General features: G+C 59.9%; 38 protein-coding genes (2 of these 38 cut by a window edge). 17 read left to right on the top strand and 21 right to left on the bottom strand.

Annotation, left to right across the window (positions count from 1 at the left end; all coding sequences use genetic code 11):
• The 4 genes from IPM54_39340 to IPM54_39325 form a co-directional block, all read left to right on the top strand.
• Nucleotides 1-59: the end of a 3-oxoacyl-ACP synthase gene (locus tag IPM54_39340; protein ID MBK9265832.1), read on the top strand. Its footprint begins 2,170 nt before the window's first position; only the last 59 of its 2,229 coding nucleotides appear in the window; the start codon falls outside the window, past its left edge; it ends in the stop codon at nucleotides 57-59.
• Entirely contained in the window at nucleotides 56-865 is an 810-nt protein-coding gene (locus IPM54_39335; protein MBK9265831.1) for a hypothetical protein, read from the top strand. The genes IPM54_39340 and IPM54_39335 overlap by 4 nt, the downstream gene beginning before the upstream one ends.
• Nucleotides 862-2,754: a 3-oxoacyl-ACP synthase gene (locus tag IPM54_39330; protein MBK9265830.1), complete on the top strand. Its 1,893-nt coding sequence runs from the start codon at nucleotides 862-864 to the stop codon at nucleotides 2,752-2,754. The genes IPM54_39335 and IPM54_39330 overlap by 4 nt, the downstream gene beginning before the upstream one ends.
• 94 nt (nucleotides 2,755-2,848) lie before the next feature.
• The gene (locus tag IPM54_39325) at nucleotides 2,849-3,337 is read left to right on the top strand and encodes a hypothetical protein (GenBank protein ID MBK9265829.1); all 489 of its coding nucleotides are present in this window, start codon (nucleotides 2,849-2,851) and stop codon (nucleotides 3,335-3,337) included.
• 211 nt (nucleotides 3,338-3,548) lie between these two features.
• Here IPM54_39325 and IPM54_39320 read toward each other — a convergent pair whose 3' ends face one another.
• Together IPM54_39320 and IPM54_39315 are read right to left on the bottom strand one after the other, a co-directional pair.
• Nucleotides 3,549-4,277, bottom strand: a complete 729-nt coding sequence (locus tag IPM54_39320; protein ID MBK9265828.1) for a hypothetical protein — start codon at nucleotides 4,275-4,277, stop codon at nucleotides 3,549-3,551.
• On the bottom strand, nucleotides 4,252-5,088 hold the full coding sequence (locus IPM54_39315) for a class II glutamine amidotransferase (protein ID MBK9265827.1): 837 nt from the start codon (nucleotides 5,086-5,088) through the stop codon (nucleotides 4,252-4,254). Before IPM54_39315 ends, IPM54_39320 begins: the two co-directional genes overlap by 26 nt.
• Before the next feature lie 306 nt (nucleotides 5,089-5,394).
• On the opposite strand from IPM54_39315, the gene IPM54_39310 reads away from it, so the two are divergent.
• Both IPM54_39310 and IPM54_39305 read left to right on the top strand, forming a co-directional pair.
• Nucleotides 5,395-6,192, top strand: coding sequence for a PDZ domain-containing protein (locus IPM54_39310; protein ID MBK9265826.1), 798 nt, complete (start codon nucleotides 5,395-5,397; stop codon nucleotides 6,190-6,192).
• A gap of 57 nt (nucleotides 6,193-6,249) precedes the next feature.
• A complete protein-coding gene (locus IPM54_39305) occupies nucleotides 6,250-6,810 on the top strand; it encodes a TrmH family RNA methyltransferase (protein ID MBK9265825.1) in 561 nt (186 codons plus the stop codon).
• Here the strand turns inward: IPM54_39305 and IPM54_39300 are convergent, their stop codons facing one another.
• From IPM54_39300 to IPM54_39240, 13 genes are all read right to left on the bottom strand, one after another.
• Nucleotides 6,811-7,938, bottom strand: coding sequence for a deoxyhypusine synthase family protein (locus IPM54_39300; protein MBK9265824.1), 1,128 nt, complete (start codon nucleotides 7,936-7,938; stop codon nucleotides 6,811-6,813).
• 83 nt (nucleotides 7,939-8,021) lie between these two features.
• A complete protein-coding gene (locus IPM54_39295) occupies nucleotides 8,022-11,072 on the bottom strand; it encodes a hypothetical protein (protein ID MBK9265823.1) in 3,051 nt (1,016 codons plus the stop codon).
• 40 nt (nucleotides 11,073-11,112) lie between these two features.
• Complete coding sequence (locus tag IPM54_39290; GenBank protein ID MBK9265822.1) at nucleotides 11,113-11,913, bottom strand: undecaprenyl-diphosphate phosphatase; 801 nt, start codon at nucleotides 11,911-11,913, stop codon at nucleotides 11,113-11,115.
• A 2-nt stretch (nucleotides 11,914-11,915) separates the two neighbouring features.
• The gene (gene aspS, locus IPM54_39285) at nucleotides 11,916-13,718 is read right to left on the bottom strand and encodes an aspartate--tRNA ligase (GenBank protein ID MBK9265821.1); all 1,803 of its coding nucleotides are present in this window, start codon (nucleotides 13,716-13,718) and stop codon (nucleotides 11,916-11,918) included.
• A gap of 132 nt (nucleotides 13,719-13,850) precedes the next feature.
• The gene (locus IPM54_39280; protein ID MBK9265820.1) at nucleotides 13,851-14,696 is read right to left on the bottom strand and encodes a hypothetical protein; all 846 of its coding nucleotides are present in this window, start codon (nucleotides 14,694-14,696) and stop codon (nucleotides 13,851-13,853) included.
• A complete protein-coding gene (locus IPM54_39275) occupies nucleotides 14,693-15,562 on the bottom strand; it encodes an ABC transporter ATP-binding protein (GenBank protein ID MBK9265819.1) in 870 nt (289 codons plus the stop codon). Before IPM54_39275 ends, IPM54_39280 begins: the two co-directional genes overlap by 4 nt.
• The gene (locus IPM54_39270) at nucleotides 15,559-16,440 is read right to left on the bottom strand and encodes a hypothetical protein (protein MBK9265818.1); all 882 of its coding nucleotides are present in this window, start codon (nucleotides 16,438-16,440) and stop codon (nucleotides 15,559-15,561) included. Before IPM54_39270 ends, IPM54_39275 begins: the two co-directional genes overlap by 4 nt.
• Nucleotides 16,441-16,527: 87 nt before the next feature.
• A complete protein-coding gene (locus IPM54_39265; protein ID MBK9265817.1) occupies nucleotides 16,528-16,953 on the bottom strand; it encodes a hypothetical protein in 426 nt (141 codons plus the stop codon).
• Between the two features lie 329 nt (nucleotides 16,954-17,282).
• On the bottom strand, nucleotides 17,283-18,035 hold the full coding sequence (locus IPM54_39260) for a hypothetical protein (protein MBK9265816.1): 753 nt from the start codon (nucleotides 18,033-18,035) through the stop codon (nucleotides 17,283-17,285).
• Nucleotides 18,036-18,171: 136 nt separating this feature from the next.
• Nucleotides 18,172-19,638, bottom strand: a complete 1,467-nt coding sequence (locus IPM54_39255; protein MBK9265815.1) for a protein kinase — start codon at nucleotides 19,636-19,638, stop codon at nucleotides 18,172-18,174.
• A 70-nt stretch (nucleotides 19,639-19,708) separates the two neighbouring features.
• Entirely contained in the window at nucleotides 19,709-20,644 is a 936-nt protein-coding gene (locus tag IPM54_39250; protein ID MBK9265814.1) for a hypothetical protein, read from the bottom strand.
• An 81-nt stretch (nucleotides 20,645-20,725) separates the two neighbouring features.
• Nucleotides 20,726-22,063 (bottom strand): serine/threonine protein kinase, encoded by a 1,338-nt coding sequence (locus IPM54_39245; GenBank protein ID MBK9265813.1) that lies wholly within the window; start codon nucleotides 22,061-22,063, stop codon nucleotides 20,726-20,728.
• A 71-nt stretch (nucleotides 22,064-22,134) separates the two neighbouring features.
• Nucleotides 22,135-24,276, bottom strand: coding sequence for an ATP-grasp domain-containing protein (locus IPM54_39240; GenBank protein ID MBK9265812.1), 2,142 nt, complete (start codon nucleotides 24,274-24,276; stop codon nucleotides 22,135-22,137).
• Nucleotides 24,277-24,486: 210 nt separating this feature from the next.
• On the opposite strand from IPM54_39240, the gene IPM54_39235 reads away from it, so the two are divergent.
• Together IPM54_39235 and IPM54_39230 are read left to right on the top strand one after the other, a co-directional pair.
• Complete coding sequence (locus tag IPM54_39235; protein MBK9265811.1) at nucleotides 24,487-26,802, top strand: UvrD-helicase domain-containing protein; 2,316 nt, start codon at nucleotides 24,487-24,489, stop codon at nucleotides 26,800-26,802.
• Between the two features lie 114 nt (nucleotides 26,803-26,916).
• Nucleotides 26,917-27,753 (top strand): PAS domain-containing protein, encoded by an 837-nt coding sequence (locus IPM54_39230; protein ID MBK9265810.1) that lies wholly within the window; start codon nucleotides 26,917-26,919, stop codon nucleotides 27,751-27,753.
• 11 nt (nucleotides 27,754-27,764) lie between these two features.
• Here the strand turns inward: IPM54_39230 and gpmA are convergent, their stop codons facing one another.
• Complete coding sequence (gene gpmA / locus IPM54_39225) at nucleotides 27,765-28,508, bottom strand: 2,3-diphosphoglycerate-dependent phosphoglycerate mutase (protein ID MBK9265809.1); 744 nt, start codon at nucleotides 28,506-28,508, stop codon at nucleotides 27,765-27,767.
• Between the two features lie 1,279 nt (nucleotides 28,509-29,787).
• Between gpmA and tssI the strand changes: the two genes are divergently transcribed.
• The 4 genes from tssI to IPM54_39205 are packed head-to-tail and all read left to right on the top strand — an operon-like array spanning nucleotide 29,788 to nucleotide 37,779.
• Nucleotides 29,788-32,073 (top strand): type VI secretion system tip protein VgrG, encoded by a 2,286-nt coding sequence (gene tssI / locus IPM54_39220; protein MBK9265808.1) that lies wholly within the window; start codon nucleotides 29,788-29,790, stop codon nucleotides 32,071-32,073.
• A 9-nt stretch (nucleotides 32,074-32,082) separates the two neighbouring features.
• Complete coding sequence (locus IPM54_39215; protein ID MBK9265807.1) at nucleotides 32,083-33,396, top strand: hypothetical protein; 1,314 nt, start codon at nucleotides 32,083-32,085, stop codon at nucleotides 33,394-33,396.
• A gap of 13 nt (nucleotides 33,397-33,409) precedes the next feature.
• On the top strand, nucleotides 33,410-37,297 hold the full coding sequence (locus IPM54_39210) for an RHS domain-containing protein (GenBank protein ID MBK9265806.1): 3,888 nt from the start codon (nucleotides 33,410-33,412) through the stop codon (nucleotides 37,295-37,297).
• Nucleotides 37,298-37,299: 2 nt separating this feature from the next.
• Complete coding sequence (locus IPM54_39205) at nucleotides 37,300-37,779, top strand: hypothetical protein (protein MBK9265805.1); 480 nt, start codon at nucleotides 37,300-37,302, stop codon at nucleotides 37,777-37,779.
• A gap of 21 nt (nucleotides 37,780-37,800) precedes the next feature.
• On the opposite strand, the gene IPM54_39200 is transcribed toward IPM54_39205, so the two are convergent.
• From IPM54_39200 to IPM54_39190, 3 genes are all read right to left on the bottom strand, one after another.
• Entirely contained in the window at nucleotides 37,801-39,531 is a 1,731-nt protein-coding gene (locus IPM54_39200; GenBank protein ID MBK9265804.1) for a DUF2169 domain-containing protein, read from the bottom strand.
• A 209-nt stretch (nucleotides 39,532-39,740) separates the two neighbouring features.
• On the bottom strand, nucleotides 39,741-42,926 hold the full coding sequence (locus IPM54_39195) for a fused MFS/spermidine synthase (GenBank protein ID MBK9265803.1): 3,186 nt from the start codon (nucleotides 42,924-42,926) through the stop codon (nucleotides 39,741-39,743).
• 84 nt (nucleotides 42,927-43,010) lie between these two features.
• Nucleotides 43,011-45,866 (bottom strand): protein kinase, encoded by a 2,856-nt coding sequence (locus tag IPM54_39190; GenBank protein ID MBK9265802.1) that lies wholly within the window; start codon nucleotides 45,864-45,866, stop codon nucleotides 43,011-43,013.
• A gap of 118 nt (nucleotides 45,867-45,984) precedes the next feature.
• Here IPM54_39190 and IPM54_39185 point away from each other — a divergent pair, with 118 nt between their 5' ends.
• Nucleotides 45,985-47,265: a glycosyltransferase family 4 protein gene (locus tag IPM54_39185; GenBank protein MBK9265801.1), complete on the top strand. Its 1,281-nt coding sequence runs from the start codon at nucleotides 45,985-45,987 to the stop codon at nucleotides 47,263-47,265.
• Between the two features lie 29 nt (nucleotides 47,266-47,294).
• Here the strand turns inward: IPM54_39185 and IPM54_39180 are convergent, their stop codons facing one another.
• Entirely contained in the window at nucleotides 47,295-48,653 is a 1,359-nt protein-coding gene (locus IPM54_39180; GenBank protein MBK9265800.1) for a dicarboxylate/amino acid:cation symporter, read from the bottom strand.
• Nucleotides 48,654-48,789: 136 nt separating this feature from the next.
• On the opposite strand from IPM54_39180, the gene IPM54_39175 reads away from it, so the two are divergent.
• From IPM54_39175 to IPM54_39160, 4 genes are all read left to right on the top strand, one after another.
• Nucleotides 48,790-52,338: a protein kinase gene (locus IPM54_39175; protein ID MBK9265799.1), complete on the top strand. Its 3,549-nt coding sequence runs from the start codon at nucleotides 48,790-48,792 to the stop codon at nucleotides 52,336-52,338.
• A 212-nt stretch (nucleotides 52,339-52,550) separates the two neighbouring features.
• The gene (locus tag IPM54_39170; GenBank protein ID MBK9265798.1) at nucleotides 52,551-54,185 is read left to right on the top strand and encodes a PAS domain-containing protein; all 1,635 of its coding nucleotides are present in this window, start codon (nucleotides 52,551-52,553) and stop codon (nucleotides 54,183-54,185) included.
• A gap of 13 nt (nucleotides 54,186-54,198) precedes the next feature.
• Nucleotides 54,199-54,657, top strand: coding sequence for a response regulator (locus tag IPM54_39165; protein MBK9265797.1), 459 nt, complete (start codon nucleotides 54,199-54,201; stop codon nucleotides 54,655-54,657).
• Nucleotides 54,658-54,663: 6 nt separating this feature from the next.
• Nucleotides 54,664-56,370 carry a response regulator gene (locus IPM54_39160; protein MBK9265796.1) on the top strand — a complete coding sequence of 569 codons (1,707 nt, stop codon included), beginning with the start codon at nucleotides 54,664-54,666 and terminating at the stop codon, nucleotides 56,368-56,370.
• Here IPM54_39160 and IPM54_39155 read toward each other — a convergent pair.
• On the bottom strand, nucleotides 56,362-57,671 hold the final stretch of the coding sequence (locus IPM54_39155) for a GAF domain-containing protein (protein MBK9265795.1). It continues 2,503 nt past the right edge of the window; the window shows 1,310 of its 3,813 coding nt (coding positions 2,504-3,813); its start codon lies off the right edge, out of view — the gene reads right to left on this strand; it ends in the stop codon at nucleotides 56,362-56,364. The genes IPM54_39160 and IPM54_39155 overlap by 9 nt on opposite strands.

Genomic DNA, 57,671 nt, shown 5'->3' with positions numbered 1-57,671 from the left:
GCGGTTACGCGCTGCTTCTGTGCAGAGGTGACATTCGAACCGAGCACGAAAGGCCGTGACGAACCCTGGTTTGTCGCGTGCTTTCGGCCTCGCGTGCGTGCTGCTCGGCGTGGGATCCACGTCATGCGCCGCATCGTCTGGAGCAGCTCCACACGAAGGGCCAAGGCCAACCGTTGCGTCCTGGCGCCACGCGCGACAAAGGCTGTCGACGCTCGAGCAGACCGCGTCGCGTCCACGTACGATGCAGATTTCGCTTTCGCTGCGTGAGCCGATCACGCGTCGAACGCTCGAATCTCGCGGTGCTTTGGCCGTCGCGCCTCCTGAATCGCTGCGCATGATCCTGCTTGGCCCGGGAGGCACCACGTCGCTCGATCTGTGGCTCCAGGCCGATCGGTTTCGCTTTGCAATTCCTGCCATCGATCTTCTCCGCCGGGGCGACTCCAAGACGCCCAAGGCAGACATACGGGGTTTGCCCGTGGACTTTTTGCGTTGGTGGCTCCTGCGTCCCACGTCGGGCACACTGCTTTGGCACGTGCCGGATGCCGAAGGGGATCGGTTCGTCCTGCGTGATGGCCCTTCGATCGTGGACTTGCGCGTAGCTCGCTCGGGACGCGTCACGGCGAGACGAACCACGTGGGAAGAGAGCTCCGACAAACCAGGTGAGCGACGCAAGATCGACGACGAATCGATCGATGCAGATCGTTTCGGATGTGGCGTCGTTCGGTACGAACAGGCTTCGACGAACCTGCTCGTCACGGTCAAGTGCGAATCCGAAGAAACCAAGCGCGCGCCGAATCCGCGAGCTTTCGTGGATCCGGATGCACCGGAAACGATGCTTCTGCTTGGCGGGAGGGTAGGGTCGTGAGCGACGCGTGCGTCATCGCGGTTGGAGCCATTTCCGCGATGGGGGTGGGCAGGTGCGCGTACGACGTGGGAGCGATCGGAGAGCGCGCACGAGTGGTCATCACGCGAGACGACGAGCTTGCTCGTGCGGGCTTGCATCGGCCATTTTGCGCGCGTGCTGCTGCCGCTGAGGGCGGCATGGCGTTCGAGGATCGCGCAACGACGCTCCTTGCGGAGGCGCTCGGGCAGCTCGTGCGATCGCTCGACGAGGTTCGTCCGGGCTGGCGCAAGGGCCGCATCGGTTTGTCCGTAGGAACGTCGAGCGGCGGGATGTTATCGGCGGAAAAGTTCTTCCGATTGCGTGAAGCTCGCGCGCGAGGTGAAGCGGTCAGCGAACGGGATCTCGCGGCCGTTGCGCATCGAGCGACGTACTTTGCGCCGTTCGTCGATGCATTCGAGGCACACGGTTTGTCCGCGGATGCCGTTTGTCGCAGAACGCAGCTCGTCGCGGCGTGTGCGGCGTCCACGCTTGCGATGGGCCTTGGTTCGAGGTGGCTCGATCGCGGCGCATGTGACCTCGTGATTGCCGGTGGATACGATGCCGTGAGTGTTTTCGTCGCGATGGGGTTCGAGGCGCTTCGCGCGACGACGGCGAGCCAATCGAGGCCGTTTCGCGTTGGGCGAGACGGCATGTCGCTCGGCGAAGGTGCGGGCCTCGTGGCGCTCGTGCGCGACGAAGACACGCGCGGGGCACGCGTGATGTTTCGCTTGGCCGGGTTTGGCGCGTCGACCGATGCGGTGCACATCACGGCGCCCGATCGTACGGGTTCTGGTTTGGCGCGGGCGGGGTTGCGAGCGATTGCGGAGAGTGGTTTGTCCGCGTCGAAGCTAGGTCTCGTCAGCGCGCATGGGACGGCCACGCCGTTCAACGACGCGATGGAATCGCGCGCGATTGCGACGATGTTCGACGGCGTGGCTGCGCCGGTCGTGCACCCGTTCAAGGCGCAGATCGGGCACACACTGGGAGCGGCTGGCGTGCTCGAATCGCTTGCCGTAGCGGATGCGCTACAGCGAAGCGTTGCGCCAGCAGCGGCTGGGGAAGGGGAGCTCGATCCGGATGCTGCCGTGGTGCTTCTCGACCGCACCGAGTCTCGGCAGATCGATGCGGGGCTCAAGCTTTCGGCGGCGTTTGGCGGAGCGAACGCGGCGCTTGTGATCACGCGCGAAAAAAGCTCGCGCGTTTCGCGCCCCGTTCGTCCGGTCTACCTACGCGCAGTGGCAAGGGTAACGCCTGAAGACTTGCCGAGTTTGTCTGAATTGATTGGTGTACCAAGGGATCGTCTCGCGCGACTCGACACGTTGTGCAAGCTCGCGCTCCGCGCGGTAGCTGCGCTCAGTGCGATCGTTGGAGCTGAAACGTTACGTGGAGCGGGCATCGTTGCCGGGCATGGGCTCGCGACGATCGACACGAATGATCGTTTCGATTCCAGGCGGCGACAGCGAGGCCCGACGCTCGTGGATCCTCGGCTTTTTCCAGCGACTTCGCCGAACGCGGTGGCGGGTGAATGTGCCATCGTGTTTGGCCTCGTGGGACCGAGTTTCGCGGTTAGCGCTGGGTTTGACGGCGGAACCGAAGCGCTCGCGTGTGCTGCGGAGCTCGTTGCGGCCCGTGATGCCGACCGAATGGTCATTGTGGCAGTGGACGATGCGGGGCCTGCTTCACGAGATCTGCTCGAATGGTCGGGGCATGGGCATCGAGCGCTCGCGGAAGGTGCGGTTGCGCTGCTGATTGATGCGTCCAGCGACGGTGTTTTGGCCCGAATCGACCCGGACATGGCCCCTTCGCACGAGGACGGCGCGATTGGCCATTTGGCACTCGTAGAGCGTTTGAAGGGGCTCGGATTGACATAATGACAATCGAACGAGCACCGCTTGCGAACCGAGGGGATCGTCTGGCAAGTTTGCTCGGGAATGCGCCCGTTCTTTCGGGCGTTTTGGAATCGCGATGCCTTCGAATCGATTCGTCCTCGCCGCAGTTGCCGTTGTCGCCTCCGTCCTTTCGGGTTGCGCTGGTCGGTACATTCCGAACACGGACGTGGAAGACACCGAAGAGAACCGCAAAATCGTCGCTTTTTGCGAAAAGTACCGACACGCCGTGGAGGAAAAGGACGTCGGCTTGTTGATGCAGCTTGCCTCCGAGGATTATTACGCAACCGGAGGAAATGTGGATCCGCGCGATGATATTGATTACGCGGGTCTCAAGGATTACCTGACGGGGTCGTTTCAGGATGCGAAAGCCATTCGGTACGAAATACGTTATCGACGCATTCTCCGAGACGAAGAGGACAAAGACCGCATTTTCGTCGATTACACGTACAGTGCGAGTTATCGCATCCCGGGGCTGAAAGGCGAAGAGTGGCGACGCAGAGTCGAGGACAACCGTCTCGAGCTGACGCCCCACCAGGACGATTATCGCATTCTCACGGGCATGTAGAAAAACCTCCCGGTTTGTTCCTCGGCGACCCCAGAAAATGGCTTCGATTCGGCCCTCGGGGGGGTATGGGGGGTGTCCGCGCCTCGCCGTGCTTTTGCGCAGCAAAAGCACCGGGAGGCGAGCCGCGGACCCCCCCATCGTAAACTAAACCTCGCGAAGCGCGCGTCCCACGCGCGCGTAGCGAGCGTGCAAGCGCTGACCCGGCTTCAGATCATTGAACCTGAAAATCCTCGAGCAGCCGGTAAATCTTGTATTCGCTGCCGGTTCGTCTGAGCCAAATGAGGATTTCGTCTCCCAGAAGCCGTTCCGTTCCCACGCGCGACGTCGTAATCGGCACACGAATCACGACATCGCCGGCACTCAGTGCGTCCGCCCGAACTGCTGGATGCGGCGAAAGCGTGAGCTCGTCGCCTTCGCGATAAACGTCCAGATCGTTTTCGTGATAAACGACTTCGCCCGCGAGCTTCGAGTAGTCGAGCCGCCGAAACCGATGCGCCCAGAAGAGCGACGCCGACGGGGAGTTCATCGGTCCGCCCGATGCGAGCGAGGGGTTCGTGTTCAGCGCATCCCGCGTGAGCACTGTGCCGAGAAGGTCGGGATCTTCGGCGACGATCGCTTGGAAGAACCTCTGAACCGTGTTGAATGCCTGTTCGAGCCCCACGGGCGTTCGTAGCGTCACGAGCCCGTCGGTCGTCGCTGCAACGTCCGTCGCGCGCGGTGGTGTGCTCGTCGGATCCACGGCCACGCCATCTGGACGCCGCCGCTCTTCGGGCAAGTCCGACGCCGTCACGAATGCCTTGTCCTGCTGAGCGCCGCAGCCACAGAGCGCGGCTACGGCGATGAGCGGCCAGAGGGCCGACGAAAGCAATGGATGCAGGCCTTGTCGAACGTTCACAGGGGCGTCTGGGGCGACTTCAGATCGACTCGATGTGCGGATCATCCGTTCGCGTGAGCGTCACGATCGCACGGTCTGGGACAGCCGTCCATCCGGGCGGCACTTCGTCGTTCTCGAAGTCCGACGCGATGACGGAAAGACGGCACGAGGCAAAGTCGGGCAAACGCATGCGACCAAGACCTCCGTCACCGAGAATACGCTCGAGGTCCTGCGCGCCATGCAGAACGCGCGTTGCCATGCGACTGTTTCCGTGCGCCGCCATCACGTAATCGGGGCTTGCGACGAGCAGGTTGAGCGCCGTTGGCTCATGCCCTTCTTCGGCGCAAAGGCGGTCGACGAGCGCCAAACTCGAACGCATCGACGCGCGCGCCGTGCTTGCAGGCACGTGAGGTCTGTCGAGCTGTCCTGCATCGTGTAGGAACGACAGAAAGAGGTGGAACAGCAGCTCGGCATCGGTTTCGCCTCGCACGTCACGCAGGAGAAATTGCGGGAGCGAATCGGTCAGGCGCCCGCGCAGTGTGGCGAAGGCGTTGATGGTCCCGGTTTGGGCGAACAACCACTGCCGGTAACGGAATGGATGCGTGTTTTCATTTCGCGCCACGCCGATGGTTCCGACGCGAACGTGTGCAACGACGATATCGGCGCGAACGCCTCGCGTGATCTCGCGGAAATCGAGCTCGAGTCGATCGTCGATGGGGCGGCGTTTGAGGAGAAATTCTCCTCCTTGGTAAAACCCTACGCCCCAACCAGGAATGACCCCGGGTTTTCGATGTACCGCGAGATGTTTGGCTTCGAGTTCGAGCACTCGAGTGCCGAGATCGGGACGATTTCCGATGAAGCCGACGAGACGAGCCATGTTGCACCTCACCCCCGGCGTGGCCGGGTAAGATGGGGGATGGGGAGAGCCCCGCTGTTCGAGCTTGCTGGGTGGAATCGGCAGCGTGCCTTGCGCTACTCAGGTTCTGACGGCATAAGCGCCGCGCGGCAAGGCGCCGATGTGCTCGTTTGCGCTTGTGGCAATGCGTCCCGAGGCATGTCGGGAAATCGATTCCGGATTGTCCACATACCCCCGCTGGCGACGATATCTGGTAGATGGAAGGTGCGAAATGATTGCACTGCGTCTTGGTCGCGGTTGCACGCTTGCCCGTCGAGTTGCCTGAAGATGAACCTATTACGCTTCGCACGTGCGCTACTCGTGACCACTGTCGTCGGGTGCGCGGCCGTCTACCCCGAGCTTGGTATGACCATCCGCCCCGTCAAAGGCGAAATGGCGCTCGATCCTCCGCCTCCCGAGGAGCTTCGGTGGATCCGTTTCACCGGCGCAACCATCCCACCGCAGATGCGAGATGGTCGCACGTGGCAACAATCCCTCGGCCGACTCCCCAATCCCTACGCGAAACTCATCATCAACGACGTGGAGATCATCCGCACCAAACCCCAGTCGGCGACGCTCACGCCCACGTGGAACGATTCCGTACGCGGCAACTTCAAAGTTTCACCGGCCGACAAGTTCCGCGTCGAGCTTTGGGATGGCGACCTCATCGGGGACAAACCCATCGGCGTCAAAGACTTCCGCCCGACGAGCGACTTCGTGATTGGCGATCAGATTCGTATCGACGTTGGTGGAGGTGCCGAAGTCACGCTGGCATTCGAACCAGCGCATGCCATGTTCGGCGTCGGCATGTGGTACGAGCTGCGCTCGGACACGTGTTTCGTGACGCGTCTCTTGAGCGGCAGTCCGGCGGAACGTGCGGGCATCCTACCGGGAGACGAAGTCGTGTCGCTCAATGGACGGCAAGTGTCGACGCTGTCGACCAATGCCCTGCGAACCATGTTCAATTCGATCAACAAGGATGGGCTCCCCATCGTGATTCGCCACGAAGACGGCCGCACCGTATCCATTACCCTGAAAGAGGGGCCGATCTACCCGTCGTTCGAGCAATATGGCCAAGTCGACTGAGAGATTGATTGGCAGGCTGCTGCGCCTACCAATCAACCTCCAAGAGTACAAATACGCGTGAAAGTAACTCCGTTTGGCCTGACAACCGAAGAGATTCGGGAAGAGCTCGCGCCGCTGCGCCATCCGTTCTCCGTGGCCGTTTGTCGCGCCAAAAACCCATTCAACATCGGCGCCATCATTCGTACCGCGCACTCGTTTCTCGTGCGTGAAGTGTTCCTCATCGGAACCGAGCCTTGGTACGAGCGAGCGGCGATGGGCATGGCCAAGTACGAGACCATCGTCGAGTGTCCCGACGAAACCTCGTTTCTCGAAACCGTGCGCGGACGGCATCTCATCGGCGTCGAGCGAGAACCAGCGAAACGAACGCTTTGGGAAGCACCGATGCCGGACGACCTCGTGTTTCTCTTCGGCAGCGAAAACGATGGGCTACCGCAGGTGCTTCTCGACGCGTGCGCCGACATCATCGCGATCCCGATGTATGGGATCAATCATTCCTATCCGGTGGCGATTTCGGCTGGGATGGTCATGTGCGAGTGGGCTCGGCGCCGCGACCCTCGAGGAGGCATGCGCTCCGCTGGATTGGTCGTAGGACCGGTGCTTGGCCCAGACAAACCTTGATCACCGCGCCGCAGCCGGCTTGCCCCTGCGCTTCTCCAAACGCTCGAGCACCGCACGCACGATGAGCGGCCATGCGATCGTCGCGTCGGCATACACCTCGGCAAACCGTCCGCCTTCCCTCGGCGGGACGAACTTGCCCCAGCTCACGCCTTCCGAATACGTGCAACCGCTCAGGCCTCCCCAATGCACAGGCTCCGGGCAGATACGCACGCCGTAGTGGAACCGCGGATGCTGCACCTCGACCCCGAGTCGGTGCCCCACGATGTCGTAGAATGGTCCCACTTGTTGCGCCCAGTTGCGCGGAACGCCGCCGCCAATCGTGAAGATACCGAGCCGCTTTTTCGTGCCGATGAGCTTCGCGTAGCTGAGCAAATCCTGAAACGGATTGAACGCAGGCGGCGCCGCGTGCCGGAACGGATCGAAGTCCGGCGAATTGCCATGTTGCGCGTGGATTTGCCGTAGCTTCCACACGGCGACATCGAGCCCCATCTCGCTGTCGGTGAACGCAGGCACGTACACCGGCACGTTGTGCAAGTACGCGCTGCGCAAAATGCCCGGCGAATCCCCCATCTCCGCGAGCGCTTTGCCAAGCTGCCGGCAAATCATCTCGCTCGACCAAGGCACGTTCGGATCGAGTTTGTCCAGTTGCCCGCGGACGAACTCGTCGATCGCGTTCAGGTTCTTCTCCATCTCGAGCGTGTCGTAGACCCGGTTGTAACCCTTCTCGAACAAGACTTCGTCGGGTACGTCCGGGTTCGCCTTGTAGTGCGTGAGCCCCACGGCTTCGCTGAGGCCGTGAGCCATCAGGGCACCCGTGGAAATCACTGCATGGATGAGACCCGCCTCGATCATGCGCACGATGACGAGGCCCATCTTCGCGACGGTCATCGCGCCCGAAAACGTAGCGACGATGAGACAATCCGGATCCTCGGCCATCTCCGTGAGCACGTCGCATGCTTCGCCGAGTGACCTGCCGCCGAACGCCGTGCGGCTCATGGCCGTGACGAGATCGTCGAAGCTCCCGATCTTCAGCGGATCGAGAGCTGCGAGCGGCACGAGTTTGTCCTCGACGCCGTCACTGAGTTCCCGAACCGCATGGGGCTCACCATGAGAATGCCGCTCCGACATGACACACCTGTTCCTCTTGCTCGTCGTTTCTCATATCCGATGCGCCAGCCGGTGGGGCGCATGCAATGGATGCTCCAGACGATTTACTTGCGTTCTTCCAGAGTGCACGTGAGCTTGTGCATGGCGTCTTTGGCCGGAAGTCCGCGAGCGCCACCTTCGGCCCGTTTGCCAAGGAAGTCGGCCCGAACAAAGTTGATGGGCCCCTTTTTCGGCACCTTTGCCGCGAGAGGTGCCGCGCGCGCCGAAGTCCTATCCGGACTGAACGTCGCCGTCGCTCCAGCCACGCATGCATCGGCGCCCGTGAGGTACACGTCGTATCGAACGTAGCCAAGCGATCCGCTGGACGCATCGATCGCCGCCCGAGCATACGAGCGTGGAACGGAGAACCGCGTGGCTCCTTTGGGCTTGGAGGTGCACAGGCCAAACCGTCCGATGTGACTCGTCAAGTTTGGCGCGGCAGTCCACCCGTCGAGCGTGGGAGCGAGCGGGGAAGGCTCGGGGCCTTTCTTGTCCATCGGCGGGATGGGAAATACGCGCAGCGCACTCCAATCCGTGCCACTCAAAAGAACGGTGACGCCATCCTTCGTGGGCTCGCTGAGCAAGCGGTTGCTGCGATAACTCACGTGGCCGATGATGCGTGGCGCTTCGCCCGAAAGCCATACGATGAGCGCCGTGTCGCGCATCCACGCGATCGGCTCGCCCTTGTCGGAACCAAAGACGATATCGTTGGAGGGCAAAAGGTTATAGGCGACCTCGGCCGTCTCGATGCCTCCCTGAGGTTTGGTTCGGACGAGTAGGTTCTTGCTTCCGATGCGCATCGTGATGACGGCGCGCGCTCCTGAACCAAGGACGCCGCGAATCTGCGCGCCCCACGGCGTGCCCTTCGGAGGAGCGCCGCTCCACGAACGCGGTTTGCCGCCGAGCTCGGCAGGATCATGCCACGTGAAAGACCACTTCGTCGGCAAACTACCGGGCTTGTCCGACCCCTCTTCCTCGAACAACGCGACGACGCCCATGATCCCGTCACGCGACGAGCTCGATGTGCCCGTCACGCGCCGCGTGCCCTTGGGCGCTGGCGTCTTTTTGGCAAGCAAGTACGAAACCTGGGCCGATCCCTGGAGCACCGGCGTGCCCTGCACATTTCCCTCGACCGAGCACGTGAGCAGCCGCTCCGGCACGCTCACGCGCGAAATCGACGGCAACGTCGCATCGAAAACCGGTTCGATCGGGTCTTCGATGTTGTCCGTCGCGCCCCAACCCATGCGCACGTTGCGATCGAGCAGCAGACCCACTTCGGACACGCCAAACGTCGCTGGATCCGTCACGAGCGAGTCGATCTGCATGACCGCATCTCGCGCTCGTGCCGGCAGCGGAACGCCCGCCCACGTGCGCCCTCCATCCGTCGTCGCTCGAATGCCATCCATTCCAACGGCGATGCCTCGCGACCCTCGGAGCCGCGCTTCGGTCATCCCTTCGAGCTTTTGCGGCCGTCGAGCCTCCTTGTCCATCGGCTGCACGATCGCATAAACGCCTTCGTCGTCCGAGACGATGAAGTGCAAGTTGTGATCGCCATCCTCCTGGATCGCGCTTTGCGCACGCAATTCGCCGCGAGGACGCCATGCGATCGTCGCGATACGCTCTTCTTTGCGCCCGTCCCCAACCGCCGCCACGTAAAGCCGTTTGCCCTCTGGAACCTCACGCTCCTCGTGATCGCCTTCGTAGTCGCGGTCGTGCTCGTCGTACGACTCTTCGTCCTCCCGCTCGGAGCGCTCCGTTTCCGGAACGTCGCCGTCCCACATGTTGCGCAAAAACGCCACGCGCCCGTCACTGAGCGGCCCAACGCCCCGCGTGTACAGCTCGACCTCCGCGCTCATCGATACCCAGCGACCGTCGGACTGACGCACGCAAACCTCGCCCTCACCATCGTGCGTCGTGCATTGCCCCATGACCATCACGCCGCCGCTCGGAGACGTGCGAAGCTCCGTTTCGCCGCTCAACACGACCGCAGGACCGTCGAGCTTGAAGCTGCTTCCATCGAGCTGCACGCGCATGATCGCAAAAGGATCGTAGATGTCGACGTTGGGTTGCTCGTTGACCGTGCACCCGAGCCAAGCGTCTTTGCCCGCACGTTGAAGCGTACAATTGCCGTTCGTCACATCGCGGGCAAACTCTTCGAGCGCCGTGATCGAGCCTGTTTTCGTATCGATTCGTGCAAGCAGGCCACTATTCGCCACGAGCGCCGCGCCGTCTCCAACTTCCACGCCGCTTGAAGCTGCCGCAGCGATGGGATCCATTCGTGTCGTGCGCACCCAACGTACGAGCGCCGGAGCGTTCGACTCCGCTGGTGGCGCGACAGCTCGATCAACGCGAGCCTGTGCGGCGTCGATCGGCGACTCCAGGCCTTCTTCGTATACGTATCCACGTAAAGCACCGCCGCGCACGACGACACCTCGGATGCGAAGCGCGTCGCCGGCAACTTCCTCCGTCGCCCGTTTCCACGTCGCACCACCGTCGCTCGTCACCGCCAAACCCACGCCTTCGAAAATGGCGGCGCCTTCCTTGTCGTCGCGAAACGCGACAGCACGCATCGGCAGCGCGGGCAGCGTCGATACGACCTTGAACTTCCCCGTCTCCACATCGATGAGCCGCGGCGTCTCCGAACCGTGCGTCCACACCACGACGAGCCCCGGGTAAGCTCCAATCGCTCGCAGGTCGGATTCGGATTGTGCGAGCGGTTTGGGGGCTCCGAGCGGATCATCCAATCGATAGATGCCATTCGATCCGCGAGCAATGATGCGTTTTCCGCTGGCAGTGGGCACCACGATCACTTCTTGCAAAGGCTCCGGCGACGCAGCCGTCTCGGCTTTCGTCGAGCCATCCGCGGCGAGCAGCACGCGGCGTCCGCCCACGAGCATCAGCGTCCCCCCATCGACTTGCGGGCCCATCGCCGTTGCTCCTGCAACTTGCATCCATCGCGCCGGAGGAAGCGGCGGCGGGGGCGGAGGAGCGGCGACCACGAGCGGCGCTTTCGGCACCACTTTGGGAGGCGGCGGCGGGGCCGAGCAGCTCAGGGAGCCCAGCACCACGGGAAGACCCAATGCCGCGGCGCTCGTGCGGCGGAAATACCTCTTCATAAGACGCGCAGCTTAACGATCCCGCACGAGAAACCCAAGACTAAACCACGCTCACCACAAGCACCACGGCGCCCAGCACAATCCGGTAGACGCCGAACGGCGCAAGGCCAAAACGCTTCAGGTAACGCAGAAATGTTGCAATCACGACCAATGCGACGACGAACGAAACGACGATGCCAATCGCCAGCGACATCGGTCCCGCCGGAGAGTCCAGGAGCGCACGACCGTTCTTGTACAAATCGAAAACCGTTGCTGCTCCAAGCGTCGGAATGGCGAGCAAAAAGGAAAATTCAGCGGCCGTTGCCGTCCCGAGCCCGACCATTTGTCCTCCAACGATCGTCGTCATCGATCGCGACGCCCCCGGCCACAACGAAAAACACTGCGCAACCCCAATGGCAAACGCTTTGCCCAGCGTCACTTGCCCCAAATCTTCTACCTGAGGTTTTTCCTTCTTCGCGCGCATCGCCTCGACGACCAGCATCACGATGCCGCCCACGATGAGCGCCAACCCCACAGGCCTCGGTCCAAACAAATGCTTCTTGATGATTCCGTGCAGCAATAGCCCCACCACCGCCGCCGGAATGAACGCAATCGCCACCGCCGCTCCAAGCTGCAAACTCGCGGCGTCCCGCTTCGAGCATCCCTTGACGAGATCCCAAAGCCTTTGCCGGTAATACACGACGACGGCGAGCACCGCGCCGAGCTGTATGACGATATCGAGCGTCTTCGACGCTTCGTCGGAATGACCGAGCCAATTGCCGAGCAGGATCAAATGACCCGTCGACGATACCGGCAAAAACTCGGTCAATCCTTCGATGAGACCCAGAAGAAATGCGTCCACATTTACTTCTTGAGCTGCACGCCAAGCTCGTCGAGTTGCTCGTTGGTCACGGGCGTCGGAGCGTCCGTCATCATGTCCGTTCCTTTTTGCGTCTTCGGGAACGCAATCACGTCACGCAGGCTCGGCGCATTGCACAAAAGCATCGACAACCGATCCAAGCCGAACGCAATGCCGCCGTGCGGCGGAGGCCCGTATTTGAATGCATCCAGCAAAAAGCCGAACTTGGCGCGGAAGTCTTCGTCCGACAATCCGAGCGCCGCGAACACTTTGGCTTGCACCTCGCGCTGGTGAATACGAATCGATCCGCCGGCAATTTCATTGCCATTCAACACCAAGTCGTACGCCCGCGCCTGCACTTGCCCGTTGTCTTTCCCGAGCAGCTCGACATGCTCCGGTTTCGGCGACGTGAAAGGATGATGCGATGCTACCCAATGACCGTGCTCGTTTTGCTCGAACATCGGAAAGTCCGTGACCCACAAAAATCGCCATTGATTCTTGGCCACGAGCCCCAACTTGTTTCCAAGATGCAGTCGCAATCCTCCGAGCACCGCATTGACCAATTTGAACGACCCGAATTGGAAGAACAACAAATCTCCCGTGCCCGCTCCAAGCGCCTCGTTGATCGCACCCCGAGCTTCCGCCGTGATCGTCTTGGACAGCGGCGATTGCGTCCATTCTCCGCCTTCACCCACGCGCGCACGCGCAAGCCCTCGAGCCCCGAAGCCTTTGACGAATTCTTCCAGCTTGTCCGCCTCCGTGCGCGACAAACCTGCCGCCTCTTTCGCCGGAATCCGCAACGCCTTGATGATCCCTTTTTGCTCGAGTGCCGCCTTGAACATCGGCACCCCACCGCCATCCTTCGGCCGCAATACCTCCGTCAAGTCGGCAAGCTCCAGGCCAAACCGCAAATCCGGTTTGTCCATGCCATACTTCAGCATCGCATCGTGATAACTCATCCGCTCGAATTGCACCGGAAGCTCCACGTCCATCACGTCTTTCCACACGCGTCGGATGAGCCCCTCCATCGTCGTGAAAATGTCTTCCTCGGTCACGAAGGACATTTCGACGTCGATTTGCGTGAATTCAGGCTGCCGATCGAGCCGCAAATCCTCGTCGCGGAAACAACGTACGATTTGGAAATACCGCTCGAAGCCCGCCACCATGAAGAGCTGCTTGAAGATTTGCGGCGACTCCGCGAGCGCATAAAAGCAGCCCTCGTTCAGGCGCGATGGAACGAGGAAGTTTCGAGCTCCACCCGGCGTGTATTTCACCATGAAAGGTGTTTCGAGCTCGGTAAAACCTTGGCCATGAAAATAATCCCGCGCGGCTCGATAAAGCTTCGATCGCACGAGGAAGTTTTTCTGCAGCGCTGGACGGCGTAAATCCAAATATCGATACTTGAGCCGCACTTCTTCCTTCGTGTCGATCTCGTCTTCGATGAGAAATGGCGGCGTCTCCGAACGCGAGAAAATATGAAGCTCCGTCGCGTTCACCTCGACCTCACCCGTCGCAAGGCGTGGGTTGGGCTGCCCGCCCGACGAGACGCGCGTCACCACGCTTCCACGAATCCCGATGCAATATTCGGAACGCAACTCCCCAGCCAGCTCGTGCGCCGTCTTGGCGATTTCAGGCCCGAACACAATCTGCGTGATGCCCTCGCGATCGCGCAGATCGATGAACACGCGGCCGCCGTGGTCCCGGCGGTTGGCAACCCAACCCATGAGCACGACGTCCTTGCCCACGTCGCTGGTGCGAAGTGCGTTACAAGAGTGCGTGCGTTTGTTGGTCATCAAGAAGTCCGGCATGGGCGCGCAGCATAGTCGGTCGGAGCGTCGTATCAACGGGTACGAGCAGGTATGAGGGAGGATTTTTTGTGATTCCAGGTACGGCTCGAGTTCGCGACCCGCTGGGACCGCGCGGTCGAACCTGCCCCTGCGCTAAAAGTCCATGCGTCGCAACCTTCGATACCCCGCCGCTGCTGCACCCACGAGCGCCGTGGTCATCACGCCAAAAAACACGGGAATCGATATGCTGCCGCGCCCATACTCGGCAAAACACTTACCCGGATAGAGCAACCATCGTACGTCCCACCATGCACCACCCGCGGGCTGAATCATGAAGCCCGCAAGCAGCCACGCGAAAAATACGAAAAACGGAATGCGCCGGCTGGGAAAAACGAAAAGCGACAGCGCTTGGTGCACGACCGCGATCACCCACATCGTGAACGTCAATGAAAACACCGCAAACGCGGTGTACGCTACCGTCGACCATCCCGCGGGCAGAGTATACCAACGATGCTGTATCGGTATGTCGGCGAGGCGTATCGACGCACCGCTGTCGTGAAATCCCATTGGGATGCCCATCACGAGCGACGCGACGAGGATCGCAACGAAAACGATGCTCATGTACGCAAGCGCAAGCACGCCCATCGATAAGATCTTCGCACACCACCAGCGCAGTGTCGAACGGCTCAACAGAAGCGTCGAGCGGAGCGTTCCGTCCTTGTGCCCGCGTACGATGTCGTCCTCGACGAGCAGCGCGAAACCGAGCAAAATGAGAAAACCGTCATAAAATACATTATTCAAAAACCATTGCGCGACATCCCATACGTTGGCATCGTCCCCCAAGGGCATGAGGTTCCACCACACGTTACGCCGTTTGTCCACAATGAAGGACATGAGCGCGAGCAAATAGACGGGCGGCACGAAACGCCAGCGTACGGTGCTGATGCACGCGACCACGTGGTATTTGATGAGCGCAAGCAGGCTCCCACGGGCATTCATTTCAAAAGCTCGAGGAACGCGCGTTCCAGGGACAATCGTTGTCGTCCAATTTCTTCGACCGCTATTCGTTCGGCGACGATGCATTCCATGAGCGGCATCAGATCGTCCACGCCGGCAATGCGAATACGCGGTTGTTCGCTTTTGCCCTCGTTCACGTCGTCGAGGAATTCATACGTCCCGAGGTTCTTGAACCTGTCATAATCGGCTCGGCTGGAGAACACGATGCCCACGTCGGGCGTGCCGGTATCATCGAGCCTGATTTCTTTCAAGATTTTGCCGTGATTGACCAAAATGACGCGACGACACAACTTCTCGACTTCAGTCAACAGATGACTCGCCAAAAAGATGGCCACGCCTTTTTCGGACAATTCGAGCAGCCATTTTCGTAAAAGAACGATGCCTTCGGGATCCAAGCCATTGGTGGGTTCGTCGAGCAATAGCAATTCGGGCTCGACGATCATCGCCTGAGCAATCATCAGGCGCTGCTGCATGCCGAGCGAATACGATTTGACGGGGCGCTTGTCGTTCGGATCGAGCCCCACGGCGGATAGGCATTGCGCGATGCCGCCGGATGGTTGCCTGTTTTGAATGTCGGCCAAGAGCTCGAGATTGGCGCGTCCGCTCAGGTGCGGGATGCAGCCAAAACGATCGGAGATGACGCCAATGCGATCGGTCGCGACGTGCACGGTGCCTGCGGAGGGTCGCATGAGGCCGGCGAGAATGGAAATGAGCGTGGTTTTTCCGGCGCCATTGGGGCCGATGAATCCGACGATTTCGCCTTTTTCGATGCTGAGCTCGATGTTTTCGAGCGCCCAGCGCTTGCCATAACGCTTGCCAAGGCCGCCGGTTTGCACGACAGCGGTCATGCTCCATGCTCCTTCAGCGCCAATTCGCGTTTTTCAGCGACGAAGATGGAAAGGCCAATGAGAACGATGGCCAATCCCAACCAATACGCAAACCAAATTCCGAGACGGTATTCCAGACCGGGAAGCATGCAGAAATAGTCCCCTCGGACGCACAAGACATGGGTGGGATCGAGCCAATGATGGAGATCTTGATCTGGCACGACCATTGGGATAGCAAAGGGAAGGATCGATGGCACCGCAATGGCCAGATAGGTATTTCCTCGGCAGGCCGCCACAAGCAGTCCCAACAACGCGAACACGCCCGTACCCAACGCTGTCAGGACGATCAAGATGACATCGTTGAGCACGGGATGACTAAGAAACAATGCGGGAAAGGGACCAGGGGCCCTCGCCAACGTATTAGGTAATGGAATGGAGCAATTGATTTGCCCGGTAGGTTCAATAGCCTCCACGAGACAGCCGCTTAGGCCCGGCACGTCCCATGGCAGCACGATCGCCCCCATTCCCATGAGCCAGAGGTACCGGATCAGTGTCGCCAGTGCGGCGACTGCTATGGTGGCCACCGCCTTGTACAGGATGTAGTCGCGGCGACGCACATTTCTGCTCAGGACCAGCCCGACGAAACCGGCCTCCGTGTCCACGGCCAACGCAGCGGCACTCGAGATGCCCGCGACGAGGCCGTCCATCCCGCTAATCATACGTGAAGTGGCTGCGAGTCCATAAAGCCCGGCCGGATCGCCTTGCCCCCTGTGCCAAAAGATGCGGTCGTACGACAGCACGAACATCGCTGCGATGACGAGCAGGAAGTGCTTGCGCAGCACGATGCGTTTCACCTCGATGGCGGACAAACGCAGATGTTCTCGCAGCGGGTTGGTCATGCACGAACCTGCAAGCGTGTGTGGAGCGCGCTCGAACACGCTCCACCCATCCATCGGTGCGACCTTTGTCTAGACAGACGCGTCACGTCAAGGCTTATCGACGACGTACGTGCCTCCGATCCGGACATTCGAAGTTACATCGGAACTGACCGTCACATAGACATCCACCGCTTCGTCCTTGGGGTTGGCCCAAACCCCTTCGCTCGTCGTTGGACACTTGCACAACTCGTCCGTGCGGCCGAGCGCCTTGCCCGAGACGGCGTGGATGACGTAGAACGTCATACAAGCCTCCTTGGAAGTCGAGTCCCACTCGACGCTCAACCGTTGTCCCGGATAAAGCCGAATGTTGCGGTTCGCGTCCCCGCACCGTTCGCTACCAAGCACAGGCGTCGTGCAGGAGAAGGAGTAGAGCACCGCAGGTTTGTCCCGCGCAAGCGCCGCGTCCGCAAGTACCCCGAAAGATCCGAGTACCAAAGTCGAAACCAAGGCATGTCGTAAGAAGTGCTCGGGCATGTTCGTCGCCTTTCTGCATCAGGATAGGCGCCGCGAACTTCATAGGTCAACGAACCACGCATTCAATACACCTTTAGAACTTTTTGCATACCGACGTCGCCAACCTGCAAAAATTTTCCAGATGCGCCCCGCTCGAGTGTCCCTCGTTCGCAACTTTTTTCCAGGTGAAGCCCACCAAAGCGTCATCAAGTGAAAGACGCTTTACAAAGGAGGACACTCGACCGTCCCGCGAGTCAAAACGTTTCTGACCCGAGCTTCGGTGATGTGGGCGAATGCGAGAATGTGTTTTGAAGTGATGACGGGATCGCGTCGTCAACCAAGAAACACCGCTATGCCGGTGCGCCTTCGGATTCGGTTTTCGCTTTGCGCTTCACGGATCGCGAATTGAGCGGCGGGGCGTGCTCCTCCCAATCCGTGTCGTAAAAATAATGCCCCACCACTTGGAGCCTCGCGTGACGCTGCACGAGGAGCGTCGCCAATCGATTGCGATCGTCGACGATGGCCGACGGGCCCGCTGAAGGGCTCGCCGGTGCATTGACGGGACGCAGGTGCGTCGTCAAGAACGAGCCGACTTCATAGGCTTCGGCAATTTGGGCCGGCGTAACGGGGTGTTTTCCCGCAAGGGCTTTCTCGTACTTCGTAAAAAGCTCGGCAAGCGCCACGCAATCCTTGGCGCGATCGCGAAGACCTCGGCCCGCAATGATGACGTCGACGTCGGATTGCGGAATGAATCCATTGGCCGCGAGCCCCTTCGCAACCGAAAGCAATCGGCTGCGAATTTCATTGGCTTGGCCGAGCTTGGCTTTGATGAGCGACTCTTCGGGCACTTCGTTCTCGACGCGAATGGCCGCAAATTGGACCGCTCGGGCAAGCTCGTCGAGGGATTGGAGATGCGCCAGATTCATCTGAGGCAAATGGACAGGAATATCCGCCGCGTGCGTCGCAATGACCTGCATACCGGTCATGACATTGACGATGGCCAGATCGGGATCGATCCGATACGGAAGAACTTGTTCGGCTGGTAATGCGCGGGCCGCGGCAATGTGATTGTCAAAAGCTTTTGCGAGGTTGAGATCCGCCATGATGCGTCCTTTCGAAAGGCGTATAGGCGGAGTGTACTAGCAAACGGGAACGACATACAAGATTCGAAAGAATACCTGGTCGATGATCTAGGATCTACGACCATGGATATCGAATCGGCCATTCAGCCCGGCGCAATCACAACCCGCGCGGATTGTATCCCGTTTTGCCCGTCTTCTTCTTTGCAGTCCCTATCGGCTGAGTCGGCGGCGGCTTCGGTTTGGTCGTCGGCGATTGCTCCGACGCTGCAGCGGACGGCGCCGCCGAAGCAGATGCGGCGGGCTCGATGACCAAGTCGTCCTCCGGCGCCGCTGTCGCCGCGGTCGTCGGGCTGCTATCAACGGGCGCTGGGTTTGTCGCGACAGGCGCCGGCGCGATCGCCGGCACGGCTTCCGTGACGACGGGCGGAGATGTCGTTGCGGCCGAAGGTGCAGGGGTGAAGCTCGGGCTTCCCAACCAAATGATGCCGCCGAGCAAAAGAACCGCGCCTGCGCCGATGCCGACGAACACCATCGGCCGCCTGGGGCTCTCGAGTACCCCGTGCGGCACCCCGATGGCCGTGAGCATGCTCGTCGAGCCCGAGCTTTCAGGCGAGTCCCCGACAAGCTCGGCATGCGTGCGCCGCCGCGATACGGCCTCGAATTCGATGGCCGGCCGATGCAAGCCGAGCCCGCGTACGTAGTTGCCCACGGCACGCGGCGTCGCAGGCATGATCATCGACGCCTGCGCCGCATCCTCGAGCGCTTCCATGAACTGCGCAGCCGTGACAAACCTGTTCTCGGCACGCTTCTCGAGCGCCTTCAAACACGCGCTCGCCACTTCCTCCGGTATCGCGGGATTCCATTCGCGCGGCTGCGGCGCTTCGCGATCCGTGACCTGATAAATCATCGCCACGTCGGTCTCGCCCTGCACCAATCGCTGGCTCGTGAGCATCTCCCAAAGGATGACCCCGGCCGCATACACGTCCGTGCGACGATCGACCGGCAACGACTTCACTTGCTCGGGCGACATGTACGGCACTTTGCCCTTCACCGATCCGGTGCGTGTCGTCGAGAGGCGCGATTCGGCACGAGCGATCCCGAAGTCGGTGATCTTCGTGATGCCGTCGGTGCTCACGAGCATGTTTTGCGGAGACACGTCGCGATGCACGAGGTTCAGCGAGCGACCTTCTTCATCCACGAGCTCGTGCGCAGCATGCAGTCCAGCAAGGATGTCGAGGAAGATGCGCAGAGCGATGTCGATCGGCATCGTGCCTCCACGCTCCGCCAAATATTTCGTGATCTGCTGCAGCGATGGGCCTTCGACGTACTCGAGGATGAGCGCGAGCGTGCCGCCTCGTTCGACCATATCGAGCGTTGCGACGACGTTCGGGTGATGAATGCGCGAAGCAAGACGCGCTTCATCGAAGAACATCCGGACAAACTCGCTCTGACGCGCCAAGTGCGCGTGCATTTCCTTGATGGCGATGCGCCGTTCGAAGCCGCCCGCACCACGCACGTGACCGAAGTACACGGTCGCCATGCCGCCCGAAGCTAGCTCGGCAACCTTCTCGTACTTCCTGTCCTGCTGCTGCACGGACTTGTCCTGCTGGCGCAAAACGGCCATCGCCTCGATAGCTTACTCAACGCGGGCGTGAGCAGAAAGGAGGTTGAGCCGTCGAGCACGAGATCGCAGATCAGAAGCTGCCGCGTAATCCCACCGCGGTCGGGCCGAGAATGGGCGTGACGGTGAATAGAGCGGCTTCTTTTTTCGCTTTTACACGGGGCTTGGTGATGAGCAGCGGAAGGCCGACGCCGACGCCCACGACGCTCGCGATGATGCCTGCGGTGGTGGCGTAACGCAGCATGTCATACGTATTGGCTTCGGCGTGAAATGCAGGAAGGCAGCGGCGATCGGGGCACTTGTCGATGAGGTCGCGCTCCTTCGACACCGCAAGCGATCCATTGATGGCAAATGCGAGCGCTCCGCCTACTCCAACCCCGATACCAACCCATCCGAGCACTTGAAGCTTCGGATCCACTTCGGGAGCTTTCGCCTCGGGGAGCGGCGGCAGTTCGAGCCTGAGCTTCTCGTTCTCTTTGACGACGATGTCGATCTTCTTTTTGACCTGCGTGTCCTTGCGACGAACTTCGACTTCGTGAACGCCGGGATCAATCGGACGCTTTTGTCCAACGAGCGCGGTGGGGATCTGTTCGCCATCGACGAAGACCGTTACGCCTGCGCCCGTCGGTCCGGTGACTTCAATCGTCAATGTCGGGATGAGCGGCAGCAACTGATCGCGTTCGATCAGCGCGTCGGCCTGCGCTTTGCGAAAAGCGGGCGTCATTTGCGCCCTGGGTACCTCGATCCGTGTGACCTCCAAATACCGCTCGGATGCTTCGACAAACCGCCCGAGTTGCACGAGACATCGGGCCGCACGGAGTCCGAGCGTCGGCGCGGGCACGAGCTGCTCGGCCAAGTTGAACTTTTCGAGCGCCTCGGCAAACTGCTGCTTCTCGAACAGCACGATGCCTTCTTCACCAAGCTTGCGTGCGGCGCTGCGCGTCGCGAAGTCCTGAGCTGTAGCGATGCGCGGCATGACGGTGACGATCGTGGCCAAGATGATCGCCATCGTCGTTCGAGCTCGGTTTTTTGAAGGGCGCCGCAGCGGAGAAATCATTTCATCGCCAAAGGATTGAACATTTCGCGCGAGTCAGAAGCCGAGATCGTGATCTTTTCTTGGTTTGACGAACTTCGTTCCCTTCCCGGCATCGGGAACATTTTGCATGGAAGGGGCCCCGGCGTCCTGAACATCGGTAAGCGTGCTCGTCGCGCTCGCGGCAGGCGTCGGTTCAGCCGGCGTCGGCGCCGGCGTTGGTGGCGTTTTCGTGGATGTTTCGGGCACTGCGTTCGACCCCTGATCCTGGGCCGATGCAGCAGGCACGGGACTCGAGTCGTCTCGGCTGCCTGCGACGATCCACACGGCACCTGCAACACCGGCGGCAAGGATGGGCAACACGGCGAGCGCAATGGTCAATGCGCGCCGCGCAGAGCGCTGTCCCGACGCACCACTCGACCACGCAGCGCCATGCGCGGGAGGATCCATGATCTCGGTGTCTTTCGTTGCGCCGAGCGGCACCGTGGCAGGACCTCCGGCACCGCTTCGCAGGAGCACCAGCGCAAGGGTTTCGACGAGCTCGCGGATGGATTGAAAGCGACCATTGGGATCGCGGTTTGCGGCACGGGCAAACCACGCGTCGAACCCGATCGGCACACCCGGCGCGATTTGCGACGGGATGGGCAGAGGGGCGGTACAGATGCGCATGAACAGCTCGCCAAGCGTGTTGCCAGCGAACGCTCGCTGACCCGTGACGCACTCGAATGCGATCATCGCGATCTGCCAAAGGTCGGATCGGTAGTCGAGCGGCCGACCGAGCACCTGCTCGGGACTCATGTACGACGGCGTTCCGACGACGGTGCCGACTTGCGTCTTCAGGTGCGGATCTTTGCCGCCGTCGCTCGTTTTCGCGATGCCGAAGTCGAGGAGCTTGATGACTTCGCGTCCGTCTTCGATCGCGATGAAGACGTTTTCGGGCTTGAGATCGCGATGGACGATGCCTTGCGCGTGCGCCTTTTCGAGCGCGCGCGCGATCTCGCGAAAGATGCGCACGACGTCGGATACCGGCAAGACGCGCGTTTTCTCGAGGCGTTTGGCGAGGCTCACGCCCTCGAGCAGCTCCATCACGATGTACGCGACGTGGCCCTGCGCGCCGTGATCGAGCGTTTGCACGACGTTTGCGTGTTTGATGCTCGCCGCTGCGCGGGCTTCGTGAAGAAACCGCGCCAAGGTTTCTTGGGGGTTCGGTGACGACGCGAGATCGACGAGCTTTACGGCCACCAAAGACCCGAGCGAGAGGTGTTCGGCACGCCAAACCTGCCCCATTCCACCGGCGCCGATGGGGGAGACCAGCCGATACTTCCCGGCGATCACCGTGCCGGCCGTCCAGGGGCTCGGCCGAGTGCTCGGGGGGGCTTGCGGGTGAGAATTCACAGGCGGCCTACCGATTCTAAAGCAGGCGCCAGTGGGACGAAAGTTCCGTGTCGACTTGGGTCGAGCCGGCCTCAGTTGCCAGCGGGCTTTGCCGGCATGTGCGCAGTCGGGGCTGCGGCAGCGAGCGTTGGTGAAGCTTGTGCGATGGGAGGCGCAGCGTGGACGAGTGGTGCGACGGAGGAGGCAAACGGGGATGCAGCCGCGGCCCGGCCACTCCGGTAACGCTTGATGCAGCCGGCGAGGATTTCGCCGATGAGCGTGCGAAAATCGAGGCTCGCGACCTTGCCGATGACGCAGAGGTCGCTGAAGTCGGGCGTGAGGCCCGGTAGCGGATTGCACTCGATGACGTACACCGTGCCGTCTTTGGCCATGCGCAAATCGATGCGTGCGACGTCTCGGCAATGCAGGGCCGCAAATGCGTCGCGCGCGATCTTTTCGATGCGTTTTTGTTCGGCAGTGGTGACCACCGCTGGGCACTCGAAGCGAACTCTCGTAGTGCCCATCTGTTTTTCTTCGTATCCGTACACGGGGGTTTGTCCGGGCTCGACAAAGATCACTTCCATGGGCGGAAGCACTTTGGGCCGCCGTTCTCCGAGCAGTCCCACGGTGAACTCGCGCCCCGCCACGTACTCCTCGACGAGCGCTGGTTGGCCGTAACGTTCCACCATCAATTTGGCTGCTGCCCGCGCGCTCGCTTCGTCGCCGACGACGGATGCACCCGTGATCCCTTTCGACGTCCCTTCGGCGTTTGGCTTGACAATCACCGGATAACGCAGCGGCTTGAGCTTCTCGCGGCCTGTCACGAGCACTTGCCATTCGGGCGTGTCGATCCCCGCTGCACGCAAGATCTGCTTGGTCAAACCCTTGTCCAGACACAGTGACATCGTCGTCGGATCGCTGCCCGAATAGGGAACGCCGAGCAGCTCGAGCAGCGCAGGCACTTGCGCCTCGCGCCCGCGTCCACGAATGCCCTCGGCGATGTTGAAGACGACATCGGGCCCCGCCGCCATCAGTCGATGCGGCAGATCGGGCTTGGCCTCGAGCGGAATGACGGTGTGCCCGAAGCTTTCGATCGCGCTCGTGATGGCCGCGATCGTCGTCGGTGAATCGAACTCGGCTTCGGCATCACCGCCGTCACGCTTCATGTTGAACGTCAAACCCACGCGCAGAGCTGCTTTTTTCGCGCGTCGCGTCGCTTGACCATCCAAGAGATGTTGCAGCCCTCGCCGCTTGCATGCGCTTCGCACGATCGAGCGAATGACACCGTCGAAATCGGTGCCGCTCTTGCGCGTCGCGATGAACATGCCCCCGTTCGGATCAAGCGATGGAAGCGCATCCACCTCGAGAAAGTGCACGTCGTAACCGCTCGCTGAAGAGCTCTTCGCGACACGAAATCCGCATCGACCCAGGTCTTGAATGTCGAGCGCCTTCACGACGCGTTGAGAGAGATCCTGAATGCGGTCGAGCACCGGCCCGGGAAGCTCGGCGATGCGCAATGTCACGTGCTCGGGGCGCACGTGCTTCAAGTAAAAGTCATAGACGTTGTATTCCTTCGAGGACGCGGGAGCGATGACGTACTCGATGGGATCGAGGATGCCGTCGCGACCGAGACCTGCGACGAACGAACAGGAAATGTCGATTCCTCGCAAAAATTGCTCGATGATGAGCCCTGCTGGGAAGCGAACGAGTTGTCGTTCGACGACTTCGGCCAATTCGTGCGTGTTTTGGCAAACGCTGAAGTCGCTTGAAATACCCTTGGACGAACCCTCGAAGTTTGGCTTGACGATCACCGGAAAGGTGACGTCGTCGAGCGCTCCGGCTTCGAGCGCTCTGCGCGTGACGAGACGCGCTCGCGGCGTCGGGACTCCGTAGCCGGCGAGCGTGCGTTTGGTGAGCATCTTGTCGAGCGTCGTGCAGAGGGTGTACGCATCGGATCCCGTGTAGGGAAAGCCGAGCTCGTCGAAGAGGGCTGGGTAAAACGCCTCGCGCGTCTTGCCCTTGAGACCTTCGGCGGTGTTGAACACGAGGTCTGGCGAGATGCTTTCGAGGCGTGAGATCACGCGTGATGCAGGACCTGCGACCTCGACCCGCTCGACGTCGTGACCTGCACGTACGAGCGCGTCTTCGATCGCGTCGATGGTAGTTGGACTGTCGAACTCCGCCTCGTCGGGCGAGCCCGAGATTTTTACGTTGTAGGTAAGCGCGATGCGCATCGTTGAGGCACTCGAGGTCAAGGTACCGCCGCGCGTGTTCCGATCGGACAAACACTACCCTGCTCCAGCCGGGAAGCGTTCTGGAGGAAGGTTTTTCGCGGGAAAGCAGGGAGCTGTGATGCCGGCGGCGATGGGTGATGATGGTAGCCTGTACGCGTGTCAAGCGGTGAGGACTCCCCACGCGCCGAGGCACGTGCTACGGCGACCGTCGTGACCGAAATCGTGGCATTCCCCCAGCCGGCAATCCCCCAGCCGGCGGACGAGCTGAACGAGCCTCAGGCCCGCGCCGTCGCCCACGTCGACGGGCCAATTGTCGTCTTCGCGGGCGCCGGCAGCGGCAAGACGCGCGTCATCACCTACCGCATCGCCAATTTGCTCGCTTGCCATCACGTTCCGCCATTCCGAATCCTCGCGGTCACTTTCACCAACAAAGCGGCCGGTGAAATGCGCCGCCGCGTCGCTTCGCTCGTGGGCGATGAAATCGCCAAAGAGCTTTGGATCGGCACGTTTCACGCAACCTGCGCACGCCTCTTGCGCCGCTTCCACGATGCCGCAGGCCTCGAACGCAATTTCGTCATCTACGACGATTCCGATCAACGCGCCGTCGTCACCCGCGTCCTCAAAGAGCTCAGCCTCGACGAAAAACGCTACCCGCCTCGTCAAGTCCTTTCGCGCATTCACCGCGAAAAGCAAGAAGGTCGCGGCCCCGATTCGTTTGAGTCCCAAGGATTTTTCGACGACGTGATCATCAAAGTCTACGAGGGCTACGAAAAGTACCTTCGCAAGGCCAATGCCGTCGACTTCGACGACCTCATTCTCCGCGTGCTGCACATTGCCGAGGACGAGCAGAGCATGGTGGGCGACGAGCTGCGGGCGCGCTTTCGCCATGTGCTCGTCGACGAATTTCAAGACGTCAACCAAGTTCAATATCGGCTCGTCAGGGCGCTTGCTGCGAGCCGCAATTTATGTGTCGTCGGGGACGACGATCAGAGCATCTATCGCTGGCGTGGCGCGGACGTACGCATCGTGCGCAACTTTCGCCGCGACTTTCCCGATACGACCATCGTCAAGCTCGAGCAAAACTATCGCTCGGTCGGAAACATCGTTTCGACGGCGCTCGGCGTCATCAAACCTGCGAAGGATCGCGAGCCCAAGGAGATCTGGACGGCGCGGGATTCCGGCGATGCGATCGTGGTCGTCGCGGCTCAAAATGAGCACGACGAAGCGGCTTGGGTAGCCGAACGCGTTCGCGAGCTCGAAGCTGCTGGCATTGCTCTCGGCGAAATCGCGATTTTTTACCGCGTGCACGCTCAATCACGCGTTCTCGAAGAAGTTCTTCGCGCCGAACGCATTCCGTATCAAATCATTGGAGGCATGCGCTTTTTCGAACGCGCCGAGGTCAAGGATCTGCTCTCGTATTTGCGTATCATCGACAATCCGCGGAGCGACGTCGATCTCGAGCGAATCATCAACGTCCCTTCGCGGAAAATTGGGCAAACGACCGTCGACAAACTCACGCATGCTGCCAATGCCCTTGGCGTAACGCTTTACGACGCCATCGTTCCACTGGTCGAACGCGGAGGTCTTGCGGGAGCTGCGAAGAAGGCTCTCATGGGATTTCGCGACATCATCGAACGATTGCGCGAAAAAGCGGCCACGGCTCCTCCCAGCCAAATCGCTCGCGAAACGCTCGATATCACCGGCTATGCTCGGATGCTCGACGAAGACGACAGCGCCGAGAGCGATGCGCGAAAGCAAAACCTGCAAGAGCTCATCGGTTCGATTCTCGATTATGAAGCCGAAGCAGCGGCAGCAGGACAAATCGGCAATCTTTCAGGTTATCTCGAACGCGTGACGCTCTCGAGCGACATCGATTCGATGGAAGACGCTCCGCGCGTTTCCATGATGACGGTTCATGCCGCCAAGGGGCTCGAATTCGATTCCGTGTTCATTACCGGAATGGAAGACGAAATTTTTCCGTTCAAGAGTCCCGATCCAAGGCGCAATGAAGACATGGAGGAGGAGCGACGATTGGCGTATGTCGCGGTCACGCGTGCTCGCGAACGGCTTCACGTGACGCATGCCAAGCGGCGGATGATCTTCGGCAACACTCGTTTTGGCGTACCAAGCCGATTTTTGGCTGACTTTCCGAATGGTGCCGTGCAAGCCATCCTGACGCCTGCGGCGGCGAGCGAATTGCAATGGCGGGATGTATCTCGCGCAGCTCCCGAACGCGCTCGAGGCACGTGGTCGCATCCGATGGATCGTCAAGGTGTCCCGGCTGCGGCAAATCGAGCGCCTGCGGCGGCGCTACCGGCGCGACCTGCGGGGGAACGTTACGTCGAACGAGAGGCGTTCGATTCTTCGGGAGAAGGCGGCCTTTTGCGCGGGGCGCGCGTCATGCACGAAAAATTCGGTGTGGGTGTGATTGTCGAAGTGGATCCGGGTGACGATCCCATCGCGACCGTGCGTTTTTCCGGCTGGGGCGTCAAGCGCATCAAAGCTGCGTTCTTGCGTACGGAATGAATGCTGCAAGTGTGCTCGAATTTGCGTCCGTGACGTGACGTTCGTTCTTCTGTCTTGGCGCGAATTGGCGTAACACAGAGTTACCCCCTCGGATGTGCAAGGAGGTTGGTGCTCATGACAACGCCGATTTTGGACCCTGCGGCAACGCTCCAGTCGATGGCCGATGGAATGCCGGATCCTTGGTTTTTCAAGGATCGTGAGCATCGGTGGGTAGCGTTCAATCGCGCGTTTTGCGAGCTCGTTGGGCGCCCGCGGGACGAGCTGCTCAACAAGACCGACCCCGATTATTTTCCTCCCGAACAGGCGAAGGTGTTTTGGGAGCACGACGACATGGTGTTCAACACTGGTCTTTGTGATTTGAACGAAGAATTGATCACGCGAGCGGACGGGTCGATCAAGGTTTTGTGGACGCGAAAAACCCCGGTGTACGACACGTCGGGCGCGATCATCGGGCTCGTCGGGTTGATCATGGATGTTTCCGATCACCGATCCCACCTTCGTGAGAAAGAGCGTTTCGAAGCGGAGGCTGCGCAGCAGCAAACCATCATCGAGACGCAAGCGAAAATCATCAATAGTTTGTCGGTGCCGGTGCTTGCGGTCTGGAAGGGCATTTTCTTGGTGCCGCTCGTGGGGAGTTTGTCGCACGGCAGATTGGCCAATGCGGTCGAGCGCGTGCTCACGGAGGTGAGTGAGCGTGGGACCGAGACGGTGATCATGGATGTGACGGGCGCTGGTGAAATCGACGTCGACATTGCCGATTTGCTCATGCGTGCGGTTCGCGCGATTGGGCTTCTTGGTTGCCAGACGATTTTGGTGGGAATTGGGCCCGAGACGGCGCGAACGCTCGTCGAGGGGGGCGCTGATTTGGGAAATACGGTGACGTGTGCGTCGCTCGAGCAGGGGTTGTCTCGAGCGCTCGAGCAGCGCCGGAAGAAGCTCGGGCGGCGCTGAATGCGGGACGTTTACGCTTTGATTTGATTGGCGACGGCTTGGGCTTTTGCTTTGGCGGCTTCTTCGTCGCCGAGGTATCTTCGCGAGACGGGTTTCAGGTTCGCATCCAATTCGTAGAGCAGCGGGATGCCGGTGGGGATGTTCATTTCGACGATGTCTTGATCCGACACGTTGTCGAGGTATTTGATGAGGGCGCGGAGGCTATTGCCATGAGCGACGATGATGACGCGTTTTCCATTGCGGATGGCGGGAGCGATTTGCGAATTCCATAGTGGGAGAAACCGCGCCACGGTGTCTTTGAGCGATTCGCTCGCCGGGATTTGGTCGGGTGGGATTTGCGCATACCGCACGTCTTTGCCGGGCCAGCTTGGATCGTCCGGGCTCATGGCGGGCGGGGGAATGTCGTAGCTGCGGCGCCAGATTTTCACCTGAGCTTCGCCGTGTTTTTTGACGGTTTCGGCTTTGTCGAGCCCTTGGAGGGCGCCGTACATGCGTTCGTTTGCGCGGTAATCCTGGACGATGGGGATCCACATCGTGTCGAGGTCTTCCAGCACGATCCACAACGTCTTGATGGCGCGTTTCAGGACGGACGTGTAGGCCACGTCGAAAGCCAGACCTTCTGCGGCGATCATTTTGGCCGCGGCCCGAGCTTCTTCGACGCCTTTTTCGCTGAGGGGCACATCCACCCAGCCGGTAAAACGATTTTCCTTATTCCATTGGCTTTCGCCATGACGAACGAGGACGAGTTTGTGCATTGATTTCTCCGTGGGGCGTTTTTCCTGGCAATCGCTTTACTGTCGTCGCATGTGATTTGCGTTCTGGTTGGCGCAAAGGGAAGGGGGATTTGTCACAATCTGCCCGTGCAAGCGAGCAGATCTGGACAGAGTCGTTTTTTTTGCTCGCACGCGGCGAAGCCATCTGGGTTGCTTTGGCAACGTTCTTTGCACCTCAGATCGCGGCTCGGTGTTTTTTCGCCGAGCATCTTTTCATCGTCGGGCACTTGGCGCCGGCATTCTGCGACGCGAACGCAAATGGTTTCGCACGGTGACTTTTCTTCGCAGCCCAGGGCGAGCGAAACGGGGGCGAAGGCGAGAATCCCGAGGAGCGCGCTGCGAAGAGGCGAATGCATGGCGCTCGCGAGTAAGCCTCAGTCCGGCGCGAGTGTCAAGGTGCAAGGCACCGCTTGGCACGACGCGATCCATCGAAGCTGCTTGGACGGTTGGGGGGCATGTCGCTTGGTCATGTGGGCGAAGCTCGGGTCGCGTGGCTGGGTAGGCGAGCCGGTCATGTGTTTGGCGCGACGCACCATATCGGATGGCCGAAAGGTCCTTTTCAGAAACGACACAATTTCCTTGCGCCGCGGGCAAACCCGTGGTAAGCAGGTTTCATGGCTCAGTTGGCGCAGGACCGTAGTTTTAGAAGTGCGCAACATCGATCGTCGTATCCTGCCGACTGGTATATCGAGGATGACGAACCGGTGCCGACATCGACCAACCAGGTGGGCGTTAAGTGCGTCGGTGGGTAACACTCCATCGGTGGATCGGTTTTGGGGGAGCCCCCCCCCCGGGTCCCCGGGGGGTTTCGGGGGGGGCCCGGGGGGGGCCCGGGGGCCCCCCCCCCCCCCCCCCCGCCGGCGTCGTGCCCCAACTCGCGGGGCCCCCCGGGAGAAGCCATGCTTGCCAATCGCCGGTGAGCTGGCGACGATTGCGTCCACGTGACGTTTTCATTTCATCGAAATCCTTGCCGACAGCTCAGCATGTGCGAGTGCAGCTTTGCGTATTCCCTTTGCGCGTAAGCTCGACGACGTGGATACGACGTCGATAATTGCAGCATTCATGCGCAGGCCTTGCTTTCGCTGATCCCTTCGTGCACATTGGTCCAGCCCGCGCGTCGCTCGACTGGGCGCACCGCGCAAGCGCTTGTCTCGGGAGTCGAAACGTGGCCGCGGATTTTACCTTTGCTTGGGAAACGGCTCAGGGTACGCATGGACCTTGGACTCACCTCTGGGTGGCCACTTTTCGCGGCACCGAGGCGATGTCGAATCTGTACCGGTACGAAATCACCGCCATCGTTCGCGAACCCGCTCCAGACATCGACCCGGACGAACTCGTCCAAATGCGCGCGACGTTACGTATCGCAACGCTAACCGAGCCCGCATATCGCGTCATACATGGAATCATCGTCGAGGCCGAGGAGCTCGGGCCCGTACCGGGCGGCACGCTGATCCGTTTGGTGCTCATGCCGCCGTGGACGCGAGCGATGCATCGACGTCGGTGTCGCATCTTTCTCGAGAAAACAACACGACAAATCATTGAAGACGTGCTCCAGGGCGATCCTTCGCTGCAACTCGAGGCGGGCGCGACGGTTTCACCCGACAGTGGGAATGATGCGAGTTTTACGCCTGCGAAAGAGGTATTTACGTGGCGCGAGTCCGAATCGTCGCGCATCGACGACGTGGCGACGAGGCCCTATTGTGTCCAATACAATGAGAGTGATTTTGCGTTCGTATCGCGGCTGCTCGAGGAAGAAGGCATATCGTACCATTTCGAGAATGGCGATGGCGCGTGTTTATTGGTTTTTTCCGACAAGGACTCCGGCCGCGCGCGTTTGGAGCCATATGATGCTTTGGGACCGGGCATTTCAGGTCGATCGCTATCGTCGATGAAGCTCGGAGCACGTCTCCGGCCGAAAAAAGTATCGATGGTCGATTACAACTGGAAGCAGCCGGCGCTCGACATGAGCGTTGCGGCTCCAGGACGTCCTGCGGCAGAAGACCTGGTGGATCACGAATATCCCGGGCGATATTTGGAATCGCCCGACATGGGAAAACCGCTGGCCAATGCGAAACTCGAAAGGCTCGAGGTGGAAGCGCGTTATGCGGTGGGTGAGGGGACGTGCCGCATTCTTTCGGCGGGCAATTTGTTTGCGCTCGAAAATGTGCCTTCACGGCACGAGGGCGAATACTTGGCGACGAAAATCGAAGTGCGTGGGGAACAGCCGGGCGTGCTTCCGCCGAATGTGGTGGGATCATTGCCGCTCACGGGCGTGCCTTATTTCGTTACCGCCGAATGCGCGCGGTGCGGAAAGGACAAGGGCGAATCGCGCTACCGTCCGCCGCGATCGACGCAGAAGCCGCGCATTCAGGGATCTCAAACGGCGTTCGTGACGGACGAACCGAATTCGCGCGGTGCCGAGATTCACGTAGGCGGGCCGCCTGGCGCAGAAATCGGCTGCGTGCGCGTCAAGTTTCATTGGGATCAGGATACCGATCGTCACAATAGCGAGCCGACGTCTTGTTGGGTTCGCGTGAGTCAAGTATTCGCCGGAGTGGGCGAAGGAGCGGTGTTTCATCCTCGCGTCGGCGTCGAAGTGATCGTCGATTACGAAGAAGGCGATCCGGACAGGCCCATTGTCGTTGGACGCGTGTACAATGGCAAGAACCGTCCGCCGGCGGGCGCTCCCACGGTCAGTACGTTCAAAACGATGTCGAGTCCCGCGACGGGCGAATTCAATGAATTCACCTTCGACGACACGGCCGGGACCGAACGAATCAAATTGCATACGCCCTACAATTGGAATTCGGATTGCGGCAATGATCGCACCGAGAGCGTAGGGAACAACAGTTCGTCGACCGTTGCTGTGGATAGGAATGAATCGACCGGATCCAATCGCAGCACGATGGTTGGTTCGGACAACTCCGAAGTCATCGGGGCCAATGAATCGGTGACCGTGGGATCGAATCAATCCACCGTGGTCGGGTCGAATCAGAGCACCACCGTGGGGGTGGATCGATCGGTGGAGGTCGGTGCGAATCAATCGACGACCGTGGGTGCGAATCAATCGATTACGGTGGGTGGCAATCGTTCGACGACCATATCCGGGGATCGCAGCGAAACCATTGGTGGTAATGCGTCGCAAACCATCGGTGCTTCGAAGGAGGTCGCGGTCGGCGGTTCGAGCGCCGAAACTGTGGGCGCCGACCAAAGCGTCACCGTCGGCGGAAAATCGACGCATACGATTTCTGGCGACGTGGCACTATCTGCGAATGCGCAGGCGACGGCGAGCGTGGGCGCCAACCTTGCGGTGGACGTTGGAGCCGACGGCGCGGTGCAAACGGGTGGCAAGCTCGAAATGATTGCTGGAGGCGACGGTGCATTTCAAGCGGCCAACATTTCCGTGAATGCGGCGGGCGAAATCGTCTTGGCTGCCGGGGGATCGTCCATCAAAATCAGCGGTGCGGGCGTCGAAATCAACGGGGCCATGGTCAAAGCAGCAGGTGCATCCGTTGAAATCACCGGCGGCATCGTCAAGATCAATTGAGGTCGAGCGATGGATCCGATTACTCGAGCTCACCAGAATTTCCTTCGTGAAGCGAAAGCGCTTTTCGGAGCAGGCGAGAAAGTTTTCGTGCGATTCGTGTGTGACCACGAAAATCGCGGCGTTATGCTGAAATCGTTGCGAATATGGGAAGCCGAACGAGAAAACAGGCGCCCATTTTTCTTGTACGAAGAGCCATTTCGCTCCGTGGATGATTTCTTCGATGGATTGAGCAAACAAGTCACCGAGGATTATGCGCGCATTCGTGAGGGGGCCGAAAAGGAAGGCGTTGCGCTGCCAGCCTTCACGCTGCACGATCCCGCGCGTGTCGCGACGCTCGAGCCCATTGGGCGGGCCGTGGTGCATGTCGAGCGCGCGGCAGCTTTGCTGGGCGAACGTTTGGAAGGTGTGCTGCTCGGGCTCTTGCCGAAGCAGATTCATGACGACGCAGCGTGGCAGCAAAGCATCGAAGCGCTGTCGAAAGTGCCATGGTCCTCGCGCGTGCGCCTTGGTGTATTGGATGGTCCAAGCGGACCCTTGGAAGGCATTTGGGGTGAAGTAGGAGCGCGGTTCGAGGTGGACCGGGACGAGCTTTTTGCGTATCTGAAACAGCTCGTATCGAACCAATCCGCAGGTCCTCCATTGGCGTCGAAACCGGCGCCGACGGAAGCTCAGCGAAAGGAATACGAAAAGGCGAGCGGTCAATCGCTCGTGTCCGAGGAAGACGGGCGAAGGTTGCGTCTTCTCTTGATGGAAGCGGCCGAGCATTTAGGGAAGGCGCGATATGCGGATGCGGCGCAGGCGTATGGGCAAGCTCGAGGTCTTTGCCAATTGTATGGGATGCGTCTCGAAGAAGCGGCGATCATGATTGCATTGGCGGGCATTTCGCTTGCGCTTGGAAGTTCGGAAAAGGCCGTAGAATGTTATAGAGTCGCGGCGGACATCGGGCGCGAAAAGGAACATTTTCAGCTCGAGGCGCAGGCTTGTTTGGGCATCGGCGGCGTTCGTACGATGGAAAAAGATTGGCTGCCGGCGGCCAAGGCGTATGAAATGGCGGCCGACGCGGCAAAACGTGCCAAGGTTCCGGCGTTACGTATCGAATCGTTGCGCTTGTGGGGGACGTGTCACGTCATGCGAGGAGCGCGCGAGGAGGCGCTTCCGGTTTGGCAGGACGCACTCGAGGAAGGCGCAGCGCTCGATCCAGAGGCGCGGAAAGCGACGACGCTCGGCGAAGTCGCCAAGGAATTGGCCACGTTTTACGAGCGGCAAGGGATGCGCGCACAAGCGGCGCATGTCCGGTCGCTCGTGGAAGATCCGAAGAAGTAAGGGGGCCTTTCGAATGCAAGCGGCCAAGTGGTTCGACCCCGTTCTCGGCATTGACATTCACATGGTGCTCGTCCCGGCACCACCTTCGCCGACGCCGATTCCTACTCCACTTCCGCACCCGTTCGTGGGAATCGTTTTCGATCCGCTCGGAGCGGCGCTCGGTGCAGCGCTCGGGCTCGCATTCGGTGGAGGTGGCCCCGTTCTTCTTTATGGCGCGATGCCGGCAGGAAATACGGGCACCGAGGTCAAGGCATTGCCGCCTCATTTCCCGACGCCTCCCGGGATTTCTTTTGCGCCCATGGATATTCCGGGCAATGAAGGCACCATCGTCACGGGCAGCAAAACGGTGACCTTCGCCGGATCGTCCGAAGGACGATTGCTGTCGATGGTGATGACGTGCAATTATCCCATCAATTTGCCCACATCGCTTTGCATGGCCATACCGCTCGGTGGACCCATTCTCATTGGTGGTCCGGATTCGTTCGATGTGCTCGCAGCACTCACGCAGGCCATTCGTACAAAGTGGTTTTCCAATTTTTTGATAACAAAATTGAAGGCCGGGCCGCGATTGTCGCGCGTCATCTGTTTTTTGACCGGGCACCCGGTCGACGTCATGACCGGCGAGGTCCTCACCGATGCGGTGGACTTCGAGCTTCCGGGCCCGATGCCATTGAAGTTCGAGCGTTTTTATTATAGCCGCAATCGTCGCGAAGGACCGCTCGGACCAGGCTGGCATCATCCGCTCGATTCCTGGATTGACGATCGGGACGAGGGGGTCGTCGTTTGTTTGCCGGACGGTCGCGAACGGTTGCATCCGCGCCTCGACGAGGGCGTATCGGTGTGGGATCCCATTGACCGGTATTGGCTCGAGCGCACCGAGCGTGGTTATCGGCTGACGATGGTGGACGGCAAACGGTACCATTATGAAAGCGTAAAGCGGGGCAAACACTCGTTTGTCTTGGTACGCATTACGGATCGCAGCGACAATGGCATTGTCCTGAAATACGATGACGGCATCTTGCGGAACGTCATCGATAGCGCAGGGCGTGAATTGCACTTTTTCGTCAGCCACACCGGACGAATCGAGCGAATTCGATCGCATGCTCTCGGCATCGATTTATTGCGTTTTTCCTACGATGCTGAAGGAAAACTCGCTTCCGCAACCGACGCCGAAGGAAATACACTACGTTACGCTTACCGAGGCGGCGTCCTCGTGCAAGAGACGAACCGCAATGGTTTGTCGTTCTACTTTGAATACGATTGGTATGATCCGGACGGGTGGTGTGTTCGGACGTGGGGCGACGGTGGAATTTACGACCATCGGATGACGTACGACAAACTCCGGAACGTGACGCTCGTGGACGATTCCCGTGGCGGTCGGACGCATTATTTTGGAAATCCCGCGGGGCTCGTGGATCGCGAGATCGACCCCACGGGGAGAGAAAAATGTTACGAATGGGACGAGTTTTACCGGAAGACGGCTGAGATCGATGGCGCGGGAAACCGCACGGAATGGGAATACGATGAACGAGGGAACAAAATCGTCGAACGTGACGCCCTTGGCCAGGAAAAACGTTGGAAGTACAATCGATTCGATTCGCCTGTGGAATTCATCGACGAGGCTGGGGGGCAGTGGATCCGCGAATTGGACGACGAGGGCAAACCGACGCTCGCGGTCGATCCGCTTGGAAATGCGTATCGATTTTGGTACGAGCGGCGCGGTTTGCCGAGTGCCGTGGCGGACCCAAAAGGGCGGCGCTTTGCGCTGAAGTACGACGAAGCGGGCAATCTCGCCGAAACCGTGGACTGGGAGGGCCATGTCACGCGGCACGAATACGATGGCCTCGGGAGGATCATCGCGACCACGGACGCGCTCGGTGAACGAACCGAATTTACTTGGGATTTGCGCGGGCGACTCAGAACGGTCACGCAGCCCGATGGTTCGCGGATCGAGCTGGTTCACGACGGCGAAGGCAACCTGGTCGAATGGTCCGACTCGCTAGGACGCATTCGGCATTATCAATATGCGGGGCTCGGCAAGCGCGTGCGGGAAGTCGACCCTGCGGGCGGGATCACGCAATACTTCTACGATACCGAAGAAAACTTGGTGCGTATCGTGAATGCTGCCGGCGCCGAATACCGCATCGATGTAGACTTGGCCGGAAGGGTTGTGAAGGAAACGGGGTTCGATGGTGTCGTCACGCAATTCCGGCACGATCGGGCGGGCAGGTGCATCGAACGCGTACGCGGCGGGCACAAGCGTATGTCGATTGCGTACGACAAACTTGGACGCGTGAAAGCTCAAGTTTTTCCTGGGGGATTACGTCACGCGTATGAATACGACGCCAGAGGGGGTCTCGTTGCGGCGCAAAACGGAGCCTGCACGGTGAAGCGCGCCTACGATGGCGTAGGCAATCTGATTGAAGAGCGCGTGGGCGATCATGTCGTCGAGAGCCAATACGACGAAGTGGGCCTGCGAAAATCGAGGCGCACGAGTGCTGGCGACGAGGTTGCCTATGACGTGAACGGGAATGGGTTTTTGCGCGGAATTTCCGTGGGTTTGCCAGGCCAATCACCGCGACTCACGACAATGACGCGAAACCCCGTTGGTTACGAAATTGCTCGGCTTTTGCCCGGGGCGATTGCCTGCGAATGGTCTCGCGGCACAGGCGGCAGGGCCGAGCTTCGCAGCGTAAAACGTCGTAATACCGAAATTACGAGCACGAAATATGATTGGCGGCCCAATGGCACGCTCGCGGCGACATTGGATCCATTCCAAGGCCGAACAATCTACGAACACGATTCGCGGTCGTATCTGGTTTCGGCAACTTTTTCTGACGGAACGAGTCAATTTCGCTCTGCGGACGCCATCGGAAACATTTATCGCACACGCGAACGCACGGATCGCAATTTCACCGCAAGTGGCGCGCTTTTGCGATCGGGAGACGTCACGTTCAAATATGACGATGAGGGACAACTCGTCGAAAAGATTCTGGCAAACGGTACGAGTTGGCGCTACGTATGGGACGGGGCGGGGCAACTTTCGCGGGTCGTTCGTCCGGACGGCGTCGAAGTGACGTTTGCCTACGATGCACTCGGGCGGCGTATTCGCAAAACGGTCGGTGAACGTTCGACGACGTATGTCTGGGACAAGGACGAGCTTGCGCACGAGCTGCAAAATGATGGCTCGAAAGTAGCATGGGTTTTCGACCCTGGAACGTTCGTCCCGCTAGCGAAAATCGAAGGAAATGCCTACTTCGGCATTCTCGGGGATCATCTTGGCGCACCCACGGCGCTCGTCGACGAAGCGGGCGAGATTGCTTGGCAAGCGCAATTGGATCTTTACGGCGTTGCAAAGAGCGACGTATCGCGCACGTCGTGTCCGTGGCGTTTTCCGGGTCAATACGAAGACGAGGAAACGGGGCTTTATTATAATCGATTCCGCTATTATGATCCGGATTCTGGCATTTACATCAGCCAGGATCCACTGGGTCTCGCTTTTGACCTCAACCTGTATGCATACGTTGCGGATCCGCTTTCGTGGATTGACCCCTTTGGGCTCGGAAAGTGCCGCGGTGGGCAGGCAATGCCCGACATTCCTCGAGGCAACCCAGCGGCTGGCTGGGATCACATTTTCCAGCGCCATGTTCCTGGATTTGGAGCAAATCAGGGGGACCTCTTCCGATTGAGGCCAGGATCGACGGCGGCGGACATCGAACGGCAGCTCGAACGCGCAATGGGCCAGGTGTGGCATTCAGGTCAGCGCATCAGCGATCCCAATCGCATCATGCAAACCTTTGAAAAACGAATGACCATCAATGGAATGAGCGCACGTTACCGCATGGTCGTCGACACGGCCAACAATCGAATCGTCACGTTCTTTCCGGCGCTGGGAGGTTAGTGATGGGCGCCCATCGAGATGCACATGTCGAGCCTGTATTGATGGCCATTACGTCGAAGGACGATCCGCAAACGCCCGACCTTCTGTACTTGAATGGAAACATCGAAATCATGGTGGGCGATTCGGTCATCGTGGTGGGGCCATTCGAGGGGGCGCTTTTGCTTTTGCCGTCGCTCGAAGCGCTGGCGATAGCGGTGTTGCGTTTGCGCGACTTGCATTCGCGCGTCGAAGTCGTCGTCGTGGGAGATTCCCCGTCGTTATGGCTCGTAGGTAAGCCTCCGCCGAAGTCGGATACCGTCGAAATACATTATCGACAGCAAAAAAGCGGTCCTGTCTTGCGTACGGCTTTCGATACGGCCTGTGAACAAGCGATCAAGGATTTCTTGTCGTGGCTCGAAGGGGAGAGGCCAAGTTCCACATGGTCTTCGGAGGCCCAGCACATCCGCCAGACCCTGATTACGGTGTGGCCGAGTTTGGCCTGACGTCCAAGCGATGGTCGCGTTTCATGCACGTCGCGCTTCGCGCACGAGCTCTGCAGCCTTGTCGTTCAATCGCATATTCGTGGCAATGCGTTTCGTCCACAATCGCACGATCGGCATGAGCGCTGCGCGTTGAATGCGGAGCTCGTCGAGCACTTCGCGTGCGTTTCGCCGTTCGAGCCCTACGAGAATGCGAGCGACCTCTTCGAGCGAGATCTCACCACGAAATTGCTCGACGCGCGCCACGTACGCCGCATCATGCGCGTCGCGTAATGCGCGTTTGCCACGCTGCTCGTCCTTTGCGATGGCATCTTTCCATCGCCGATCGTCATGCGTCCAATCATCCGCGGAAATCTCGTGTGCCCGCAAGACATCGGCGCGTGACGTCTTTCCTTCCGCCAATTCTGCTGCAATCGTGGCGTGCTGTTCGATGGTCAATTCGGAACGCGGCGATTCCGATATTGGTTTGTGGGGCGCAGTCGGAATGGGTTTGGCTTGCGCAACCTCTGGTTTCTTGTCTACCGCCGGTTCTAGCGTCGGGATTGGCCCGATCATGGGCGGTTTTTCCACGATCACATCCGCATGCACGGCTGCTGGTGGTGACGAAACCATGGGGGGCGGTGGTACGTCGAACGGCATGTGCGCGACGATTGCAGGGGGCTCTGGATCGGGAATTTCTAGCCGTTCTGTCGGCATTTGGCGCGTTTCCGGCGTATCCGATTGAAATGGCATGACCGCTTTCAATTCGGCGGGGGCGTCGGCAATGTTCAATGCCATCGTTTGAGGGCGATCCGAACTCGTTGTCGTCCGCGTTGGCGGCCATGAGCTCTTGGTCTTGACGGGTTCGGGTATATCTGGTGTTTGCGGCGGGCCCGGAATGAACGGCAATGAAGTCGTCGTTGCTCCCACGGATGGGAATGCCATGGTGGCTGGATAGTCGGCATCTGGTGCTGTGGTGGGCGCAGGAATTTGACTATCGCTGGTTGCGACGTACGCGCGTACTGCGATGACGCCCGGTTCTGCGGGATATTCGAGCAGGACGACACCGCGCCACGTGAGCATGGCCAAGCCGTCGTCGGCATCGATCGTCAGCGTATCGCAACGGAGCCGCATTTCTTGCGACGCTCCGTTTGCTCGCGTCACCGTTGCTTGGGGAACGACGCGCACGAGCTGCGTCCACAATTTGGGATGTCGCGGATGCAGGTTTTCCAGGACAATCGCTTCTTGGCCCGTCAATTCGGCCACTTGTTGATCGATCGACGCAGCATTGAAAAATGCGCCATCGATGTCGTCCGGCAATGGATGCATATTCCAGTTCGCATGATTCCAGGTGCTCGCGTGCCTTCCGAGCAGCGCAGTGCGAACGGGCCAGGTGGGTGCCAGTGGTCCAAGAGCGGCGACGGTCCAATGTTGCTGGACGTGTACATCGATCGTTTTCGAGAAACCACCTACGGCGATGCTCGCCGTGATTGTCGACAATCGATTGTTCGGAGGTGGTATGGCGCGCCCAGTTACCAGAATATCGGCTCGACGTTTGAATGGGGCATAATCGCCGGCGACCTCCATCATTTGCTCGTAATGGCGATCCCATTGAAGCTCGTTCGTCCACGGCGGGCGCTGTACAGCGGCAAGAGGCGACGTTACGGGTTCGAGGTTGAACGTTGCTTTGCAAATGACCGTGAGGGCATGTGCGCCGGGACGCGGTTGCCAGAGCAATTGGGAAACGAGAAGGGGACCATACGAGACAACATCCATGACGCGAAGAAGGATAACAGATGGAGGGATGTCGGGCGAGGTCATCCAAGCATTTATGGCTCGCAGCGAGTGCGTGCTTTTTCGGCACTCGCGGGACCCCGAACTCGCCCGCTTCGCGGGCTCGAACAGCGGGGGCCCCCCCGCAAGCGCCGAAAAAACACGCACCCGCTGCTCTACCTACGACAAGCACGGATAGCTATCGTGCACCTTTACAAACACGTCAACCATTCGCGGCGTCCCGCATTCTGGCACGCCTTGAATCGCTCCACGTCGCGCGCCGCATCGGCAGCTCGAGGGTGCTTCCACTTGGCGTAACAATCACGACGCATGCCAAGAATGCGCTCGTCCCACGGAGGATTCGGCTCGAGCGCCGCAAATGCCGCAACACAAGCATTTTCCTCCGTCATGACTTCAGCCAAGTCGACGCGCAAGAGTCGCCGCGCATTTTCGAGCACATTGACGGCAAATGGCATTTCCAGGGCCTTGAACAACCGCGCCGCGTCCGGCGACCAGCTCTGCCCCAGCTCCCGAGCAAGATCCAAGGCGCGATTCGTGATCATCGTCGATGACCAGGGATCCGTTCGGTATGCAATGAATACTCGCTCGAGCAGCTTGACGGCTTCGCTTCGTTTGCCAATGGCATATTCGTATCTTGCGCGAATGGCATCGGCTTCGATGGGAAAACTCTTGGCATGTTCCTGAATGAACGGCAGCGCAGCCTCTTTTCCATACCAAGCATTGATTTCCGCAAGCATCGCTCGTTCGACGTGACCCGTGGGGCCTCCCTGCTGAAATTCCCACTTGGCAAGGGCTCCCTCGAAATTACCAGCGATATAATTGACGATGGCCTGCACACGCACCTCGGCGTCCGGGGACAAACCTTCGGGGACGGCAGGTTCCGTGCCATCTCCAGCAATCTGTGCGGCCTTGTCCTCGAGGGCGTGATCGAAGTCGATGGTTCCTCCGACGAGCCGCGGACGCCTGTCTTCCTTGCTCTTGCGGATGGGATCGAAAAACACGCTGGCGCTCACGAGATTGCCGACACTGCGGGCAAACCCGAATTCGACACGATTGAGATCATCGGTGTTGTAGATCGCTCCGGGTACGTCCGCGAACGCACGGGCAAACGCACTGCTGGTGACGTAATGCGCAAAAAGGCCATCCACACCTTCCGTGCGCCACGCCACACGCAATGCGCGATGATAAGGCTCGGTCGCGAGCTTTTCCTTCAGTTGCGCAACATTGTATTCGATTGGTTTTTCCGAAGCAACGAGCGCAAGATCGCTGAACCCCAAATACCACGTCTCGACGGAGGGAAATTCCGACGCGAGCGTCGCATAAAGCGTGCGGAGCGTCTCGCTTTCGATCTCGTACACTTGCACCCATTGCACGAAAAGCCCGCCCGGTTCGAGCTTTTTCTTTGCCGCCTGGTAATACTCTCGCGTGAAGAGGCTCGCGACACCCGCGCGATAAGGATTCGACGGTTCGGAAAATATCACATCGTACTTGCGCGGAACCGTGGGCAAAATTTCCCGAGCGTCACCGACGATTCGATTGACTTTCGGATTTTCGAGGACGTTTTCGTTCACGGGAGCACAGCGCCGTCCAATCTCGAACATGGACGGCTCGAGCTCGGCGACGTCCACCTGTTCAATGCTGGGTACGCTTCCCAGCCACCCGGCCGAGCTGCCCGTGCCAAACCCGATGACCATCGCGCGCTTCGGGTTTGGATGCAAAATGGCGCCAAGCAGGCCGCCCATGACCTGCGTTGCCGCATCTCCGCGTGCATTGCCATCGATTTTCCCATTGACGACCATGGCAATGCCATCGGTTGCATCGATGGCCACGCTGCTCTCGCGCCCCTCCGTCTGCCATTCGATGACTCGGCGCGCATCCTGAAACCACGACCGCGCGGCTGTCGGCGTATTCAAAACCAATCTATCGACGCGTCCCGCACCAATTGGCGTGTGTCGCAAGACCGCCGTGGGTCCCGTCGCCGCGAGGGCCCCGATCGCAAGCACTGAAAACAATGGCGCTGCAATCATGACCCGCAGCGACCGAATACGGAACGCAAAAAATGCCGACGAAGCGGCCATCGCAACGAGCACGAAACATGCAATGCGCATCGAACCCGGAGCGGTGAACCACGGAATCAGAAAAAAACCGCCCAGAAGCGCTCCAGCCATGGCTCCGAGCGTGTTGTACGCACCAACAGAGCCCAGGTGAGATCCAACCTTTTGCCTCCCTTTGCCCATCAATGCCACGAGCATCGGGTATTGAGCTCCCGCCACGAGCGACGCGGGCAGCGCCATGATTCCAATGACCGCAAGCCATCCGGGAATGTAATCGAACAAGCGCAATGCCGTTTCCCCATCCGAAACAGGGCGAACCGCCATCGTCAGTAGCCCCAAGCGATCCCCGAAGGCGAAGGGTATGGCCACGAAAAACGCTTCGAGTGCTGCCGTAAGTGCCAGGCTTCTCGGCGTCGGCTGCTTTTTCCGGAAGAACAGCGGATACAAAAGCCCGCCTAGTCCAATGCCGAGCAGCACCACCGCGAGAATGACGCCAAATGTATATACCGTGCCGCCAAGTAGCGGACCAAGCAATCGATACCATACGAGCTCGAGCCAAAAGAAGACGAACCCAGACAAACCTGCAAAAATGAGCACGAATTGCGCCGGAAGTGGGCTCGACTCAGCAGATTCGGTCGCTTCCGCAGCATCCGCCGATTCTTCGACGGTAGACTCGAGCCGGCGATCGATGAGCAGCGCCACCAAGGCGACCATTGCATTGAGAATGGCAGCCGACCACAAGGCGGCTCGCGTGCCCAGCCGTTCCAAAAGCAAAAGCGTGCAAAGCGCCGCACCCGTCACCGCACCCAGCGTATTGGCTGCATAAAGCCAACCTACCGCTCGGCGTTGCGTGTCCCCGGCGCTTTCTGCACTTCGCGCCGCCGCGGGCAACGTTCCGCCCATGAGCACCGTGGGCAAACCGATGACGATCGCCGCGAGCAAGAGACGCAGCACCGTGCCGAACGTCATTCCCAAATGGAACGTGCCCCCGGCAGCTCGATACACGAAACGCGCCAAATCGATGAAAAAGGGGCTCGCCGCCGCCAGCGCCGCAATGCCCACTTCGAGCTTGGCATACATCAAAAGCGGCCGCGGCGTCCTGTCACTACGGCGCCCGAGCAGCAAACTGCCGGCTCCCGCGCCTCCAATGAATATCGCCAGCACCGCCGCGCTCGCCGCCGTCGACGATCCGAAGACCAAACGAAGCTCGCGTTGCCACGCAGTTTGATATACGAGCGCCGACAAACCCGATCCGAACAGGAGCAGCGCAACGGTGAGAGGACGAGCAGATGAGCTCGGTGAAGCGGGCGTTTTTGCAGTCATCGTGGGTGAACCGGACGACGTTGCTTCCGGCGCGCGCATCGTACACGCATCGCGCGCGCAAGCGAAGATGACCGCGCAGCGCGGTCAAACATCCCGAAAAAGATGCCGCACTTCGGCTATTTCGTCGCCATGCAGGAGCTGCCCCAACGCGAGCCGCAATTTCTTCAGCATCGCCGGATTGTCGGGCGTCGCGCTCTTGAACGTATGCAGCGGGATACCCGTGAGCATCGACAAACGCGCGACGAAATACGCATTGTGACGTTTCTGCAAGTATTGAACGATCTTATGCGTGTGACCCGCGAGCACCGCCACATCGTCCTCTCCAGCTTGCTCGAGAAAAACCCCCACGAGCGCTCGACCAAGATCCCGGTCCCCATCGGTGAGCAGCCCATTGGCAGCATCGCGCACATGTCCGCTGCGAAATGCGTATTCCGTATCGTCCGGAAACCGACTGTCCGCGTGAAGCTCGATGAGCTCGGCATCCAAAAGCTCGTCGAGCCATCGCCCCACCGTTCGATCATCCGTCGAGCGGTCGAGCCCAAGCAGAAACGCGACGCCACGCCGCCAAAACGTATGTCCAAACAAACTCGCCGCCCGAAGCGCTCGACGCGCTCCGGCAGATAGATGCTGGATGCGCGCTTGCAAGATGGCCAAGAGCGCTGCCGGCGTTTCGTCCTGATTGCCCGATGAAAAAGCCCGCACGAGCTCCTCGAGAAAGAGCGGGTTGCCTCCCGCGTCGCGCACGAGCCGCGCCACGATGTCGGCCTCCGCGTCGTGTCCAAGGACCGTGCGCACGAAGCGCTCGGCCGCGCGTTTGCTCAGGCCGGAAAGACGTAGCTCCTGCGCTCGGCCCTGCCACGGAAGTGACGCTCGAGGCTCGACGGCGACGCGCTGGGTCGTCACGACAAACAACGGCATGTCCGGCGCGGAACGCAAGATTCCTTCGATGAACCGAATCGTCGACGCATCGACCCAGTGAAAGTCGTCGACGGCGAGGACCATCGGATGCCGCGCGCATTCTGCTGAAATCCAAGCCCGCAAACCGCTCTCGAAACCCGCTGGCACATCGCGCATCGACTCGGGCGACAAGCACACTTCCAGCACCGGATCGAGCGCGACGCTCCTGTTTGTCAAGGACATACATGCGCCGAGACGCACCTCGAGCTTGCGCTGCGCCTCGGCTTTCGAGTCGTCCGGATGCACGTCGGCGAGCTCGCGCAGCGCATGAGCAAGCACGCCATGATTCGCATCGCTACGGCTCGGATCTCCCCGACCATGCAGCACGGTGACGTGGCTGCGATCTTTCCTCACGCGATCGAGAAACGCGCGCAGGAGGCGCGATTTGCCCATGCCCGGCGGCGAAGTCATCACGACGGCGGCGTTGCGCTCGTCTTCGATCACTCCATCGAGCGTCGAAAGAAGCTGACCAATTTCACGTTCGCGACCGATGCAGGAGAGCGCATCTCCAAGCGGCGATTGGTCCTTTCCGAACTCCGTGTCGATGCCCGTGAGCACGATCGACTTCGGCGTTCGCTCGATGTCGTATCCGGGACCGAGCACGCTTGCCGTGGTTTCGTCGATCCAGATTCCGCGCGGCGTTGGCGTGGCGATGTTGGCGATGGCGCGATCGCGCAAAAGCGCCGATGCCCGCTCGAAAACCTCACCTTCGGGCACGCCACCTCGTGGTCCGAGCACGCCTCGACCCGTGACGAGCGTGACTTGCGCGGATGGATTTCGTTCGAGCAGCAACAATGCACAACGCGCAGCGGTCACGGCCTGTTCTTTTGCGCTTGCGCCTTTTCCAACGACGATGGCGAGCGACCCGTCGGCCAGTGATTCGAGCTGCACACCGAGGCGTTCGAGCGTTTCACGAGGCCAGTTCGTTTCGCTCGCGAAGGGCGCGCGGATCGTGGAGTTTGACACGGTCCATCCGTCGCTACGTTCGGGTGTTGCGAGCACCAAGCAATAGAGCGCCAGCTCGGCATCGGTGAGGGCTTTGCGTGCGTGTAGATGCGTCAATGTCGTGACGGCGGTGCCGGGCGCATCCATGTCGAGCGCATCGAGCTCTGCAAGCAGGGCGCGTGCATCACGTGGCCGTTCGGTTGCATCTTTGAGCAGCATGCGCGACAGGAGCGTGTCGAGTCGCGGGGGCGTATCCGGCCGATGAAAACGCATTGGCGGCACTTCCTCGAAGAGCACCTTGGTGAGCACGGCCGTGATGTGATCCCCGGCGAAAGGGGGTTTGCCCGTCAAGCATTGGTAGAGCATGCAGCCGAGCGCGAAGACGTCGGCGCTGGGGCCGATGTCGCCTTGTCCGCGCGCTTGTTCGGGGGCCATGTAGCCCGGTGTGCCGATCAGCATGCCGGTGCGAGTCATTTGGATCGAGCGTCCCAGCCATCGAGCGACGCCGAAGTCGACGATTGCCGGGTTATCGATGCGGCTTTTGCGAAGGATGATGTTGGATGGTTTGAGGTCGCGATGCGTAATGCCGCGATCGTGCGCAAATGCGAGCGCTTCGGCGATACGTCGCACGAGCACGATTGCCTCCGCGATGGGAAGCGGCCGCGCGAGCGTTTTTTCGAGCTCTTCGCCTTCGAGCCACTCCATGACGAGATACGGGCGCCCGTCGCTGGTCAAACCGTGTGCGATGTACTCGACGATTCCCGGATGACGCAGGGACGCAAGCACTTCGGCTTCGCGCAAAAACCGATGGCGCGCGTCGTCCGTCGAGCGCGTCATCGGCGGCATCACTTTGAAGGCGACGCGTCCGCCATCACGCGCCAAATCTTCGGCGGCATAAACGAGACCCATACCGCCGACGTTTGCCAGAGGTCCAATACGAAAACGTCCGCCGACGACGCTGTCAGAGATCTCGTGACCGTGTGCGATGTGCGCCTCCATGTTCAGCGCGGCCGATGGCTCCCACCCCGACGCATGCATTCGGTGATTGTAGTGTGGATATGCGTAGGGTGTCCACCCGAAGTCAAATGAACGTGCGCCGGATCCTAACCGTGCTATTCGGACGAGGGGCGATAATTCGACAGGGGGGACCGCCGAGATGACGAACCGGTATCGAGTGGCGCATGTCGTGCGTAAGTACAATCCGGCGGAATGGGGCGGTGCGGAAACGTATCTAGCGGAAATGACCAAGCGGCTCACCGAGGGCGAATGGGGCTGTGACGTGTATGCTCCCATGGGCCCGACGACGCCCGATCACGCGCTCAATCCTGCTGTTCGCCTCGAACGTTACCATGCATTTCTCCCATTCGTTGCGTCTGCAGAAAGGCGCGCCGCGCTCGTTGCCAATGCGGGCGATATCGCGTCGTTCGATCTCCCATTACGCTTGCTACGTGAGCGACGAATAAGTATCGTACATTTGCATACGACGGGTCGTCTTGGCGCTGCGGCGGCGCTGGCCATGAAATGTTCCGGACGCCCGTACGTCATTGCTGCACACGAGCCGCTTTTGGCCGATACGGATGCGGAAACGATTCCGACCCAATTGCGTGCGCCATTTTCCGGCGCGCTCGATCTGGGGGCGCCACTTGGGGCCATTTTCCGCGCGCGGCGACTCATCGACGATGCCGCTCGCGTCATTGCATTCAGCGAACGAGAACGCCGGGCACTGGAAAAAAGAATCGGCAGACGTGCCGTGCGTATGGACCACGGTGTCGATGTCGAACGGTTCGGACGCGGCGACGGGGGGCGAGCGAAAAACGTTTTTCCGAACCTCGAAGATCACCCCGTCGTGCTCTCCGTGGGGCACCTCTCGCATCAAAAAAATCAATTGCTTTCCTTGCGTGCATTCGCGCGAGGCGCGCCGCCGAATCATCGATTGGTGTATGCTGGCGCCGAAATCGATAGAGGTTACCGCGCGCTGCTCGAAAAGGAAGCTCGAGCGCTCGGCGTGCGAGACCGCGTCGTTTTTCTTGGCAATGTGAAGGCGACGCTTCTTCCCGACCTCTATGCTCGGGCCGACATGGTGCTCGCTCCGTATTCGAATGAAACATTCGGCCTCGTGGTGCTCGAAGCATGGGCAAGCAAGAGACCTGCGCTCTTTGCAGCGCGCTCCTGCCTCAAAGACCTCGCCGATACGCTCGGACAGGACAGCGGCGTCGTGCTTTCGACCGATGATGTCGATGCCTGGGCCGAAACGTTACGACATTTTTTGACGAAACCCGACGCGCGAAAAAAGGCAGCCGAGGCTGGACATACGCTCGTGCGCAGGCGCTTTCATTGGGACGGCGTCGCTTCCAAGCTCGCCACGCTTTATGAAGAAGTGCTCGAAGAAACGCAGGTCCAAGCTGCGTACCCATTCAGGAAATTCCGCGTGCAATGACAATTGTTTTCATCCCTTCACGGGGATGATTAGGTTTCGGAACCCATTTGATCACCGTTCGAGTCGTTTGCTCTCGACTTGCCCGGGGCAGCGTCGAGCAATATCGCAACGAGCATGTCGGACATGACGTTCACGCCCGATCGACACCGCGCAATCAACCAGTCGACGGTCATGACGAGCGGAATGGCCGCGGCAATGACCGTGTCCGACAAACCTGCTACGCCAAGGACGAGCGGCAGGACCACGAGCCCCGCTTCGGGAATCCCCGCGACTCCGGCGGCTGCCATCACCGACGCCAGCGCAATCGTCACCTGACCACTCATGCCGACGTGCAGCCCGAGCGCTTGCGTCAGAAAAATTGCCGTCATCGCCTCGTAAAGCAAAATTCCATCGTTGTTCAGGTTCGTCCCGATGCATGCCGCGAGGCGCGACGATTCCGACGAAACACCCATTCGCGTGAGCGCCTTCAAGGTCACCGGCACCGTGGCGAGGCTGCTATTCGTCGATAGTCCCGTCAAAATGGCATCCGCACCATGACCGAGATACACGCGTGGTGGTTTCTTTCCGACAAACCACGCGGCCAGCGGATAATACAGAAGCGAATGCACAGCAAGGGCCGCGAGGACCGTGACGAGATAAATCCAAATGGATTGAAAAATCGCCAATCCCGTTTTTCCTACGACATCGGCAACCACCCCGAGCACGGCAAACGGGACCGTTCGTACGACGATATCGAGCGCTTCGATGAGCACCGCGTAGATGCTTTCGATTCCATGTTCGAGCGTTCGAGTATCCGGCCCTTCGCCCGCCTCGGCACGCCTGCGCGCGCGGCGTAATGCGGTGCCCACGAGCAGCCCGAGAAGCACGATCGTAATGACGCTGTTTTCGGAAAACGGATCGACAAGACTCTTGGGCACGTACCCGGATAGATTGTCAATGAGGCCCAGGCTTGCTTTTTGAGATGCCGCAATCAGTTCGTGCGCCGGACCGCTCGCTTTGCCATTGGCTGACGATACCGCTGCAAGCACGTCGCCGAAATGACGGCCTGGCTCAAAGGTATTCATGATCGATAAACCGATCATGAGCGCCACGCTGGCATTGAATGCGCAAATCAATAGGAGCCGCACTCCTTTTTTCCAAGATATATCTGTTTTTACGAATGCATCGAGAATGGCAAAGAAGACGAGAGGCACGGCGAGTGCCTTCAGCAGTTTGATGACGAGCATTCCAAGCCGGCCCAGATCTGCCGTCGTGGCGCCGAAAAGGATGGGACGCGGCCCGAAGACGAGGCCGAGCACGATGCCCACGATCACGCCTCCAAGCACTCGCAGATAAAGCGGTATGGGTCTCGTTTGCGGTTGCTTGTCGGTTGCCTCGCTCGCGGTCATGACAACCAGTGATCCACTGGATCCGACGGGCCGTCAATTGTCGTCGTCACGGCTCTTGTTTTACGCTAGGATGTGTTTCACTCGGGCCCTTTGTCGGGCCACGGCTGTTTCGCTTCGGGCGAGAAGGTGGGCTGCAATGAGCACGGACAGTTCACGCCACGTCACGTTGCGCTCGGGCGAACCGAGCCATAAGAACGGTGAATCATCGACGCTGAAGCCACCGAGCATAGGCAATGGCGAGGTGAAGATCTCGCTGATGCCGACACTTGCCCCGGATGACACACACCCAGCAGCATCGACGACGTCGCCGCCGGGATCGGGGCGGTGGACCGTTGCACGTTTGCCCGTCGTCGAAAAGGAAACGTATCGTATCGAAGGCGAGGTCGCGCAAGGAGGCATTGGACGCGTGCTTTCTGCGCGCGACCAGCGACTCGACAGACGTGTTGCCGTAAAGGTATTGCTCGAAGAAAGCGGGGCGTACGAGGATCGATTCGTTCGCGAAGCGCTCGTGACGGCGCGTTTGCAGCATCCATCCATCGTTCCGGTGTACGAAGCGGGAAGGTGGCCATCGGGCGAGCCGTTTTACTCGATGAAACTCGTGTCGGGGCAGCCTCTGCTCGACATCATTGAAAAGACCCGCGCGCTCGATGAACGCTTGCCGCTGTTGCCGCGCGTTTTGGCGGTTGCGGATGCGGTCGCGTATGCGCACGAGAGACGAATCATTCATCGAGATTTGAAGCCGGCCAATATTTTGGTTGGAGCGCACGGTGAAACGGTGCTCATCGATTGGGGTTTGGCGAAGGACTTGAACGAAACGGGTTTGCCCTCCGAAACCGAAACTGCTGGGCCCATGGATCCGAATTTTGCCGCACAGGACAATATTTTGACGATGATGGGCAGCGTCATGGGCACGCCGTCGTACATGCCGCCGGAACAAGCTGCGGGAGATGCGGTCGACGAACGCGCCGACGTGTATGCTCTGGGTGCGATTCTGTATCACGTTTTATCGGGAAAACAGCCGTATGATGGCTACAGTGGCATGCAAACGATCATGCGGGTGCTCGAGCAGCCTCCGGCCGCTCTGACGGCGCTGCAATCGGGTATTCCCAAAGACTTGCTCACGATCATCGAAAAAGCCATGAATCGTGATCGCGAGGCACGTTATCCGACGGCGAAAGAGTTTGCGGAAGATCTGAGGCGATTTCTTTCGGGGCAGCTCGTCGGGGCGCACCATTATTCGTCACGTGAAAGGGCGCTCCGCTTCGTTCGCAAGCACCGGACGGCATTTTCTGTTGCAGCCGTGGCGTGCGGCCTGCTCGTGATGAGCGGAGCGCTTTTCGTGTCGCGCATCGTCGAGGAGCGTGATCGTGCGGAGGCCGAGCGTAGTCGCGCGGAAGCTGCGCGTGAAAAGGCGCTCGTTGCCGAGCAGCGTGCGATTGAAAGAGCCGATGAATTGACGCTCGTCGAAGCGCGCGCGGCGGTCGAGCGAGATCCGAATGCAGCGCTCGCATGGCTGAAAGCGTTATCGCCGACATTTCGCAAATGGAATGCGGCGCGCGTCATTGCGGCAGATGCGTGGTCGCGCGGGGTTTCGACCACGTTCAGCAAACACAAGGAAGTCATCAATCAGATGGCGTTTTCGCCCGACGAAAAACTTCTCGTCACGGTGAGCGACGACCGCACGTCCCGTATTTTCGATATCGCGACGGGTTCGTCGGTGCTGCTCGAAGGGCATACCGACGAAGTTTGGTCGACCGGTTTTTCCAAGGACGGGAAGCGAATTGCCACGGGAGGCAAGGACCGCACGATTAGGCTGTGGGATGTTGCAACAGGACAAACGACGGCCACGCTGGAAGGGCACAAAGCTGGCGTGATCTATACGATTTTTTCACGCGACGACAAACTGCTGTTCAGCCAAAGCGACGATTGTACGCTGCGCGTGTGGGATCTTGCGACGGGCAAGGACCGAATTCTCGCATCGGGGCCGAAAGTTGCATTGAAATCCGTCATTGCGCCGGACGAACGACACTTCATCACGGCGGGCCACGATGGTTCCGTGTGGTTTGTCGGAGTAGACGGTTCCGAGCCGAAGCGGCTGGATGCCATGTCGGTGAATTCGTTGATGGTCCAAGTTGGTGGAGTTTATCCCATGCGGTTTTCCCCGGATGGTCGGTACATCATCGCCGGGGGCGCAGATTCCATCGTTCGCTTGTGGGACATCGCGGGCGAAAAACTCCGACTTCTCGAAGGACAAACCGAGCCCATCACGCGCGTCGCATTTTCCCCCGATGGTCGTTTCGTCGCTGCAGGATCTACCGACGGTTCGCTTCGTTTGTGGGACATCGAAGCCGGCACATCGCGCGCCTTGGCAGCGCAAGAAGCCAATGTTCGTACGCTCGTTTTTTCGCCGGATGGTCGCGTTTTGGCCGCGGGAGGTTACGACAAGGCCGTTCGCGTCATCGATTTATCGACGGGGCGGCGGCGTCGGTTCGTTGGAATGCGAGATGGCGTGGTGCAGACGCTTTTCTCGAAAGACAGCAGCCGCTTGTTCACGGCGAGTGGTGATGGATCCGTGCGCATTTTCCAGCTCAATCAGGACGCAGGCCGTTTGCTCGGACGACACCCGGCGGGCGTACTTGCCGTCAATGTATCGAACCGTGGCGATCGTATCGTGAGTGCCGGAAACGAAGGTGTCGTGCGAGTTTGGTCGACGGTCGGCGAAAAGCCGCCCATCTCGCTGGAAGGACACGTCGGGGCCGTGCATGGTGCAAAGTTTTCTCCGAACGACGAGCTCGTCGTTACCTCGGGAATCGATGGTACGGTTCGAACATGGGATTCGTCCGGACATCAGATTCGCTCGATTTCACTCGAAGGCCCGATGCCGCCCAAGATCGCATTTTCTCCCGACGGAGCGAACGTTGCCATTGGGGATTTCACAGGACGGGTGCGGCTGTGGAACACCGATTCGGGCGACGTACGAGAGGTCGGCACGCACGATGCGCCCATTTTGTATGTCGAGTTTTCCCCGGATGGCCGAAGGCTCGGGACGGCCGGCGGCAAAAAGAGCGCGAAAGTATGGGACCTGGAATCCAGAAAAGCCACCGATCTTCAGGGACATGAATCCGCCGTCGATTGGATAACGTTTTCCCCCGACGGAAGCAGGATAGCGACGGGCTCCTTCGATCACCGTTTGCGCATATGGGATCCAGGCGCATCGGAGCCCCGCACGCTCGATGCAAGTGGTTTCACGGTGCGTGGTTTGTCCTTCTTACCCGACGGCACGTCGATGTTGAGTTACAGCGGTGATAGCACCGCTCGATTGTGGGATGTTCAATCCGGTAAAACCATGCACCTGTTTCGTGGACATCGTGGTCCCATCACGTCGCTCGTACTGGCGCGGGGCGGAATGATGTTCGCGACGGGCAGCGACGACAGCACGGTGCGGCTCTACGATATCGAAGCTGGCGAAAGTCGCGTCGCGGGGGTCCACGAAGGCCCTGTTCGCGCCGTGGGAATCGAGCCTGGGGGCAAATGGGTCGTGAGTGCCGGCGACGATGGCGCAGTCCGCATTTGGTCGGACGACCTGCCGCGCGAGCCGGACGCATTACGCGCCTGGATTACATCCTCAGTATCGGATGAAATCGACGTCAATCAGCTCGGCGAAGGCAGCGTTCCGTTGCCGTAGATACATGTGCGACGCACAGCGTCCGAATATTGCTTGAATGCAAGAAAACTACGGATTGTCACTACGAACCATACACGTGTGACGAAAACCTAACAATCACAACATTATTCCGAGGCGAGAAATCTTGACATTTTCGTAAATATCGCGTTACGTTAGGGAATTCCTGGCGGCTAGTCGGTTACGTTTCTGAGCGGTATGGCAGGAGATGTTCGATGGACCGCGCTCTGACGATGTTCAAAGCGATGTGGGAGCACGCGCTCGATGGCAAGCTCGTCATCGATGCAGACGGTGTTGTCGTCGAGGCCAATCCGACAGCCGAACGGCTCTTCGGACCGCGAGAAACCATCATTGGACGTTCGTTCAAAGAGCTCGAGCCAGCTGTTCGTGATTTGTTCGTCGACATCTGGCAGCGGATGGAACACGACAATCAAACGAACGGGCGGGTTTCGCTGTCTCGCACACGAGATCGCCGCGTTCTCGATTACCGCCTGGTTCCAAACTTCGTCGAAGACCTCACGCTCGCCATCTTCATCGACAGCACCGACGCATGGGAGACGGAGGAGCTTTTCACTTACCTTGCCGAGGCGAGCGAAGTGCTCGGCGCCTCGCTCGACTATCAAACGACCCTCGCCAGCATCGCCAGGCTTGCCGTCCCGCGCTTGGCAGACTGGGCCAGCGTCGACATGGTCGCGGCGGATGGTTCGATCCAGAAGCTGGCCACCGAGCATATCGATCCATCGAAGGTGCAATACTCTTGGGAGCTGACTCGGCGTTATCCCATCGATCCCAATGGTCCGGCCGGAGCGCCTGCGGTCATACGTACCCGCAAATCGGAAATGGTGCCCGAAATTCCGGACGAAATGCTGGTTGCGGTCTCGCAAGACGAAGAAGCGCTGCAAATCATCCGCACGCTGGGCTTGAAGTCATTGATATGCGTGCCCATGGTAGCTCGAGACCGGGTCCTTGGCGCCATTAGCTTGGTATTTGCCGAATCGGGCCGGCGTTATGACAAGCGGTATTTGGTCATGGCGGAGGAGCTTGGTCGGCGGGCTGCACAGGCGGTCGACAATGCCATGCTTTACCGGGACGCACAGGACGCTGCGGCGCAGGTCCGTGCGCTCAACGAGGACCTCGAGAATCGGGTAGAGGTGCGGACGGCGCAGCTTCAAGAGGCCAATCGGGAGCTCGAATCGTTTTCCCACGCGGTTTCGCACGATCTACGCGCCCCCATTCGGCACATTGGCGGGTTTGCCGACATGCTCATGCGAAAAGCCGGTCCCGAGCTGAACGAGGCTGGGCAACGGTATGTTCGCATCATTCAAGACGCGGCCAAGCTTGCGGGCAAACTCATTGATGATTTGCTCGCTTTTTCAAAAATGAGCCGCACCGAGCTACGGGCGTCGAAGGTATCCGTCGAGCGGCTCGTGGCCGACGCGCAGCATGAGCTTTCCCCGGACATCGAAGGACGGACCATCGAATGGCAGGTTGCTCCGCTCCCCGAGGTGTCCGGAGATCCGGCGATGTTGCGCCTCGTGGTGCGCAACCTACTTTCCAATGCATTGAAATATACGCGGCAGAGGGAGGACGCTCGCATCGAGATTGGCTGTACGGAAGAAGGATCCGATTACCACTTTTATGTGCGTGACAATGGTGTCGGCTTCGACATGCGGTATGCGCACAAGCTTTTTGGTGTCTTTCAACGCCTCCACAGCGCCGAGGAGTTCGAAGGCAACGGCATTGGGCTCGCCTTGGTGCAGCGCGTCGTTTACCGACATGGCGGGCGATGCTGGGCCGAGGGGGAACTCGATCGTGGCGCGACTTTTCATTTCACACTTCCCGTGGCGTAGCGCGAGGATTAGGATGGACCGTTTGAAACGAATTCTTCTCGTCGAAGATTGCGTCAATGACATCGAATTGACGCTCGATGCCCTGACCGAACATCACTTGGCCAATGAAGTGGTGGTGGTTCGAGATGGCGAAGAGGCGCTGGATTATCTTTATCGTCGCGGTATTTTCCGGCTGCGCGCCGGTGGTCAGCCCGTCGTCGTGTTGCTGGATGTCAAGCTCCCGAAGGTGGACGGGCTCGAGGTGCTCGAACGCATCAAGAAAGACGAGGTGCTGAAGACGGTGCCCGTCGTCATGTTGACTTCCTCGAGGGAGGAAAAAGATCTCGTCCGGAGCTACGACCTCGGAGCCAATGCGTACGTGGTCAAACCGGTCGAATTCGGGGATTTCGTGACGGCAATCAAGGAAATTGGCCTGTTCTGGGCCGTCATCAATCAACCGCCGCCGATGGCATCCATTGCTGGGACGGAGTGAGGTGTCATGGTGCTGCACGCATCGACGGTTGGGGAAGCGCCCGGAGCAAAGCCGGCTCGGATCCTTTTGGTCGAGGACAGCACGCTGGATGCCGAGCTCATTTCCGAGTCACTTTCCCATGGTATTGGCGCATTCGAGCTGACGCGTGTCGACACGTTGGACGCGCTCCGCAAGACGCTCGAAAAACGCGCGTGCGATGTGGTGTTGGCCGATTTCGCATTGGTGGGTTTCGATGGCCTTGCCGCGCTCCGCATGACCAAACAGGTTTGTCCGGACGTGCCATTCATCCTGGTTTCAGGTGCGGTCGGTGAAGAAACTGCCATTGACGTGCTGAAAAGCGGAGCGACCGATTATGTGCTCAAGCATCGCCTCGAGCGGTTGCCCGCTGCGGTGATTCGTGCCGTTCAGGAGGCGCATGAGCGTGCCGGTCGGCAGAGAGCTCAGTTGGCGGTCAATCTGCTCGCCGATGTGGGTCGCACGCTGGGGAGCTCTCTTGATCTGAAAGTCACCCTTCCCCAGTTGGCGAATCACCTCGTACCGGCCATTGCCGACAATTGTGCCATCACCCTCGTAGGAACTGACAGTAGCATCCAACGCGTGGCGGTTGCGGACGTCGACGAAGCTCGCGCCCTCTGGTTGGCCAAGGAACGTCCGCGATTTTTGGATCCAAATGCGACGTTTGGCACGATGGGAGTCCTGCGTTCGGGCCTTCCCGAAGTGGTCCCGCTCGTCGACGACGCCTGGCGCGTGAAGCACGCGAAATCGCCCGAGATGCTCGAATTTTTCCGCACGATAGCCTCGAATTCGTACATCGTCGTGCCGCTTCTTCATAACGACCGAGTGATCGGTGCAATGTCGCTCGCATACATGGGCTCGGGGCGCAGTTATTGCGTCGAGGATTTGCCATTGGCCGAGGAGCTTGCCCGTCGTGCGGTCGTGGCTATTGAAAACGCGCGCCTTTTTCAGGAGGCGCAGGACGCGATTCGGGATCGCGAACAGCTTCTCGCCGTCGTATCGCACGACCTCAGAAACCCGCTCAATACCATTCGGATGGGCGCTCTTGCGCTCTCGCATGATCAATCTGCGGAGGACGACAATGGGCGGCGTCGGCTGCGTCAGCTTCGATTCATTCTCAACAGCGTCGATCGCATGACCCATCTCGTGCGCAGCTTGCTCGATATGGCCACGATCCAGGGCGGCCGGATGTATCTCGATCATACGAACGAGCCGGTGGATTCGCTACTCGATTGCGTCCAAGAAATGATGCAGCCGCTGGTTGACAGCCATCAGATTTTCCTCACGATCGTGCGCGCAGAGGGGCAGCCGCTCGTGGTGCGTTGCGATCGGGAGCGAATCCTGCAAGTGTTTTCCAATTTTTTGGGAAACGCCATTCGATTTGCCCCTCGAGGCACGGAGGTCACGATCCGAATCGAGCGCCAGGGCCGGGATTTATGGGTCTCGATCGCGGATCAGGGACCGGGCATTGCCGAGGAGGACTTGCCGCTCATCTTCGACAGGTTTTGGCGAAAACGGCACAAGGATGGGGGCGGTACGGGGCTGGGTTTGTTCATTGCCAAAGGCATTGTCGAAGCGCACGGTGGCGAGGTGCGGGTCGAGAGTGTATGTGGCCGCGGCAGCACGTTTTCATTCTCCATCCCGCTCCAGCTCACGCAAAATGATATGTCGAGCGAGCGTAGCGTCATGCTACCGTAGCGGTCGAGATTGATTTTTCGCAGCGCTTCGGCTCGGGACCGCCGCCGGTGCCGTTTTGACGAGCACGCGCAGGGCGTCTTTCATGCTGGCGCGTGTTTCGATGCGTCCGAGCCCAACGTCGAGTGACACGATGGCTCGTGCCACGTCGGCGCGAATGCCGGCAACGATGGCGCGCGCTCCCACGAGCTCCACGGCTCGCACGATGCGCCCGAGCTGCTCCGCCGTCGCATTCCCAATGCTCGATACGCCCGTCAAGTCGAGAATCGCCGAATGCACGGATCGTTTCGTAATCGTTTCGAGCAGGATGTCCATGACGCGGCTTGCGCGTTCTTCGTCGAGCTCTCCGAGAATGGGCATCGCCACGACGCCATCGGACACGTCGAGCAGCGGTGTCGAGAGCGCTCGGATGTCGTCTTTTTGCCGTTCGATGATCTTGAGTTTGTCGCGCAATACCTGTTCAGCCCTTCGGCGTTCGGCATTTTCCCGCGCCAAGTCGGCGTAAAGCTTGGCGTGGTCGAGCGAAATGGATGCTTGATTGGTCAAGAATTCGAGCAGCGCAAGGCGCCTTGGTGTAAACACGCCGCGCGCGGAATTGTTTTCCAAATAAAGCATGCCCACGATGGTCGATTGCCTCATGATGGGAAAACACACCACCGAACGAGGCCGATGGACGGAAATGTAAGGATCCTCCGCCCATGCTCGATCGAGTGCCGCATCGTCGACGCAAACCAATTCGTGCGAACGCTGCACGTAATCGATCATTGCGACGGGAAGAATGTCGTCGAGTGCCGTTGCGGTGGGTCCTGGGACTTCGATTTCCACGCCCTTCGACGTCGTAAAGGCTTTGCCAACGTGATTCAATGCGCCATCTTCTTGTTCGAGCAGCACGTGGCAACGCTCTGCTCCACCATGCTCGATGACGATGCGCATGAGCGTCACCAGCAAACGCTGCAGGACGATTTCTTTGGATACCGATTGCGCCGTCTTGACGGCCGTAAAAACGTCGATATCGGCCGAGCCGCGTAACGATGGCGGCGGCGTGCTCGCGGACGTATCCGTCGTGCCGCTGAACTTTGGATGACGCCTATCGAGTTGCATCGTTTTGAACGACGCACCCCAGCGACCATAAGCATTCCGCGCCGTGCGGAAATAGGCGCTTGCAATGAGAGAAAAGTCGCGTGCGGCATGAAATCGCGTCGCCATTTCCGCAGCAAGACCCTCGATATGTGCAAAACCGCTTTCCCGCGCCTCCGTAATGGCTTGATCGTACGCGCGCATCGCGTCCATGTCGCGCCCCTGAA

This window comes from Polyangiaceae bacterium, assembly GCA_016715885.1.
Classification (GTDB): Bacteria; Myxococcota_A; Polyangia; order Polyangiales; family Polyangiaceae; genus Polyangium.
This window is presented reverse-complemented; position numbering and strand designations above follow the sequence as displayed.

Coding starts and splice junctions, on each gene's coding strand:
- IPM54_39185 (MBK9265801.1), top strand. CDS start 45,985: ATGACGAACCGGTATCGAGTGGCGCATGTCGTGCGTAAGTACAATCCG.
- IPM54_39160 (MBK9265796.1), top strand. CDS start 54,664: ATGGTGCTGCACGCATCGACGGTTGGGGAAGCGCCCGGAGCAAAGCCG.
- IPM54_39255 (MBK9265815.1), bottom strand. CDS start 19,638: ATGGCCGTTTTGCGCCAGCAGGACAAGTCCGTGCAGCAGCAGGACAGG.
- tssI (MBK9265808.1), top strand. CDS start 29,788: ATGTCGAATCTGTACCGGTACGAAATCACCGCCATCGTTCGCGAACCC.
- IPM54_39180 (MBK9265800.1), bottom strand. CDS start 48,653: ATGACCGCGAGCGAGGCAACCGACAAGCAACCGCAAACGAGACCCATA.
- IPM54_39205 (MBK9265805.1), top strand. CDS start 37,300: ATGGGCGCCCATCGAGATGCACATGTCGAGCCTGTATTGATGGCCATT.
- IPM54_39230 (MBK9265810.1), top strand. CDS start 26,917: ATGACAACGCCGATTTTGGACCCTGCGGCAACGCTCCAGTCGATGGCC.
- IPM54_39240 (MBK9265812.1), bottom strand. CDS start 24,276: ATGCGCATCGCGCTTACCTACAACGTAAAAATCTCGGGCTCGCCCGAC.
- IPM54_39250 (MBK9265814.1), bottom strand. CDS start 20,644: ATGGCGATCATCTTGGCCACGATCGTCACCGTCATGCCGCGCATCGCT.
- IPM54_39260 (MBK9265816.1), bottom strand. CDS start 18,035: ATGGCGGATCTCAACCTCGCAAAAGCTTTTGACAATCACATTGCCGCG.
- IPM54_39325 (MBK9265829.1), top strand. CDS start 2,849: ATGCCTTCGAATCGATTCGTCCTCGCCGCAGTTGCCGTTGTCGCCTCC.
- IPM54_39215 (MBK9265807.1), top strand. CDS start 32,083: ATGGATCCGATTACTCGAGCTCACCAGAATTTCCTTCGTGAAGCGAAA.
- IPM54_39165 (MBK9265797.1), top strand. CDS start 54,199: ATGGACCGTTTGAAACGAATTCTTCTCGTCGAAGATTGCGTCAATGAC.
- IPM54_39170 (MBK9265798.1), top strand. CDS start 52,551: ATGGACCGCGCTCTGACGATGTTCAAAGCGATGTGGGAGCACGCGCTC.
- IPM54_39200 (MBK9265804.1), bottom strand. CDS start 39,531: ATGGATGTTGTCTCGTATGGTCCCCTTCTCGTTTCCCAATTGCTCTGG.
- aspS (MBK9265821.1), bottom strand. CDS start 13,718: ATGCCGGACTTCTTGATGACCAACAAACGCACGCACTCTTGTAACGCA.
- IPM54_39300 (MBK9265824.1), bottom strand. CDS start 7,938: ATGTCGGAGCGGCATTCTCATGGTGAGCCCCATGCGGTTCGGGAACTC.
- IPM54_39315 (MBK9265827.1), bottom strand. CDS start 5,088: ATGGCTCGTCTCGTCGGCTTCATCGGAAATCGTCCCGATCTCGGCACT.
- IPM54_39275 (MBK9265819.1), bottom strand. CDS start 15,562: ATGACCGCTGTCGTGCAAACCGGCGGCCTTGGCAAGCGTTATGGCAAG.
- IPM54_39175 (MBK9265799.1), top strand. CDS start 48,790: ATGAGCACGGACAGTTCACGCCACGTCACGTTGCGCTCGGGCGAACCG.
- gpmA (MBK9265809.1), bottom strand. CDS start 28,508: ATGCACAAACTCGTCCTCGTTCGTCATGGCGAAAGCCAATGGAATAAG.
- IPM54_39295 (MBK9265823.1), bottom strand. CDS start 11,072: ATGAAGAGGTATTTCCGCCGCACGAGCGCCGCGGCATTGGGTCTTCCC.
- IPM54_39320 (MBK9265828.1), bottom strand. CDS start 4,277: ATGATCCGCACATCGAGTCGATCTGAAGTCGCCCCAGACGCCCCTGTG.
- IPM54_39210 (MBK9265806.1), top strand. CDS start 33,410: ATGCAAGCGGCCAAGTGGTTCGACCCCGTTCTCGGCATTGACATTCAC.
- IPM54_39280 (MBK9265820.1), bottom strand. CDS start 14,696: ATGAATGCCCGTGGGAGCCTGCTTGCGCTCATCAAATACCACGTGGTC.
- IPM54_39190 (MBK9265802.1), bottom strand. CDS start 45,866: ATGCATGCGTCGGGGTGGGAGCCATCGGCCGCGCTGAACATGGAGGCG.
- IPM54_39270 (MBK9265818.1), bottom strand. CDS start 16,440: ATGACCAACCCGCTGCGAGAACATCTGCGTTTGTCCGCCATCGAGGTG.
- IPM54_39265 (MBK9265817.1), bottom strand. CDS start 16,953: ATGCCCGAGCACTTCTTACGACATGCCTTGGTTTCGACTTTGGTACTC.
- IPM54_39310 (MBK9265826.1), top strand. CDS start 5,395: ATGAACCTATTACGCTTCGCACGTGCGCTACTCGTGACCACTGTCGTC.
- IPM54_39195 (MBK9265803.1), bottom strand. CDS start 42,926: ATGACTGCAAAAACGCCCGCTTCACCGAGCTCATCTGCTCGTCCTCTC.